Genomic DNA, 56,237 nt, shown 5'->3' with positions numbered 1-56,237 from the left:
TCCAGCGGGCCAAGACGTCTGCAATCTCCACGTCAGTGACCCGGTTGCGCAGCAGACTGGTCTCCTGCATCTCGGCCTGAGTGGCGAGATCCAGCTGTTTCTCCAGCTCCGGAATGCGGCCATATTGCAGCTCGGACATCCGGCCCAAGTCGCCTGCGCGGCGCGCCACGTCGAGATCCTGACGGGCCTGTTCGAGGGCCGCCTTGATATGCTGGGTGCCGGCGAGGGCGGCCTTCTCGGCCTTCCACACCTCGTCCAGCTCGTTGTATTCCCGATCTTTTTCGCCAATCTCCTGATTGATCAGCTCCAGACGCTTGCGGCTGGCGTCGTCGTCCTCCTTCATCAGCGCCTGCTGCTCCAGCTTGAGCTGGATGATGCGCCGCTCGAGGCGATCGAGCGCCTCCGGCTTGGAGTCGATCTGCAACCGGATGCTGGCCGCCGCCTCGTCGATAAGGTCGATGGCCTTGTCCGGCAGCTGGCGATCCGCGATATAGCGGTGCGACAGCTGGGCCGCTGCCACGATGGCCGGGTCGGTGATCTGCACATGGTGGTGCAGCTCGTAACGCTCTTTCAGGCCGCGCAGGATGGCGATGGTGTCCTCCACGCTCGGCTCTTCCACCAGCACCTTCTGGAAACGGCGCTCAAGGGCCGCATCCTTCTCGATGTACTGACGGTACTCATCCAGCGTGGTGGCGCCAACGCAGTGCAGATCGCCACGGGCCAATGCCGGTTTGAGCATGTTGCCCGCATCCATGGCACCCTCACCCTTGCCGGCACCAACCATGGTGTGCAGCTCGTCGATGAAGAGGATGACGTTGCCCTCCTCCTTGGCCAGATCGTTCAGCACGGCTTTGAGCCGCTCTTCAAACTCGCCGCGATATTTGGCTCCGGCCACCAGCGCCCCCATATCGAGGGAGAGCACCCGCTTGTTCTTCAGCCCTTCCGGCACTTCGCCGTTGATGATGCGCTGGGCCAGCCCCTCGACGATGGCGGTCTTGCCGACACCGGGCGCACCGATCAGCACGGGGTTGTTCTTGGTGCGGCGTTGCAACACCTGAATGGTACGGCGGATCTCGTCATCACGGCCGATCACCGGGTCGAGCTTGCCGAGTTCGGCCCGCTCGGTCAGATCGATGGTGTACTTCTCCAGCGCCTGACGGTTCTCCTCGGCGTTGGCATCCTCCACCTTCTTGCCGCCACGCACCTTGTCGATGGCCGCTTCGAGTTTCTCCTTGGTCAGCCCCTGAGCACGCAACAGCTCGCCCAGCGTGCCCTTCTCGTCGAGGGCCGCCAGCACGAACAGTTCGGAGGAGATGAACTGATCCTTGCGCTGCTGGGCCAGTTTGTCGCAGACGTTGAGCAGGCGGCCGAGGCCGTTGGAGAGCTGCACGTCCCCTTCCACGCCGCTGACGCGCGGCAGGCGGTCCAGCTCCTCGCCGAGGCGCGAGCGCAGAGAATTGATGTCCATCCCGGTCAGGGTGAGCAGCGGACGGATGGAGCCGCCATCCTGATTGACCAGGGCGGTCATCAGGTGAACGGGTTCGATGAATTGGTGGTCACGACCCAGTGCCAAAGACTGGGCATCGGAAATAGCAATCTGGAATTTGCTGGTCAGGCGATCGAGGCGCATTGCACTCCCCCTTCAAACAGGCAGACGCCGCTTGCGCGGCAAACAACATAACTTTCTGAGATGAAAGATGAGGCCCGTACGGGCTATTTCAAGGGGTGATGCTGGTTATTTTTTCTGCAAAGCGGGGAGGATGCAGGATCCCCGCCACTCTCATACGGACCTGGTCTTGAGAGAGACGGGGTATTACTTGGTGAGTAATTGCTTAGCGGGCCAACCAGATGAGGGAGGCCATCCGGCCGGTCTGGCCATCGCGGCGGTAAGAGTAGAACTGCTCGCTGTCGCTGAAGGTGCAGTATTCGCCACCGTAGACGGCGGTGACGCCGGCACGGGCCAGCCGCAGCCGCGCCAACCGGTAGATATCCGCCAGCCATTTCCCCTCATTGGACGAAGACACGAACGCCGCTTCGGCTTCGGCCTGCTCTGCCATAAAGGCCTCGCGAACCTCGCTACCCACTTCAAATGCGGTAGGGCCGATGGCTGGACCAAGCCAGGCCAGGATCTCGTCCGGCTCGCAGCCCATGGCGGCGATGCTTGCCTCCAATACGCCCTCTTTCAGCCCACGCCAGCCCGCGTGAGCGGCGGCCACCACAGAACCCGCCCGATCACAAAACAGCACCGGCAGACAGTCGGCGGTCATCACGATGCAGGCCTGACCCACGTCACGGGCACAGGCGGCATCGGCATCCGGCGCCTGCTGATAATGGCGGCTGACCGGATGCACCACGGTGCCGTGCACCTGATTGAGCCAGTTGAGGGTGCCGGGGATTTCAGCGGCCTGCTGCAAGCGGGCACGATTGGCCTCGACTCGCGCCGGTTCGTCCCCCACATGGGCCCCCAGATTGAGGCCGGCAAAGACCCCTTCACTGACGCCGCCATCCCGGGTGGTCGACAAGGCTCTGACGTTGTCAGGTGCAGGCCAATCGGGTTCGATCCATTTCATCTGTGACTCCTTCAATTCACCGCTATAAAAAACGGGGCTCCTGCAAGGGAACCCCGTTTGGCATCTATTCGGGCCGGATGACGCCAGAAACCGACGCAGCAGGCCCTATCACATCAGTTCCAGACCAAATCGTCCGGATTGGCGAGAGTATCCGCGCGCAGCACTTCCATCAGATCAACCATGTCCTGCGGGGTCTCGGAGTGCCACTGCATCACTTCACCCGTGATGGGGTGTGCCAGTTGCAGCATGGTGGCATGCAGCGCCTGACGGTTGAAGCTGCGCAACATCTGGGTCAGCTCCGGCGTCGCGTTACGCAGCAGGCGCAGACGGCCACCGTAAGCGGGATCACCCACCAGCGGGTGCTTGATGTGGGCCATGTGGACACGGATCTGGTGGGTACGACCGGTTTCCAGACGCAGACGCAGACGGGTGTGGCCACGGAACTTCTCGTGCACCCGGTAGTGGGTCACGGAAGGACGACCATTGGGCACCACGGCCATATGGGTACGCTGGGTCGGGTGACGGCCAATGGGCGCATCAACCGTACCACCGGCGGTCATGTGACCGATGGCGATCGCTTCGTACTCACGGGTGATCTGGCGCGCCTGCAGCGCTTCCACCAGATGGGTCTGGGCGGGTACGGTCTTGGCAACCACCATCAGACCTGTGGTGTCTTTATCCAGACGGTGCACGATACCGGCACGGGGCACCTCGGCAATGCCGGGGTAGCGGTGCAGCAGGGCGTTGAGGATGGTGCCATCGGGCGTGCCGGCGCCCGGGTGGACGACCAGACCGGCCGGCTTGTCGATCACCAGAATGTGTTCGTCTTCATAAACGATGTTGAGCTCGATCTCCTGGGCATCCCAGCGGGTATCGGCTTCCAGCTCGACATTCACATGCACCTGCTGCCCGGCCAGAATCTTCTCGCGCGGGGTGTTGGCAACCTGACCGTCCAGGGTCACTCTGTCCTGTAAAATCCACTCCTTGATGCGGGTGCGGGAGTAGTCTGGAAACAATTCGGCCAGGGCCTGGTCGAGTCGCTGCCCGAATTGGTGATCCTGGAATTCGCCTGTCAGTTCAATATGCTGGCTCATGTATGGTCTCTTGAGCGGGGGGTATCAATTCGAAATAATCCGGGTATTCTAGCTTTTCTTTTAGCCAAGCATAACGGATACTTTGCCAATTTCGTGGAAATGGACCGGATGTTGTTGATGGGAAAGAAGTCTCACCTGCTGATGTCGCTCGCCTTGGTCGCTACCTTGATCACAGGCTGTTCCAGCACCAAACCCAAGGTACCCGACGAACCGCCGGAGACCCTGTACCAGAAAGCACGCCTCAAACTGGACGTTGGCAATTACGTGCAAGCCACTGAATTGCTGGAGGCTTTGGACTCTCGCTACCCGTTCGGCGCCTACTCCAATCAGGTGCAGCTTGACCTCATCTATGCCTACTACAAGCAGGATGATACCGCTCAGGCGATCGCCAATATCGACCGTTTTATCCGCCTCAATCCGGCGCATAAAAATATCGATTACGTCTTCTATATGCGCGGCCTGACCAACATGGCGGCGGATTACAACTTCTTCCAGAGTCTGTTCGGTATCGATCGGGACGACAAAGACCCGGCATATGCTCGTCAGGCCTTCCAGGATTTCAAAACCCTGCTGCAAAACTACCCCAACAGTGTCTATGCCGCCGATGCCCGCGCCCGCATGATTGGCCTGAAGAATCGTCTGGCCCGATATGACCTGAGCGTGGCCGAGTATTATGTGAAGCGTGATGCACTGGTCGCAGCCGCCAACCGGGCCAAGCTGATTGTCGAAACCTACCCCGACACAGCCGAAACCGAGAAGGCACTGGAGATCATGGTCGAGTCTTACGACGCCCTGAAGATGCCGCAGCTGGCCAAGCATGCCCGCGAAGTGCTGGCCAAGAACTACCCGGAGAACCGCCTCGGCCGTAGCTGAGTGATACGGATAAACCGGTAACAAAAAACCGATGCCTTGGCATCGGTTTTTTTATCGCTGCAATTTAGTCACTGATGTTACCCGCAGGGGCTCTGCAGAGCTGGGGCAACGTAACGGCGCCTTCCCAACGCCGTCCGTCATAGCAACTCTTACTTCGCGACGTTACCCGCCACGTTCAGGGCATCCCAGGTGCGGGAGAAGGGCGGCGCGTAGGCAAAGTCCAGCATGCCGAGCTGCTCGGTGGTCACCCCCATGGTAATGGCCACCGCCAGCGCGTCGATGCGGTGGACCGCCCCCTTGCGACCGAGGATCTGGCCCCCCAGCAGCCGCTTGCTGCCCGCCTCATAGACCAGTTTGACGTGAATGTCTGACTGGCCCGGGCAGTAGTTGGTGTGGCACTTGTCCTTGATCACCACGGTACGATAGTCGATGCCCATCGCCTTGGCTTCTTGCTCACAGAGGCCGGTACGGCCCGCCTCCAACCCCAGTACCTTGAGCGCGGCAGAGCCGAGGGTGCCCGGGAACTCCTGCTCGGCCCCGGCCAGGTTCTCGCCCACCATGCGGCCCAGCTTGTTGGCGATGGTGGCGAGCGGTACATAGACCTGCTGCTGCTTCACGCTGTGCCAGACGCTGGCACAGTCACCGGCCGACCAGACGTTGGCCAGCGAGCTGCGCCCCTGACGATCCACCTTGATGGCGCCGTTGCCGAGTCGTTCGATGCCGGTATTAGCCAGAAACTCGGTGTTGGGCTTGACCCCGGTGCAGACCACCACGATATCGGCCTCGTACTCGCCCTGGCTGGTGCGCACGCCGGTCACCCGGCCATCCCCCAGCAGCGCTTCAACTCGCTCACCCAGATGGAGAGAGACCCCCTGCTCGCGCAGTTCGGTTTCGATGTGCTGGGTGATCTCGCCATCAAACGCATCGGGGATGACCCGCTCCGCCAGCTCGATGAGACGCACCTCTTTGCCCTGATGGACCAGCGCCTCGACCACTTCCAGTCCGATAAAGCCGGAACCGATCACCACGGCGCGGCGATTGTTCTTGTCTTGCACCGCAGCTTTGAGCGCCAGCCCGTCGGCCATCCGGCGCAGACCGAATACCCCTTGCTGCTGCAAACCGGGGATGGGGGGCATCACTTCGCGGGCACCGGTGGCGATCATCAGCCGATCGTAGCGATCGGTGAAGGTGTCGCCGTTGTGCTCCACCACCAGAGTCTGGGCAGCCGCATCGACGCTCAGCACCCGATGGCCAATCTTGACCTCGATCCCCTTGGCGGCGAACTGCTCGGGGGTGAACTCGGCCATGTAGCCGGGCTCCTGAAACTCGTCACCGACGAAGTAAGGCAGGCCGCAGGCACCGAAAGAGATCACCTCGGAGGCCTCATACACCACGATGCCGGCATCGATGGCCAGACGGCGCGCCTTGGCGGCCGCGCTCATACCGGCGGCTTCGCCACCGATGATCAGAATTCTCATTGTTTTTCCTCTCAATGGCGCAGGGAGGGTATGCCCTCCCTGCGGTCTATGACGGGAAAGAGTCACCCCTTTCCACGGGCAGATCAACCGACAGCAAATCAGACGGTGGACTCTTCGCCGTCCAGACTCACTTCGTGATCGCTGTTGAACACATACATGTCGGTCTCGCCCATCAGGCGGCTGGTGACGGTGCCTGCGGTGATGGAGCCGGAGACGTTAAGCGCGGTACGACCCATGTCAATCAGCGGCTCGATGGAGATAAGCAGACCAGCCAGCGCCACCGGGAAGTCCAGCGCGGAGAGCACGATCAGCGCGGCAAAGGTGGCGCCGCCGCCAATCCCGGCCACCCCGAAGGAGCTGACGGTAATGATGGCGATCAGGGTCATGATAAAGCCGGGATCCATCGGGTTGACCCCGACGGTCGGGGCAATCATCACGGCCAGCATGGCCGGATAGATACCGGCACAGCCGTTCTGGCCGATGGTGGAACCGAAGGAGGCGGCGAAGTTGGCGATCCCCTCAGGAATACCCAGCGACTTGGTCTGGGTCTGCACGTTCATCGGGATGGAGCCCGCACTGGTGCGCGAGGTGAAGGCAAACGCCAGCACCGGCGTGATCTTCTTGAGGAAGCGCAGCGGGTTGATGCCGACCATGCTCACCAGCAGCAGGTGCACGACAAACATGATGGCGATGGCGCCGTAAGAGGCCATTACAAAGCTGAGCAGGTTGAGAATATCCGCATAGTTGGAGCCGGAGACCACCTTGGTCATCAGCGCCAGTACGCCGAACGGGGTCAGGCGCAGCACCAGAGTCACCATTCGCATTACGATGGCATGAGCCACGGCCACGAAGTGGCTGAAGCTGGTGAAGATCTCCGGCTTCTTGCGGGCGATGCCGGTGGCAGAGAGGCCGATGAAGATGGAGAAGATCACCACTGCGATGGTGGAGGTCTTGCGCGCCCCGGTCATGTCGAGGAAGGGGTTGGCCGGAATGAACTCCAGCATCATCTTGGCGAACGACATGCTCTCGACGCTGCCGAGGGTGGTCTGCAGCGCGGCGCCACGGGCGCTTTCGGCGGCCCCGGAGGTGAGCCCTTCGGCGGTCAGGCCAAACAGGTTGGACATCAGGATGCCCGCCCCGGCGGCGATGGCGGTGGTGAAGATCAGCACGCCTATGGTCATGGCGCTGATCTTGCCCAGCGCGGTGCCGCCATTGAGCTTCAAGATAGCGCTGATGATGGAGACCATGATCAGCGGGATGATGATCATCTGCAGCAGCTTCACATAGCCGCTACCCACTATATCCAGATAGTCGATGGTCTGAACAATGACGGACGAACCTGCACCGTAAAGCAGTTGCAACGCGGCGCCGAACAGAATACCGAGCCCCAGACCGGCAAAGACCCGGCGGGTGAAGCTCACATGTTTTTCCTGCAACCGATAGAGGAAAAACAGCAAGAAGGCGGCGATCGCCAGATTGCCGATAACGCTAAGTGACATGGTATGACTCCCCAAAGAGCGGGCTTGCACCCGAGAAACAAGAGCAAGCGCCATGCTTGCCCTGGCAACCGTGTCAGACGGTCTGCGCCGTCGTGACAAGAACAAGGGGGTCTATCACCCCCTTGTCACAGATTCACTGCTTCTGCTGTTTCGCTCGCATGATGTTGATGATTTCGATGTCGGTATCCAGCATCCCCTCTTTGGATAGTCGGCCCAGATTGGCAATAGTCTGGTCCACATCGTCGGAGACGATCCCCTCGCTCTGGGGGACATGCAGGTTGTTAATGGCCATCAGCGAAGACTTCACCGCCGCCGAGGTGGAGGTCGAGACCTTCATGGAGCAGGCGCTGCCGGCGCCGTCACAGATAATGCCGGAGACATCGCCAATCATGTTGTTGATGCAGTGGCTGATCTGCTCGAACTGGCCGCCCAGCAGCCAGGTGATGGCCGCGCCGGAGCCCATGGCAGCGGTGCTGGCGGCGCACAGCGCCGACAGCTTGTTCTGATAAGTCTTGATGTAGATGGCCACCAGATGGCTCATCACCAGTGCCCGGGTCAGCTGCTCGTCGCTCGCCTTGAGGAAGCGGGCAGCCGCGACCACCGGCATGGTGGCGGCAATGCCCTGATTGCCGGAACCGGAGTTGGACATGGCGGGCAGCATGGCGCCATCCATCCGTGCATCGGAGGCAGCGGAGGAGAGTCGCATCGCCAGGGTCATCAGGTCATCGGAGAGCAGCTTGCGCTCCACCTGTTCGGTGAGGATCTTGCCGATCTTCAGGCCGTACCCCTGTAATCCTTCATCTGCCAGCGCCTGATTCATGGTGGCGGCCTCGCGGATAAAGTCGATCTCCGCCAGCGGCACTGCCAATGCAAAATCGACGATCTCCCGCAGGGTCATGGCCGGTTTGGCGGATTTGGCTGGCTGGATCTGCACGCCGGGGGCACTGGCCTGCTCCATCAGCACCTCGCCATCCTTCTCCATCAGGATGATGCGGGTGTGGTCGGTACAGATCACCACCCGGGCACTATGACCCTCCACTTCGGCCAGCACCTCGGCGTAGAGCACATCCGGTACATCCTTCACATCCACCTTGATCACCGGCAGCAGCGCCTTGGCCGCTTCCACCTGTTCTGGTGTGAGGGTCTTGAGCACCTCCAGCCCGGCATCGGGATTGCCCCCTGTGATGCCGACCGCAGCGGCCACCGGCAGACCGATCATGCCGGTGCCCGGCACCCCGACGCCCATGCCGTTCTTGAACAGATTGCCACTGACCCAGACGCTGATGCGGGTCGGGGTCTCCCCCAGCAGCTTGCGGCAGTTGGCCGCCGCCAGCGCCACCGACATCGGCTCGGTACAGCCCAGGGCTGGCACCACTTCACGCTTGAGCAGGGTAATAAAGTCGCTCCATTGTGCTTTCATCTGTGCATTCTCATCTTGGTGGCGCAATGCCATCGCTACCGGCAACAACATGGCCAAAGGGGGTGACACGGGGTCAACATCAATCAGGAGTGCGTAGCCGGAGCATCGCCAGAGAAAAGGCCGTCTAATGACAGGCCATCTAATCAACTTAATTTGAATTTAATGTCAATAAAATCAAATTAAGTTGCGCTGCATCGCTTTCTTAGCGCAATTATGCCCGTCTTTTAACAAAGTGCGACAAATTGTGAAGCAGCCCACAGACATCTGGCTCATCTAGAGATGGTAACGAGCCAATAGGTGCTGATAGGCAGCGGTTTTCTTGAATGCTTTGAGAGCAGAGGAGAAACGGATAGCCAGTTGGTCGTGGCCGGGCTTGCGGGTAAATGCAAGGAAATTGCGATTGTCATCGGTCAGCAGAGGTGTACCGTGACGCACCAGACCCTGCAATCCCTGGCTGTGCAGCAAATAGTGACCAACCCGTTCGTTGAGCACGACACCATCCAGTCGACCGGCCATCATCAGATGCAGTTGCTTGAGCATCTTGCCTTCGCCCGTCATGGCGACTCTGATCACTCCTTCCTCAGCCAGAAAATCAGGGCGGTAGGCATAGCCTGCCTGAATGCCGATCCGCAACCCCTTGAGGTCAGAGAATTGCTCGAATTTCACCGGGCGATCCGCCGGATAGAAGAGCACTTCGCCGCTGCGAGAGAGCGGCTCGTCGGGATAGTGGAGCCACTGCTGGCGAGAAGGTTCAAAGAATACGCCAAGCACCGCATCCCCCTGCTTGAGGTGAGCCTCTTGCAGTACCCGCTTCCAGGGCAACGCCCTCACGTTGGTCTGATAACCCAACTGGGCAAGGACGATCTGGGTCAGCTCCAGGTCAGCCCCAACCAACTTGCCGTTATCGTCTCGCATCACATAAGGAGGCCAGATCTCGGTCAGAATAATCAGAGGGGGGAGCTCGCCCGCCACCGCCTCGCTGTCGACCAGAAGCGATACCAGCAGGCAACCACACCAACCCAGCTTGCGCCAACCCTGACACCACATCATGGAGATCCCTCATGACCCATATGGACTCAGGATATACAAGTATCCAACAATAACAAAGGAGGCCGAAGCCTCCTTGGTATTCACTCTCTGAGCGGCACTTACAGTGCTTTCAGAATTGCCTCGACGCTGGCCTTGGCATCGCCAAACAGCATCTGGGTATTTTCCTTGAAGAACAGCGGGTTCTGGACACCGGCGTAGCCAGTGTTCATGGAACGCTTGAAGCCGATGACGTTCTGCGCTTTCCACACTTCCAGCACCGGCATACCGGCGATCGGGCTGCCCGGATCTTCCATCGCGGCCGGGTTGACGGTGTCGTTGGCACCGATCACCAGCACGGTATCGGTGTCGGCGAAGTCGTCGTTGATTTCGTCCATTTCCAGCACGATGTCATACGGGACTTTCGCTTCCGCCAGCAGCACGTTCATGTGGCCTGGCAGACGACCGGCAACCGGGTGGATACCGAAGCGTACCTTGACGCCGCGATCACGCAGCTTCTGGGTGATTTCAGCCACCGGATACTGGGCCTGCGCCACCGCCATGCCGTAGCCCGGGGTGATGATGACGGAGCTGGAGTTCTTCAGCAGGTCAGCCACTTCCTCGGCGCTGGTTTCGCGGTATTCGCCCATCTCCTGATCAGCCGTGGAGGCCACGCCATCGGAGCCGAAGCCACCGGCGATCACCGAGATGAAGGAGCGGTTCATCGCCTTACACATGATGTAAGAGAGGATCGCACCGGAGGAGCCCACCAGCGCACCCACCACGATCAGCAGGTCGTTGGAGAGCATGAAGCCCGCCGCCGCTGCCGCCCAACCGGAGTAGGAGTTCAGCATGGAGACCACCACCGGCATGTCGGCGCCACCGATGGAGGCAACCAGATGCCAGCCGAAGGCGAAGGCGATCAGGGTCATCACCAGCAGAGCGAAGGTAGAGCCGCCCGCGTTGACGAAGTAGACCATCAGCGCCAGCGAGGCGACCACGGCCAACAGGTTCAGCTTGTGGCGGTGCGGCAACATCAGCGGCTTGGAGGAGATGAGACCACGCAGTTTGCCAAAGGCCACCACGGAACCGGTGAAGGTCACCGCACCGATGAAGACGCCCAGGAAGATTTCGACCAGGTGGATGTTCAGCATGGCGCCGGAGAGGTGCTCGACCTGGGCGACGCTGGCCGCCTGTTCGAACGCCGCACGGGCAGCAGCCAAAGTAGCATCCAGGTTGGAACCGACGGAGACCACCACCTCAGCAGGCGCAGAGGGGTGCAGATCGATGAAGCTGTTGAAGCCCACCAGCACTGCCGCCATACCGACGAAGCTGTGCAGCACGGCCACCAGCTCGGGCATCTCGGTCATTTCGACCTTGAGCGCCAGACGCACGCCGATGGCACCGCCGATCACCATGGCCAGAATGATCCAGTGAACGCCACTGGTCTCCGGGTTGAATACGGTGGCGAGCAGGGCGATAGCCATACCCGCGATACCGAACAGGTTGCCATGCTTGGCCGTTTCTTGCTTCGACAGTCCCGCGAGACTGAGGATGAAGAGCACGGCGGCAACGATATAGGATGCTGTTACCAGTCCTTGAGACACGTTAAACCCCCTTAATCCTTACGGAACATCTTCAGCATGCGCTGAGTGACGGTGAAGCCGCCGAAGATGTTGATACTGGCAATCAGCACGGCGATGAACGCCAGCGCGGTGACCAGGGTCGACCCTTGCCCGATCTGCAGCAGAGCACCGACCACGATAATGCCGGAGATGGCATTGGTGACCGACATCAGCGGCGTATGCAGGGCGTGCGATACGTTCCACACCACGTAGTAACCAACCACACAGGCCAGGATGAATACGGTGAAGTGGGAGAGGAAGGCTGCCGGGGCAACAGACGCAATCCAGCCGAAGGCGGCGATGCCGAGGGCACCGAACACGAACTTCTTGTTGGAGGGCTTGGCCTCTTCCTTCTTGGCGGCCGGTTTGGCGGCAGCGGGTTTCTGCGGGGCGGCAGAGACAGAGATGGCGGGCGGCGGGAAGGTCACTTCACCGGCCTGGATCACCGTCATGTTGCGCTGAACCACGTCTTCGAAGTTGATGGCTACGTTGCCGTCCTTCTCCTTGCACATCAGCTTCATCAGGTTGACCAGGTTGGTACCGTAGAGCTGGGAGGATTGGGCAGGCAGACGACCCGGCAGATCGGTGTAACCGATCACCTTGACGCCGTTGGCGGTGACATGCAGTTCACCCGGCACTGTGTATTCGCAGTTACCGCCAGCCTGAGCGGCCATGTCCACGATGACGGAGCCCGGCTTCATGCTGTCGACCATCTCTTTGGTGATCAGCTTGGGAGCCGGCTTACCCGGGATCAGGGCGGTGGTGATGATGATGTCCACCTCTTTGGCCTGCTGGGCGAACAGCTCCATCTCGGCCTTGATGAACTCTTCGCTCATCACTTTGGCATAACCATCGCTGGATGCGCCGTCTTCGCCGCCGAAGTCCAGTTTGAGGAATTCCCCACCCATGGATTCGATCTGCTCGGCCACTTCCAGACGGGTATCGAACGCACGCACGATGGCGCCGAGGGAACCGGCCGTACCGATGGCGGCCAGACCGGCGACACCGGCACCGATCACCAGCACCTTGGCAGGCGGCACTTTACCGGCTGCGGTGATTTGACCGGTGAAGAAGCGACCGAACTGGTGCGCAGCTTCAACCACGGCGCGATAGCCACCGATGTTGGCCATGGAGGAGAGGGCATCGAGGGACTGGGCACGGGAGATCCGCGGCACCATGTCCATCGCCATCACATTAATGTTGCGCATCGACAGCTTCTTGACCAGCTCAGGGTTCTGGGCAGGCCAGATGAAGCTCACCAGAGTGGCGCCATCTTTAATTTGTGCGATCTCGGCATCGGTCGGCGCATTGACCTTGAAGATAAGGTCGGCTTGCCAGACATTCGGCACCACGCTGGCACCGGCAGCCTCGAAGGCGGCATCATCGAAGCTGGCCGACAGGCCTGCGCCGGTCTCGATGGCGACCTCGAAGCCGAGCTTTTTCAGCTGCTCGACGGTAGCCGGGGTCGCTGCGACCCGGGTCTCACCGGCGAGACTCTCTCTCGGTATTCCAATCTGCATGACTATTCCCTGATGGTTAATAAACAATCGCTGCCCAGTGTCTCACTTCTGACGAAACAAGACATGACCAAAGTGCAGGTCCAGGGCTCTTTGTTATGAAAATCAGTAGGCTTTACCTCAACCTCCTGTCATGGTCAGGCCCCCGCTTTTCAGGCGCGAAGGTGATTAGTATCAAATTTTGGAGTTTTATTACAACCGCAGTCCCAACGGCACTCGTACAGAATTCAGCCCATCCCGGACCACGATTAAAAAAAACAAACCAAATTAGAGGCTTATACCAGTAAAAACAGCTGAAAAAAGTGATCCAACCAGTCAAAAAAAATGTTTTACCGGTCCTCTATGCTTAGCGTTTTTTGTTCTTACGAAATCCGCTTTCGTCTCACTTCTCGCAGTGCCCCCTCGAAAAGTAACATTTTCCCAACGAAAACGAGGCCGCTCAGCCTCCAGATGGCGGGAGAGGGCCCCGACAATTTAATCATTTCTCCGATGTGACGCCGATTGACTGTCCTTACCAGGCCGCTTGATAAATATGCTGGCTCTGCACCAGGTCGATGTCGCCGTGTTCGCCCAGACGGGTCATGCCGTGCTCACCCAGCTTGCCGATCAGGGTGTCGATACCCAGATCTTTCAGACCGTAGTCGCGCAGTCGGGTCTTGACCCCCATCCGCTCGAAGAAGTCGCGGGTCGCGGCGATGGCATCGTCGATACGCTCCGCTTCGCTGCCGCTGTTCAAGCCCCACACCCGCTCTGCGTATTGCAGCAGCTTGGCATGTTTCTGTTTGCGCTTGGCCTGCAGCAGGGCGGGTAGTACCGCAGCCAGAGTCTGGGCGTGGTCGAGGCCGTGCAGGGCGGTCAGCTCGTGACCCAGCATGTGGGTGGCCCAATCCTGCGGCACCCCGGCACCGATCAGGCCGTTCAACGCCATGGTGGCGCTCCACATGATATTGGCGCGCACCTCGTAGTTGTGCGGTTCGGCCAGCGCCTTGGGGCCCTCTTCTATCAAGGTCAGCAGCAAGCCTTCGGCGAAGCGATCCTGCACCCTGGCGTTGACCGGATAGGTGAGATACTGCTCCACGGTATGAACGAAAGCATCCACCACCCCGTTCGCCACCTGACGCTCGGGCAGGGTGTAGGTGAGCACCGGATCGAGCACGGCGAAGCGCGGCATCACGAACGGCGAGAAGAAGTGCACCTTGTCGCCACTGCTGCGACGGGTGATGACGGCACCCATGTTCATTTCGGAACCGGTCGCCGGCAGGGTCAGCACCGAACCGAGCGGGATGGCGGAGCGTACTTCGCTGCCAACGGTCTCGAGAATGTGCCAGGGCTCTTTGGCCAGATCGTAGTGCGCGGCAGCGGCGATAAACTTGGTGCCATCGAGCACGGAGCCACCGCCAACGGCGAGCAGGAAATCGACTCGCTCGGCACGGGCCAGCTCCACGGCGCCCATCAGGGTCTCGTAGGCCGGGTTCGGTTCGATGCCGCCAAATTCAAACAGGGTCATGCCAGCCAGCTCGTTGCGGATCTGTTCCAGCAGGCCGCTGCGTACCACGCTGCCGCCACCATAGGTGATCATGACGCGGGCATCGCTCGGAAGCTGCTCGCGCAACTGGGCAATCTGCCCTTGGCCGAACAGGATTTTGGTCGGGATATGGAGCGTAAAGTTGTTCATCGACATTGCCTTTTTCTGATAGTCATGGCGGCCTGGCCGCGAAATCGTGATTGCATTTTTCTCCAGAACCACCCTACCATCAAGACAACATCCTGCTTGATTCTTGCCTATTTCTATAAAGCAGCAAAAACCGGAGCTGTCGAATCAAAGAGCGCCCATGCAAAATCGTTACAGCGACCTCGCAACCAGATTGACCCGCCACGTCACCGCCCCTGGCATCACCCCGTCCCCGGTGAAACAGGTCAACCTCATCTATACCACCGAGCACCATGGCCGCACTCCTGTGCTCTACCAGCCGCGAATGATAGTGATCCTGCAGGGGCACAAGGTGGGTTATCTGGCGGATCAGGTGTTTCGCTACGACCCCAACCACTACCTGCTAATGACCCTGCCGCTGCCCTGCGAGTGCGAGTGCTTCGCCTCCCCCGAGCAGCCGCTTATCGGCTTCTCCATCGAGATCGATCTGGTCATCCTGCAGGAGCTGTTGCTTGAGCTGGGGGATGCCCTACCCACCCCTGCTCCGCAAAAGCGCGGCGTCTACTCGGTCCCCTTGTCGGAGACCATGTTCTGCACAGCCGAGCGGCTGATCGATCTGATGGACAACCCGCTGCACGCCAGGGTACTGGGACCGCAAACGGTGCGCGAGATGCTGTTCCACGCCCTCACCGAGGGGGGCGGCCCGGCGCTGCAGGCGCTCGCCAATCGCCACAACCATGTGGGCCAGATCGCCCGGGTGCTGCGTATGATAGAGTCCCGTTATGCCGACAACCTCACCATGGAGGAGCTGGCGCGAGAGGTGAACATGAGCGTCTCCGCCTTTCACCACCACTTCAAGGCGGTCACCGCTACCTCGCCGCTGCAGTACATCAAGTCGTTTCGCCTGCACAAGGCGCGGATGATGATGCTGCACGATGGCATCAAGGCGGGGGCGGCCGCCGCCAGAGTAGGTTACGAGAGCAACTCCCAGTTCAGCCGGGAGTACAAGCGCTTCTTCGGCAGCACGCCGACGGATCAGGCCTCCCGCTTCCGGGATGGCCAGCTGCGCATCATTGAGGGATAACCAGAGAGGGATTACTTATGCGTTCACTGCTTTGCCTGTTCACCGCTTTACTGCTGACGGCCTGTACCGGGATTGCCGACGGCATTCGCCCCGTCACCGGCTTCCAGCTCGATCGTTATCTTGGCACCTGGTATGAGATTGCTCGCCTCGACCACAGCTTCGAGCGGGGGCTGGAGCAGGTGAGCGCCACCTACAGCCTGCGGGACGATGGCGGCGTCAAGGTACTCAACCGCGGCAAGCAGAGCGATGGCAGCTGGCGCGAGGCCGAGGGCAAAGCCTACTTCGTCGGCAACCCGGACGAGGCGCGGCTCAAGGTGAGTTTCTTCGGCCCCTTCTACGGCGGCTACAACGTCATCGACCTCGACCCCGATTACCAGCTCTCGCTGGTGACCAGCTACAACCACGACTACCTCTGGATCCTCGCCCGCTCACCCAACCCGCCCAAGGCGAAGGTGGATGCGCTGGTCGCCAAAGCGAAGTCGCTGGGCTTTGCCACCGACCAGCTTATCTGGGTCAAACAGACTCCTTAAGCCCGTCGTGAAATGACAAAGGGCAGCCCGCGGGCTGCCCTTTCTGTTGCTGGCGTGGCGAGATGATCAGAGCCGGAAGCGGCCGATCTCCTGCTCCAGCCGCTCGGTCAGCGACTTGAGTTCGGCCGCCTGCGTCGCCTCGCTGCCCGCCTGCTCGGCCAGCTCTTGCGAGACGTGGCGGATATTCTCGGTATTGCGGCTGATCTCGCCGGTCACCGAGGTCTGCTCTTCGGCCGCCGCCGCGATATGAGTCGCCATGTCGCTGATGGAGCCGATCGCCTCATTGATCCGCGCCAGACTCTGGTTGGCGGACTCCGCATCCTCGACGCTGGTGCCGGCCAGCTGGCGACTGGTCTCCATGCCGCCCACGGCGCGGCGGGTGGTCTGCTGCAGGGTCTCGATCATCTGCTGGATCTCGTCGGTGGAGTCGTGGGTACGGCGCGACAGCACCCGCACCTCGTCCGCGACTACCGCAAAACCGCGGCCCTGCTCACCGGCCCGGGCCGCCTCAATGGCGGCGTTGAGCGCCAGCAGGTTGGTCTGCTCGGCGATGCCGCTGATGGTCGCCAGAATGCCGCTGATCTTCTGGGCATGGCTGTCGAGCTCGTTGATCACCTGACTGGCATCGGCCACTTCGTCCGCCAGCCCGGTAATGCTGCGCTGACTCTGACCCACCTGGGATTGACCGGCGACCGCCAGTGCGACCGCATCGGTGGCTGTGGTGGCGGCAAACTCGGCGTTGCCGGCGATCTCCTGGGTGGCGGAGGCCATCTCGGTCACCGCGGTTGCCACCATCACGATCTCGTCCTGCTGCTGGCGCACCCGCTGACTGCGGGCCTGCGCCCCGGCCGCCTGGGCGCGGGACTGTGCCGCCAGCTCGACGGTCACATCCCGCAACCGGCTGACGATGCCGTGCAGCCGCGCCACGAACTGGTTGAAGTTCTGGGCCAGCAGCCCTACCTCATCCTTGCTGTGAGTGTTGATGTGAACGGTGAGATCCCCCTCGCCGTGGGCGATGTCATGCAGGGCGTGCGCGACCCGGCCGAGATCGGCGAACAGGTATTTGAAGGTGGCGGTGAGCAGAGCGCTGAACGCCAGCATCAGCACCAGGGTCAGTCCCACCAGCTCCCACAGCAGGCTGCTGAGCGGCGCTTCCAGCACATCGCGATACATCACCATGGCGAGCAGCCAGTCGGTGCCCGGTACCGGTTGTACCGCCAGCAGCACATCCCGCCCGTTGAGGGTGGCGGCGTGCAGCTCGCTGTTTTCGCGGCCCCACTGCTGGAAGGTGGCCGCCGACAGGTCGGGGGAGAGCTCGCCAATCTGCTTGAGCGCCAGATCCTTTTGCGGATGGCCGACGATGAGACCGCTGCTGTCCAGCAGCATGGCATAGCCATCACCCTGCACCGTCATTTCAAGCACTTCATCGATCAGCTTGTCGAGAGCCAGATTGGCCCCCACGGCGCCGACCAGCTCGCCCTGATGACGCACCGGCTCGGAGAGGGTGACCACCAGCTTCTGCATGGTGACGCTGACATAGGGGGCGGTCACGATCAGCTGCCCCGCCTTCACCGCATCCTGATACCAGGGGCGCTCGCGCGGGTCATAGTTGCCGGTGTTGAGGGACGGGTCCTGCCGGGTCATGACCCCCTGCTCGGAGCCAAAATAGGTGAGCCCGAATCCACCGGAGGTGTAAGCCTGCTTCAGGTGCGGCACCAGATCGGCTTGCGGGTTGTCGCTGATCAGATTGACCAGCGCATGGACGGTATTCTTGCGATCTGCCATCCAGTCGCCGATCGCCACCGAGTAGGCGTGACCATAGTTGACCGCCTCGCTCTGGATGGCGCTCATGGTGCGGGATTTTAGGGTGTGAAAGGCAACGATGCCGAGCAGTGATGCCATCAGCAGCACTACGCCAAGACTGGTGGCCAGCAGCTTGCCGCGCAGAGAGAGGGTCATGACGACGAATCCTTGTTGTTGTGTCAGGCAGGGAAAACCCTGATGTATCAAAGGCTATCGGCCGCAATATGAACAGACTTTAGTGAATCTGTGTTTTTTACATCTATCAACAACAGGGCAGGGATCGCGATCAGAAGTTGGTTGCTCGTTATTCACTGCTTTTCAGTGGTGGAACAATCAAAAGGAGGACGAAGGGAGGATGCCGGAAATGCGAAAGGCCAGCTCAATGAGCTGGCCTTTCTTAAAATGGCAGGGGCGGCAGGACTCGAACCCGCAACCATCGGTTTTGGAGACCGCTGTTCTACCAATTGGAACTACGCCCCTGCAACAAACGAGGCGTAGTATACAAAGCGGGTTTCAAAGGTAAAGGCTTTTTTCACACTTTTAATGCGATTGCACAAATCCCGAACAAGTCGCGGTTGTTTGTGCAGCAAAGCGGGATAACTTGCTGTATTTGCAGCCCTGCCGGGGTAGGAATGGGACATAAATGGGGGTAGGGTGAAAGCAGGTACCGGGAGGCTCCTTATGCTCAATTACCGACTGCTCCAACAACTGGCGCCCCTCAACTTCAGGGATGAACGCAAAACAGAGTCCCTGCCCGCCTATCTTGAACGGGTCGCGCCGCTGGTGCCCTTTATTCCTGAAAATGTGCTCTCCCAGTGGATTTACCGTCATTGGCGCGGTTTTGAGTCCAACTGGAGCTTTATCGATCTCGCCAGCCATCAGTTCACCTGTGAAAGCTGGCCCACCGCGCAACTGGTGGATCAGGTGGACTCACGCCATATGGAGGTGATTGAGCGCTGGGGGGAGATGCTGCGCAGCAATCGCTATGTCCGTCGATCCTGGCTCGGTGAGAAGATGCTGAGCGAAGGCACCTGGCCCGAGCCGGTCATCGTGCTGGCGCCCGCCGAGGGGTGCAGTTACCCGAACGGGCAGCCGCTGCCGCAACCCTACTGCCTGCTGGAAGGGCACCACAGACTCGGTTATTTGCGCGCCATGGCCCGCGATGGGGAATCGCTGCAAGAGACGCACAGCGTGTGGATTTGTCGTCATGTTCCCGCCACTTAAACGTTTTTCATGCTGAAATTTGCATCATAAATAAAATTTTGACAATTAAAAAACCGGCCCTATAATCTGTCCGGTTTTGAAAAAGGTCGGGACGAAACGATGCAGTTTTTGATTCAGAAAACAGCCTTGCAGACGGGTGGTGCGCACCAGAGCGGCCCCGTTGTTTCCGGTTCCCGACCCAAAGATCCCCAGTTATTTTTAAAAAAGCCCCTGTTTCAGGGGCTTTTTTTTGTGCCCGAAAAACCTCCAATGATGTCAAAGGGAATGCAGACGATGGCCAATCCACTCTACAAGAAACATGTCATCTCCATTTCGGACCTGACCCGGTCAGAAATGGAACTGGTAGTCTCAACCGCACAACGGTTGAAGGCTGAACCTGACACCAGCCTGTTGAAAGACAAGCTGGTTGCCAGCTGCTTCTTCGAAGCCTCCACCCGCACCCGCCTCTCGTTCGAGACCGCGGTACAGCGCCTCGGCGGCAACATCATCGGCTTCGCCGACGGTGGCAACACCAGCGCCAAGAAGGGCGAGACGCTGGCTGACTCCATCAAGATCATCGGCTCTTACTCGGATGCGGTGGTGATGCGCCATCCGAAAGAGGGCGCGGCCCGTCTGGCCTCCGAGTTCTCCCGCGTGCCGGTCATCAACGGCGGCGACGGCTCCAACCAGCATCCGAGCCAGACCCTGCTCGACCTGTTCACCATCCATGAGACCCAGGGCCGTCTGGACAACCTCAACGTCGCCTTCGTCGGTGACCTGAAATATGGCCGCACCGTGCACTCGCTGGCCCAGGCCCTCAGCCTGTTCAACTGCCGCTTCTTCTTCATCTCCCCGGAAGCACTAGCGATGCCGGACTACATCTGCGAAGAGCTGGAAGAGAAGGGCATCCAGTTCAGCGTCCACCAGACCATGGAAGAGGTGATGCCAGAGCTGGACATCCTCTACATGACCCGCGTCCAGAAAGAGCGCTTCGACGAGACCGAATACAAGCACATGGCCGCCAAGTTCATTCTGGAGCTGGCGACTCTGGAAGGGGCCAAGCCCACCATGAAGATCCTGCATCCCCTGCCCCGCGTCGACGAGATCGATGTGGCGGTCGACAAGACTCCCCACGCTTGCTACTTCCAGCAGGCGGAGAACGGGGTCTATGCACGCCAGGCGCTGCTGGCACTGGTACTGAACGAAACTGTCTGAGCTTAGGGGAATATCATGTCTGACAAGAACCAACTGCAAGTCGAAGCCATCCGTCACGGCTCCGTCATCGATCACATCCCCGCTGGCCAGGGCATCAAGATCCTCAAGCTGTTCCAGCTGGTTGAAACCCAGGAGCGGATCACCGTCGGCTTCAACCTGAAATCCGGCGCACTGGGCAAGAAGGATCTCATCAAGATTGAGAACACCTGCCTGACCGAACAGCAGGCCAACCAGCTGGCGCTGTTTGCGCCGAAAGCGACCGTCAACATCATCGAAGACTTCAATGTGGTGAAGAAGCACCAGCTGGAGTTGCCGGAGTTCATCGCCGGGGTGTTCCACTGCCCCAACTCCAACTGCATCTCCCACAACGAGCCGGTGGACAGCCACTTCCGGGTGCGCGAAGTGAAAGGCGTGGTACGGATGAAGTGCAAATATTGCGAGAAGTCCTTCACTCAGGACATCGTCAGCGAGCGTTATTGATAGATTTATGGGCCCAGCAGGGCCCATTTTTGAACCCTGTCACATCCCCGAATTTCCAGTCAGCTATAATTTCCTATCCCAAGATGGCAATACCATCTCATTATCTGCATGAGGATGCATTATTAGTGTTTTTGCCTGATAACAGACAGCTATAGCAGATATCGCACGTTTACCTCCGGTCATCATCAAAGGAATTCGCCGTGGTCAAAACCCTCAGTCGTCCCGTTGCCCAAGAGCCCGATCTGGCCCAGCTGGATGCCTGTCGCCGGATCATCGGTCAGCACTGCTACAGCACCCAGGAAGAGATCCGCCGCGAGCTGTCGGAGCGCGGCTTTGCCGACATCAGCCAGTCCACCATCTCGCGCCTGCTGCGCCGTCTCGGCGTGGCCAAGGCCCAGAATGCCAACGGCAAGAAGGTCTACACCCTGGTCGACGAGCAGCTGGAACCCGCCGGCAGCACCCGCTCTGTCCACGACATGGTGCGCGAAGTGGTGCACAACCAGCAGATGGTGCTGATCCACACCACTCCGGGGGCCGCCACCGTGGTGGCTCGCCTGCTGGATCGCAACGCCAATCCCGAGATCATGGGCGCCGTTGCAGGCAATGACGTGGTGCTGGTCGCACCGCGCCATATCAGCCGCACCCGTCAGGCCCATACCGCCGTACTGCGCACGCTGGCGCAAGCTCGTTAATGCTTGCCACCAAATACATCGAGGCGACCAGCGGGTCGCCTTTTTGATATCTGCCATTTCCAGACACACAGGCTCTTGCTTCCCCGACAGGCCGCAACTGAAAGCGGGAGCCCTTGGCTCCCGCTTTTTGATTGTTATTATCCGCCAGCTAAATCAGAGCACAGCCCCGAGACTCAGGCAGGCCACTATCAGCACGGTCAGGATACCGAGCAGCGGAGCCACCCACTTCAGCCAACGAACATAAGGCACCTTGGCGATAGCCAGACCGCCCATAACCACGGCGGAGGTCGGGGTCACCAGGTTCACCAAACCGGAGGCTGACTGGTAAGCAGTCACCACCAGCTCGCGGCCCACGTTGGCGAAGTCGGCCAGCGGCGCCATGATCGGCATAGTCAGCACCGCCAGACCGGAGGAGGACGGCACCAGGAAGGAGAGCACCACTTCCAGCACGAACATCACGTTGATAAAGACGATGGTGGAGAGGCCGGTCACTATCCCCTCTGCACTATGCAAAATGGTGTGAGTGATCATGCCGTTATCCATTACCACCACGATACCGCGGGCGATACCGATGATGAGGGCTACGCCGAGCAGGTCGCGGGCACCATCGATAAAGTTGGAGGTCAGCTCCTCCTCGCTCATGCGGGAGATGACACCGACTATGATGGCGGCAGCCAGGAAGACGCCGGAGATCTGCGCCATCCACCAGCCCAGCACAGCCACACCGTAGATCATCACGGCGAAGGCGGCGACGAAGATACCCAGCACGATTTTACGGGTCAGGGTGAACTCCAGCATCTGGTCGCTCTTATTGCCAAGGAAGTGGGCACGATTCTCTTCCCACTTGTCAGCCACCAGCGATTTGCTCGGATCATTGCGCACCATCTTGGCGTAGCGCATCACATAGGCCACACAGATCAGCCAGCCAATCACCAGCATGGCGACCCGCAGCCAGATACCGTCGGTGAAGGAGATTCCAGCAGCATTGGCAGCAATAACAGTGGCAAAAGGGTTGATAGTCGAGCCCAACACACCGATCCCTGCGCCCAGCAATACGGTCGCTGCGGCAACAACCGGGTCAAAACGAGCCGCCATCATCACCGGCACCAACATGACATAAAAAGGCAGGGACTCTTCGGCCATACCGTAGATGGTGCCACCTGCGGCAAACAGCGCCATCAGGATCGGGATCATCCACTCTTCCCGGCCGCGCAGGCGGTCGGTCACGCGTTCAATACCGGCATCGATGGCACCTGTCTTGGTCACAATGCCAAGAAAACCACCGATGATCAGGATAAAGAGAGAGACGTCGATGGCGCCTGCCTGATAGGTATCGTGGTTGTAGAGACCATCGATCGGCGCCAGCAGCACATCGACAATCCCCTGGGGATTACCCTCTACCAGCTTGTAGGTACCGGCTACCGGCACCTCTTTGCCGAGGGCTTCATTCATGGTCATCTCGTATTTGCCGGCTGGTACTATCCAGCTCAGAGCGGCCACTAGGGCGATCAGCACAAACAGTATCGTGTAGGCTGACGGGAACTTGAATTTGGTCATGGTCCAGCTTCCTTCTGTGGGTGTGGTATCCATGCAGGCTGCGGGTTGTAGGGTTAGAGGTATTATGCCGCTGTCACATGGTCGAAAAGCCGGGGGTCGCCCCCCGGCACCACTACTGCGACCTTAGTCGCCCAGCGTAGCAACCATCACTGCCTTGATGGTGTGCATCCGGTTTTCGGCCTCGTCGAACACGATGCTGTGCTCGGATTCGAACACGTCCTCGGTCACTTCCAGGCCTTTCATGCCATATTTGTCAGCCACTTCCTTGCCCAAGGTGGTCTCGTCGTTGTGGAACGCCGGCAGGCAGTGCATGAACTTCACATCCGGGTTCTTGGTGGCGTTGATGACATCCATGTTGACCTGATACGGGGTCATCAGTTTGACGCGCTGATCCCATGCTTCTTTCGCTTCACCCATGGATACCCAGACATCGGTGTAGAGGAAGTCCGCACCCAGCACTCCCTCTTTCACATCTTCGGTCAGGGTGATGCGTGCCCCGGTCTCTTCGGCGATCAGGCGGCACTTGGCAACCAGCTCCTCTTCCGGCCAGAAGGCTTTCGGCGCGACCAGACGGATGTCCATGCCCATTTTGGCGGCGCCGACCATCAGGGAGTTACCCATGTTGTTGCGGGCATCACCCAGGTAGGCGAACTTGATTTGATCCAGACGCTTGCCCTTGCCGTGCTCCAGCATGGTCATGAAGTCGGCCAAGATCTGGGTCGGGTGGAATTCGTTGGTCAGGCCGTTCCATACCGGCACACCGGCGTAGGCGCCCAGCTCTTCCACGATATCCTGACCATAGCCGCGGTATTCGATACCGTCATACATACGGCCCAGTACACGGGCAGTGTCCTTCATGGACTCCTTGTGACCGATTTGGGAACCGCTTGGGCCAAGGTAGGAGACTTGCGCGCCCTGGTCGAAGGCCGCCACCTCAAACGCACAACGGGTACGGGTGGAGGTCTTCTCGAAAATCAGGGCGATGTTCTTGCCGACCAGATGCTTGCGCTCGTAGCCACCGTATTTGGCTTTCTTCAGGTCGATGGCCAGATCGATCATGTATTGGATTTCGCGCGGGGTGAAGTCCAGCAGTTTCAGGAAGTTACGGTTACGCAGATTAAAAGCCATGATGAGTTCTCTCTATATATGTTTCAGACCAGTTCGGGCAGTAGTGTTGACTACGCATTCTCAGTACAGATGTCGGTAATTACGCATGTACGGTGCGGGTGGCGACGATATTGGTACCGGCTTCACCCTTGAGGATGGCGAGGCCATCTTCCAGAGAGCCGATGCCGACCATGCCGCCGGTCGCTTTGACAAATTCACAGGAGGCTTCGACTTTCGGACCCATGGAGCCGGCATCGAATTTGACCCCGGCCAGCTCGTTCGGGCTGGTGACTCGCAGTGGACGCTGGGTCGGTTTGCCCCAATCGAGATAGACGGCATCGGCATCGGTCAGGATCAGCAGGGCGTCGGCCTTGATCTGCTTGGCCAGATAGGCGGCAGACATGTCCTTGTCGATGACGGCTTCGATACCGGTCAGGGTCTGGCCGTTCCAGGTCACCGGGATACCACCACCACCGGTACAGATGATGAGGTGACCCTGGGCGATCAGAGTCTCGATGGCGTCACCTTCAACGATGCGCTGGGGCAGCGGGGACGGCACTACGCGGCGGAAGAACTTGCCGTCAGCCTTGACCACCCAGTGCTTCTCTTCTGCCAGGGTGCGGGCTTCAGCCTCTTCGTAGACGGGGCCGATAAATTTGGTCGGGTTGGCGAATGCCGGATCCTTGGGATCGACCTGCACCTGAGTCAGCAGCGCGGTGACGTTGCGGCTCGGCATCAGATTCTTGAGCTCCTGGATCAGCATGTAGCCGATCATGCCCTGGGACTCGGCACCCAGCACATCCAGCGGATAGGGGGATACCTTGGTGTAGGCACTGTTTTGCAGGGCCAGCAGACCGACTTGGGGACCGTTGCCATGCACCAGCACCACGTTGTACTCCTGAGCGATCAGGGCAATAGTCTTGGCGGCAGTTGCGATGTTCTTGCGCTGGATATCCGCTTCCAGGGGCTCACCACGACGGAGCAGTGCATTGCCACCCAGAGCGACGACGACAGTTGGTTTTTTCATAGTGGTTAATCTCGAGTTTGGTTCTGTGTGGCGCCAGCTTCTGCCGGCGCCACGCCGTCTCATCAGATGCTGTCGCGTTCCATCGGGCAGCTCATGCAGCGGGCACCGCCGCGGCCACGGCCCAGTTCATCACCCGGGATGGGGAGAACTGTGATACCGGCTTTGTCATATTTCTCGTTGGTGTAGGTATTGCGCTCGTAACCCACCACCACGCCGGGGCGTACGGTCAGCACGTTGTTGGCATCGTTCCACTGCTCGCGCTCGGCTTCGAAGCTGTCACCGCCAGTGGTGATGATCTTCAGCTGATCCACGCCCAACGCTTTCTCGATAGCGGTGACGAAGTAACCCTCTTCCTTGATGTTCATGCCGGTCGCGCCGCCCGGAGTCAGGCTCCAGCACTGCACGTCCTTGCGGATCACTTCCGGATAGACGGAGAAGGTATCGACATCCATATGAGTCATGACGGTATCCAGGTGCATGCAGCTGCGGTGCTTCGGCAGCTCCATGGCGATGACCTGTTTGGCCTGACCGTGTTTGAACAGGCTGCGAGCCAGGTGCTCGACCCCTTGCGGGGTGGTGCGCTCGGACATGCCGATCAGCACGGCGCCGCGGCCGACAACCAGTACATCGCCACCTTCGATGGTGGAGTTGTCGTAGTCGCGATCCTCGTCACCGAAGTACTTGACGAAGTCCTGTCCGGCAAACATCGGGTGCCAGCGGTAGATGGCCTTCACATGGTTGGTTTCGCGACGACGGGCCGGCTTGGCCATCGGGTTGATGGAGACGCCGCCGTACACCCAACAGGAGGTGTCACGGGTAAAGAGGTGGTTGGGCAGCGGCTCGATGATGAAGTCGGTCGGAGCGTGCATGCCCACTACCATGTTGACGCCGCTGTAGGGCATCTCGGAGTAAGTCAGGCCGCCGGAGAGAATGCGGGCCAGTTCGCGGTGCGGCATATCAGCCAGGAAGCAGCGCACATCGTTGGCAAAAGAAGAGCCGAGGCGATAGTCGGATACCTGATGTTGCAACAGCCAGGTTTTGGCTTCCGGCACATCCAGAGTTTCGGCCAGCAGATTGGTCAGCAGGAAAACTTCGACATTCTGATCGCGCAGTACCTGAGCGAATTTGTCGTGCTCCTGACCGGCACGTTCAACAGACAGGACGTCATCGAACAGCAGATCCTGGCAGTTGGAAGGAGTCAGACGCTTCAGACTGAGGTTGGGGCGGTGCAACATGACACGGCGCAATTGGCCAACTTCAGAACCTACATAAAATTTGCTCATGATTATATTCCGTCTAGCAGTGGTCCCTGCGAGTGATTGAATAGATTCCTTCTATTCATGCTTGCGGCTAAGGCGGGATATTCTTTATGTAGGGTAATCGGCTTATGATCTATCCTGCCATTGCCTTTCGAGGCAGAGGTTAGATCTGCAAGTGACGATAAACTTAGACATTGATCACATTCACTTGAAACTGAATATATTCACCATTCAATCTATGACTCCAGTAGCAAATCGCTCATTTTCAACCCAGAAAAAAGTGCATAATCACGCAAAACAACCTCACTATATTTCATCTTAATTCATTGCTCATGAATTCAAGCTCACTTACTTGACTAAACAATAATAAATAAAATCATTTTAAATCATAAACATAATTCAAGCTCGCAGTTATGATTGAATATTATTGACTGCATATTGAATACCTTGGCGTGATGAGTGGGACGCGGAGGAAATAAATACGCACATCGACCACATTCAATGCATAAATTTTTTCTTGTCCCAGATCATGGTATGGATACCATCCCTATCAGGCTCAGCCACATAAGCCACCACCCATTTTTGACATTTAACTTAATATGCACAAAACCCGCATCGAGGCTGGCAATCCGCTTTGTCTGTCACCACAGCGCCTTTTGATACTTTATTCATTAACTGAGTTTACTCGTCTCACCTTGCGCTGGCGCCAACTTCGGCTTAACTCAGAAAGTGATCCAGATCACACCAGAATGGCACTACCAAGGCGTTGTTATGAAGATGAAACCCATGCTGTTGCTCGCGACTTTGCTGCTCTCTGCGCTCCCCACCCTCAGTCAGGCTGAAGGAGCCCCTGCCATGCCCATGGTGGTATGCCATGTCGACAAGGCCCCCCAGATGCTGGCTGACTATGTCTGCCGCTGGCAGGGAGGCAGCGTTTATTACTAGTCGAAACAACGAGAGGAGCATCACGCCTCTCGCCTTGTGATGAGACAGGCCCCTCCTATACTGAAATCAGCGGTTTTCTCATGGATAGGGGAACGTCATGATATTGTTGGTCGGTGGAGAGAAGGGGGGGAGTGGCAAGAGCTGCCTGGCACAAAATCTGGCGGTCTACCTCAGATCCCAATTTCAGGGGGAGGTGTTACTGGTCGATTGCGACCCGCAGCGCACCACCTCTGACTGGATTCAGGAGCGCAATGACAACCCGGAGCTACCACAAATCAACTGCGTGCAGCTCTATGGCAATATTCGCAACGACCTGCTTAGCCTGAAGAATCGCTACGACTACGTCATCGTCGATTGCGGTGGGCAAGACAACCGGGCACTTCGATCCACCATGGCTGTCGCCACCCACGCCCTGATCCCCTTGCGCCCCAAACGCCGCGACCTCAAGACCCTGCCCCATATGGAAGATCTCATCACCACCTGCAAGATGGTCAATCCTGCGCTCAATGCTGCCGTGGTGCTGACCCAGTGCCCCTCACTGCCCAACCAGGTAAAGCGCATTCTGGAGGCCAAAGAGGTATGTGCCTCGTTCGGAGTCGACGTACTGAATTCCATCACCTATGGCCGCAACATCTACGACGATAGTGAGGAAAAAGGTCTATCGGTGATGGAGATTGAACCGGATGGCAAATCTGCCGAAGAGATCCGGGCCATCGCCAAAGAGTTCCTGAAAGTGGGGGTATGAGATGGGCTTGGCGGACCTGAAAAAAAAGCATCAGCTGCATCACCAGAAGAAGTTCACCGTCGACGAATTTATCGAAGATGCGGAGTTCTACGCTAAAGGTAAACCCAAGGTGGTCAGCCTTGAGTTGAGCCTGCATCGGGATGAAGCCTTGACGGCACTCGCCTTTATCGAGAGTGGCGAGCACCTGAAGCCCAGCTATAAAAAAGCGACCTTCTCCATGAGTACGGCAGCTATCGATGAGCTGGGTAATCTGACCCAGCAGGATGGCATGAACAAGTCCCTGTTACTGCGCCTCTTTACTCACTACTTCTCTTCGCTCACCCCGGAAGAGCGCCAGACCATCTATGAGCGACTCAACCAGCGCTCATAATTTATCCATTCAGCCGCTCTTTGTGTGTCTCGCCAACTCACCTCGAATGACCATCATCAGACTGCAAAATCTGTTTCTGAAGCAACCAAAACGCCGTGTAAGAGATCTGCCATTCCATATGTAAGCCAACGGCCGAAAAGATCCCCGAGATAATCGGAAGATAAGATCTTAAAACATGAAGAAGAGAAAATTAACTAGCTGTTTATAAATGAATAAATTGAAACTCACCACTTTCGAAATAGCTAATTACAAAAACGTTTTCCAATCTGGCGTTGTAGCCGGTTAGAAAATCCTTATAGTTACTCATGCACGGACGCAATGAAGTCGGTCAGGAAGACTGGCTGCCAGGGTTGGGCAAATGGACTCACCACAGGATGTGGTAAAGGACACCTCCCAGGACGGAGAAAGTGCGACGGGACAGGATGACTCGTCAGGCCAAGATGGCTAAAGGACACCCCAAAGGATTGGGAAGGGGAAACCTAAAGGAAGAGGTAAACAGTCAGGGATTGCAGGGAGCAACTTCGTTCAAGGATCTGAGCGATACGACTACCGGGGGCGACGCAAGTCGCCCCCATCTTTTTATCTGCATTTCACCGCCCCCTTGCTTGGCTCTCAATTGCTTGCCTCAGCGCAGAGACTTCTTACCAGAACCTTCCCGACCCGCTGCTTAAGCAAAAATACATATGAAAGGGGCGCCACGATGGCGCCCTTATCTGTTTTCTAATCGGCAAACAAGCTTATATCACGCGAGAGAACTGCTGCTGGCGCGCCTTGTTGCGCAGATAGACATCGAAGCACATGCAGATATTGCGGATCAGCAGCTGCCCCGTGGAGGAGACCTCCAGGCCGTCTTCTGTCATGCGCACCAATCCATCGTTGATGAAGGTCTGCAGCAGCTTGAGATCGTCGGCAAAATACTCTCTGAAATTGAGCCCGTGCGCCTGCTCGACAGCGACAAAGTTCAGGCGGAAATCACAGATGAGCCGCTTGATCACCTCACGACGGATCAGGTCATCCTGATTGAGCGAGCAGCCTTTCCACTGGGCATGACCCAGCTCTGCAACCTGTGCGTAGTAGGCCTTGAGCTCTTTCTGGTTCTGGGAATAGGCATCACCGATCATGCTGATGGAAGAGACACCCAGCCCCAGCAGATCGCAATCACCCTGGGTGGTATAACCCTGGAAGTTGCGGTGCAGCTTGCCCTCGCGCTGCGCTACCGCCAGCTCGTCATCGGGTTTGGCAAAATGGTCCATGCCGATGAACTGGTAACCCTGACCAGTGAGAAAGGCGATGGTGTCCTGCAACATGGCCAGTTTCTCCTGCGGAGCAGGCATATCCACCTCTTTCAACTTGCGCTGGGCGGCAAAGCGACTCGGCAGATGGGCATAGTTGAAGATGGAGAGGCGCGCCGGATCGGTCTTGAGCACTTCTTCCAGCGTATGGTGGAAGCTGGCACGATCCTGATGCGGCAGGCCATAGATAAGGTCGAGGTTGGTCGAGCGGAAACCGAGTTCGCGGGCCCGTTCCAACATGGCTTTAATAAAGTCGTTGTCCTGCTCGCGGTTAACCGCGACCTGCACATCCTTGTTGAAATCCTGCACCCCAAGGCTGATGCGGTTGAAGCCGACGTCTCGCAGCACATCCAGCATGGTCATGGCGATCTCGCGCGGATCGACCTCGATGCTGAACTCCCCCTCTGCGGCGAAATGGAAGTGCGCACGCAGCATGGCCATCAAGCGGCGCGTTTGCGCTTCATCCAGATAGGTGGGTGTACCGCCGCCCCAGTGCAGCTGGGTAACCAGACGATGCTTGAAGAGCGGGGCTTGCGCCTTGATCTCCTGCTCCAGGTAGTCGAGGTACTCGTCAGCCTTGTGCTGATGGCGGGTAATGACCTTGTTGCAGCCGCAGTAGTAGCAGAGTTTGTGACAGAAAGGGATATGCACGTAGAGCGACAGATTGCGCTCGGGATACTGGCCGGCAGCGCGGACAAAATCCGGATAGCCGAAGCTCTCGTTGAACTCCAGCGCAGTGGGATAAGAGGTGTATCGCGGGCCACTGTAGTTATATTTTTCGATCAGGGCCTGATCCCACACAATCTGTTCTGCTTGCACGCTCGCTTCCTCTCTTGTTGTTATTGTTGGCTCACCGACCTAACTGAAAATCCTTCAGTTGGGCCACATCCTTGAGGATCTGAGCTTCCAGCTCGGCCTCGTAGCCGCTTCGTTCGAGATCCATCTTCATCACTTCATTGCGCTTGAGGGCACGTCTGGCCTCATGAGTCGGCATATCTTTCACCTTCTCATGCAGCCCGTACAGACCCGGGAACTCGGCCACGAACGCTCGCCCCCCCTTGATCTGCAACGCATCCAGCAGATTGGTCAGCCGAATGGCGCCTTCGGAGTAATCGCACTGCCCCTCCTGCACCGCATGGGCAATGACCCGCACGCTCTCCAGAATTCGTTCATTGCGAGCGGTAATCGCCTGCCACTGCATCGCTTGCTGTCGCCTCAGTCTGGCCAGCAGCATGCCTGCATAGATGGCAAATCCTGACAAAATCAGGCCGCCCAACAGGGCGGCCAGCATCCATCCACTCATCACTTTTTCTTCGGCTCAGGCTTGGGTTCCGGCTTGAAATCGACCTGGTTGAAACGGTCCCACAACTCCTCTTCGGAGGCTGGTTTCTGCTCGTCGAACTCGGCGTCATCGCCATCATCAAACGGCAGCTCATCATCTTCATCATCGTCGTTGTCGATGATGCCCAGCTCATCCATCAGCTCCTGATAACGGTCGACACGCTGATCAACCCAGGCCTGCTCGGCCGCTTCCAGGGTTTCACCGGCATCCAGACGATCCAGCAGATCATTCAAGCGGTCATCGTTTTCGATGGAAGCCAGCTCCTGCTCGGGCGTCATCACCAGCTTCTTCTCTTTCACCGCCTTGGGTGCTGCCGGCTTCTTCTGTTTGTCATCCACCACCAGAACTACCGGCTTGCGGGAACCGATACGCGGATCTTTGGACTGGCTGTTGCCAGACTTGTTCTTCGGCTGTTCAACTTGCTGACGAGAACCAGCCTTCAGGCCCTTGCGCTTGGCAGCCCGTTTACGCTCACGGCCTTCCTGAGCACTGACATCAGATTCTTTGCGCTTGCCAGTAGGCTTGCGAGTGGGTTGTTTGGCAGACATGAATGGCTAACTCCGAAAATAACTGGTTTGACCCGTACCCGGGATGATTTCACCCGGTGGGATACGATGCGAGGAACAGTAAGGCTGGAACAAGAGCAGGATCCCGCACCAATCAGGCCCAATCAGGCCACTGAACACCGCAGGATCGGTATCCTCTGGGCATATTGCTGGTATTTTGACACAGAATGGCTAATCGGGTTAATGACCCAAAAGAAAAAAGGCAGCCGAAGCTGCCTTGATATGTTCATGCGTGCGCCATCCTGAATGGCAAAACAATCTGTTTCGTCCTCTCCGTGACAACTTGTCGCCGCAGCATATCGTTGTGTGGTCATCCTGACCTTGTATTGGTCGTTCCTGAATGTGCGTGTGCCTGTTTGACCCGTCTCGACCGCGTCCTGCCATCGTACCGGGGAGCCTGCATCCCGCAACCCCATCCCGCTCCGGAGATGGTCACCATCCTGATCCTTCAATCCTTTGCCAGCTCATCCGAGCCCATGGCATCCTGCCACGCCAGCCATCCTCTGCTCACAACATCCGGTTGTGAAACCGCCACCCAATCTGAGGGTGAATCCATTGAAGCTACTGTATCAACTCTATAAATCGGCTCAATCTACTCAAAACGTTTTTAACGTGCCCGAAAACATCACATACCACACAACTTATTGATAAATAAGTATAAATTAATTTTTTTTGCAATTTTATGAGCCTTGGCCTGCCTTGAGAATGGGAGATCTCTTACAGAACGGGGGGATTAAACCGAGAATTATCTGAAAGCTATAAAAACAACGGGGAGCCCAAGCTCCCCGTTCCAACTCAAATCGACCGTATCGACTATATCAGTGCAGACCCGCCACATATTTGGAGAGGGCTTCGATATCCTGATCAGTCAGTTTCTTGGCAACGTCCCGCATCATGCCATTCGGATCGTTGTCACGCGTCCCGGCACGGAATGCGGTGAGCTGAACTTTGATATAGGCAGGATGCTGGCCGGACAGGTTGGGATACTTCGCCTGTTCGACACCCGAGCCACGGGGACCATGGCAAGCCGTACAGGCTGCCAGACCGCGACTCATGTCACCACCCATATAGAGTGCCTTGCCCGCTTCGACAACATCGTCAGGGACAGCAACAGGGGTAACCTTCAGGCTGGAGAAATAAGCCGCCAGGTCATCCATGTCCTGTTCCGACAAAGGTAATGCCATCGGCCCCATCACTGGCGCAACCCGGCCAATTTGACCAGAAGCGGCAGCCTTCAGTTCAACTAACTGCTTTTTGATATATGATGCGTGCTGACCAGCAATTTTGGGGTACATATCAACCAGGCTGTTTCCGTCCGGTCCATGACAAGCCGCACAAACGGCAGCCTTGGTCTGTCCCGCAGCGGCATCGCCCTTGGCTTGTGCCATCCCCGTTACGCCAACCATCAGAGCAAGAGTAATGACTAGGTTCTTCATGGCGTTCCAACTTTTCGTTATTAGGCTTCCAGATCCCATGCCGCTGAAGGCATGTTAAAATAAACGCGTTTAAGCGACGCTATTTTACACCATTTTACAAAAAAGTAACTCTATAACCCTCTATCTCCATGGGGAATTTACGTTGGATACACAAACTCTGAATTTCAATAAGGTGCATTTTGTGACCAGCGCACCCGACATCCGTCACCTGCCAAATGATGGGGGTGTCGAGATCGCGTTTTCCGGCCGTTCCAACGCCGGTAAGTCATCTGCATTGAACACCTTAACCAAACACAAGAACCTGGCGCGCACCAGTAAGACACCCGGTCGTACCCAGCTGATCAACCTGTTTGAGCTGGAACCGGGCAAGCGTCTGGTCGACTTGCCGGGTTATGGTTATGCGCAAGTTCCGCTGGAAATGAAACTCAAGTGGCAAAAGTCACTGGCAGAGTATCTGCAGCGCCGTGAGTCATTGAAAGGTCTGGTGATCCTGATGGACATCCGCCACCCGCTAAAAGATACCGACATGAACATGCTGGAGTGGAGCTCACACCGTCAGTTGCCCGTCATGCTGTTGCTGACCAAGGCTGACAAACTGAGCCCGGGTCCGCGCAACAACCAGGTGATCAAGGTGCGCCAGGCCGTTGCCAACCTTGGTTCCCAGATCCAGGTTGAAGCGTTCTCCTCCCTCACCCATATCGGTGTCGAGAAGCTGGCGCAAACCCTGACCGAATGGTACGTCAGTGGTGACGATACCGACCTGATGGACGCTGACGAACAGCAACCTGTCGAGGAGTAATCCACTCCTCGTTTTCCTTGCAATTGGCGGAGCACTCCTCCGCTGATTGAAAGGGTTTCAGATTGCCGCTTTCACCTGCCTCACGACAAACACCCCGCATTCGCCTCCCCAGTTATATCCATTACCGCTTACAGTTCATATAGATAGATCGTTAATTCATGATGGAAATTAACTTAAGGAGGGGTTGATAGCGTTTTCAAATCTGTTCTTTCAAAACGAACAAGAATTACCAAAATAGACAAAAATGAAATTTAATTACATGACCTGACCGAAAGGGATAAAAATGAGGCCGGACGACAGTGATGCCATCCAGCCTGAAATAATAAGTTCAAAAAATTGGGAAGAAGCTGAATCTTGAGTACCAGACGACAGGTATTCCTCAAGAAGCAGCCTCATTCTATCAAATTCATCGCCAATTTAAAGCATTTACTCTAAATGCTGCGCATAAAAAAACACCCCGACGAGAACCTCATCGGGGCAGCTATTCAGCCACATTCAATTACGTGAAATAAAAGGTCTGAAAGATAGAACATCTTACCTCTGTACCCTACGCAGACAACTGTACAGCAAAGCAGCAGAAAGTGAAAGTAATTTATGTAATTTAGTTTCACAACTTACAGATTAAGAAAAATCCTTTACTTTCATGCAGATAAAAAAATCCCCAGTACGAATACCGGGGAGTTATAAAGGTGACTAGCTAGCACTTCCTCAACTATCTAGTTAGTCAGCGCCATTTCAAAGTAGTTCCGCTACAAAACAAAAAAACTTCAAAAAATCAGAGATAGATAGCACCATCTTCAGCAAACTCTTGTTCTTCAATGAGTTTTTCAGCCAGATCTTCAATGTCAAAACGCACACTTTCAAAGGCTCTGACGATATCATCCTCCCTCGTCAGCGCCAGACCGGTCATTTTCTCCAGTCGCCGCTGGCTGATGTAACAATCTATCAGCGCCCCCCTCTGCTGGGCAGGAAAACGCACCCGCTGTTCGTCAGCCTGCCACTCCATCAGATCAGGAAACAGAATACCCTGGTTCATATCACCCCCAAGTTACGCTTCAACTCTCTCAATACCTGTTTAGTCCCGGGACGAATTCCGCGCCACACGGTAAACGCTTCGGCGGCCTGCTCCACCAGCATGCCGAGTCCATCCATGGTTTGACGTGCCCCCTGCTGCTTGGCCCAACTGATAAACGCCGTATCCGAGGCGCCATACATCATGTCGTAGATGGCAATATCAGTGTGGATCAGGGCTGGGGCCAACGGCGGCAGCTCCCCTTGCAGGCTGGCGGAGGTAGAGTTGATGACGAGATCGAATGGCCCTGCCAACTGCTCATAGGTCTGGGCAATCACAGGCCCCAGATCGTGGAATTCGGCAGCCAACTGTTGCGCTTTTGTGTGGGTGCGGTTGGCGATCACCAGCTCGCTCGGCAACTCAGCCAGCAGCGGCGCCAATGCCCCACGAGCCGCGCCACCGGCCCCCAGCAGCAGGATCCGGCTATCCGCCAGCGTCACACCATGGGACTTGAGATCGGCGACCAATCCGGCGCCATCGGTATTATCCCCCAGCAACACGCCATCATCGGTCAGCTTGATGGTATTGACCGCGCCCGCCCGCTTGGCCCTCGGGCTCAAGCAATCGACCAGAGTGAATGCCTGCTCCTTGAAGGGAACGGTGACATTGCATCCCTTTCCCCCTTGGTCAAAGAAGGTGCGCAGGGCTTGGGCAAACTCGTCGACGGCGGGTTCAGCCAGCCCATACTCCAGTTCTTGCTGGGTTTGTCTGGCAAACAGGGTGTGAATGAAGGGGGACTTGCTGTGGCGCACCGGGTGGCCAAAAACCAGATAACGATCCATCAAAGAGTTCCATCAGAGGGCAATATTCCGATTTAACGGGTTTTCGCACTCGGGAACAAGCCGAATATCGGCCAGTTAAAAGGGGCCATCATGGCCCCTCGGGTCACAGCCACTCTCGCGGCGCGAGATAGTCGGTGTAGAGCAAGGCCTCAGGAGTGCCCGCCTCCGGCTGCCAGTCATACTCCCAACGTGCCAGCGGTGGCATCGACATCAGGATCGACTCGGTACGTCCGCCGGTCTGCAACCCGAACAGGGTGCCCCGGTCATACACCAGATTGAACTCCACATAACGACCGCGACGATAGAGCTGGAACTCCCGCTCCCGCTCGCCATAGGTCTGCGCCTTGCGTCGTTCGATGATCGGCAGGTAAGCATCGAGATATCCCCGACCGACCGCCTGCATAAAGGCAAAGCAGTCGGCAAAAGGCCAGCGATTAAGATCGTCAAAGAAGAGACCACCCACCCCTCGCGTCTCGTTGCGGTGCTTGAGGAAGAAGTAGCGATCGCACCAGGATTTGAACTCGGGGTAGATCTCATCACCAAACGGCTGGCAGAGATCATGGGAGACCTGATGCCAGTGCTGGACATCCTCGGCGAATGGATAGAATGGCGTCAAATCGAAGCCACCGCCAAACCACCAGATCGGCTCTTCGCCTTCCTTCTCGGCGATGAAGAAACGGACGTTAGCGTGGCTGGTCGGCACATAGGGGTTGTGCGGATGGATCACCAGCGACACGCCCATCGCCTCGAACTTGCGACCGGCCAACTCGGGCCGATGGGCTGTAGCAGAGGCAGGCATGGCATCGCCATAGACATGGGAGAAGTTGACGCCCCCCTGCTCGATCACCGCGCCGTGGCGCAGCACGCGGGTGCGACCACCGCCACCGCCTTCACGGCTCCAGGCATCTTCCACAAAGTGTCCACTGCCGTCGGCCTGCTCCAGACCACGGCAGATCTCGTCCTGCAACTGCAACAGGAAGGCCTTGACCTGGGCCACATCCGGTTTGCTCATCTTGTCTCCAGTCAGGCAGGATCGTGAACGCCCTGTCCATTTTTATAGTTAAATCAATCCGATGACCTCACCGCTCAGCGGATTGATAGCAAATCATGACGTATCCGCCTGCTCAGGAGGGGCGAATAATGGCGCCGGTTCGGGCGTCCTTGATCTCGGATGGGTTGGCTTGACCACCCACTTCACCGGGCAGGATATAGGCTAACTTGCTTGCCAGCCGCTCACCAATATCGGCCACCCGACGGGCAGGCTCCTCACCGGTCAGGTTGGCGCTGGTAGAGACCAGCGGCTTGCCAAAGGCACGGCACAACGCCTGCACCTGAGGATGAGCCGTCACGCGTACCGCCAGGGTCTCGAACTGCCCGGTCAGCCAGGCCGGCGTCGTTGCACGGGCAGGCATGATCCAGGTAAAAGGACCGGGCCAGCTGGCTTCAACCCGAGCCAGTTGCTCACCGCTAAGCTGGCTCAGATCGATGTAATCCTGTAATTGCGCCACGTCGGCAGCAATCAGGATCAGCCCCTTCTCAACCGGACGCTGTTTGATGGCCAGCAGTCGCTGCACCGCCACCTCGGAGTCGGGATCACAACCCAGACCAAACACGGCCTCGGTCGCATAAGCAATCACCCCTTCCTGCTGGAGGGCAGCAACCGCCTGTTCAAATTCATTTGGCATAGGAAAAATGCGGCAGCCTGGCTGCCGCCTCGTCACTTAGTAGCAAGTTGAATCCGTATGGCGGCGACCATGGCAAAGTGACGTTTTGCTGTTGCACAGGAAAATACGACACATCCGGATCGCCACCCGTTCACTTACTTGAGTTGAGCCTGCAGGGCGGCATCCTTGGCCATCACCTCTTCGGCATTCTTCTGGCGTTCGGCCCGAACCTTGGCCGCCAGTTCATCATCGGCTACTGCCAGCATCTGGGCTGCCAGATAACCTGCGTTCTTGGCACCGGCTTTGCCGATCGCCACGGTCGCTACCGGCACACCACCGGGCATCTGCACGGTGGAGAGCAGCGCATCCAGCCCCTTGAGCGGGCCACCGTCGATGGGCACCCCGATCACGGGACGAGTCGTGATGCCGGCAACGGCACCCGCCAGATGCGCAGCCAGACCGGCAGCACAGATAAAGACCTTGCAGCCACGGGCCTCGGCATCGGTCACATACTGGTGAGTCGCAGCCGGCGTGCGGTGCGCGGAGGTAACTTTGACTTCCACTGCGATATCAAATGTCTTGAGCACCTCGAGGGTGGTCTGCATCACGGGGAAATCAGAATCAGAGCCCATCAATACGGCAACAAAGGGTTTATTCATGGTGGGAATTTCCTTACTCCAAGTGGGGGTTGAAGTTCACCGAAAACGTTTTAATCCGGTTGCGGCGGCGGGATTATACCTGCTCACTTTGGTGGCCGCATTTCTTTTGCGGACAGACCCAACGCAGAGTTCCCCTCACTTTTTTCTCTACCATGATGCCCCAACCACACTCAGGGCAGGGCATGGGGATCGGCTTGTCGTTCACCACATATTTACAATGGGGATAGCCATCGCAGGAGTAAAACTGCTTACCGTAGCGGGAGGTACGGCTCACCAGATGACCCTTGCCACACTCGGGGCAGAGGATCTGGGTATCGTCGCTCTCCTGCAGGGATTCGATGTGCTGACAGGCCGGATACTGGGTACAACCGACAAATAGACCGTAACGCCCCTTCTTGATCGCCAGCAGCTCTCCGCAATCGGGACAGGCAGAGCCTTCGAGCACCTTTTCGATGTCACGACCAGATGGCGTCAGGGAACGAATGTAATCACAGGCTGGATAGGCAGAGCAGCCGAGAAAGGGGCCATGTTTGCCCTGGCGGATCACCAGCTCGGCCCCGCACTGCGGGCACGGCTCGCGCTCGAAGGCATGTTCGTGGGCTGAAAAGAGGTGATGATCGATTTTTGACATGGGCCGCGCCTTGAAATCCAGATGGCCTGAATTCTACCAGCGCGGCACCGGACTGTCAGTGAATGACGCCGTCTGACTCATCAAACACCAGCTCTTCCATCTGCTGGTAGGCATTTTCACTGCCCGGTACATTGAACAGCACCATCATGACGACCCACTTCAGATCATCCAGCTCGATATCCGGCTTGTCCAGCTCGAGCAGGCGCTCGATACAGATCTCGCGGGTTTCGGCATTCAGCACCTGGGCCTGTTCCAGAAAGAGCAGGAAGCCGCGGCACTCGGTGCTGAGGCGTGCCAGCTCTTGCGGAGCATAGATACGCATCGAGCCTTGCGCGCTGGCGGTGACATAGACCTCCCGCTCGCTATCGTGCAGATTGGCCAGCCGCTCCAGCCAGTCGAGCGCCTTGTCGATTTCGGCTTTATCAAAACCGGCCCGGCTCAACTCGTCGGTGAGCTCATCCTGCTCGACCATCACATCTGCATCGCTGTGGATGTAGGTCTCGAAAAGGTACATCAATACATCAAACATGATTCGCCCTCCTCGCTCTGACGTATCCACCGGCTACCGCCATCACTGCACCGGCCAGCTCCAACTCTACCAACCTGCCCAATACCACTTCGACAGGAAGCTGGGCCCGCTCGGCAACGGTATCCACGCTCGTGGTCTCATAATCTACGTTATCCAACAAATCGGCATAAGGCAATTCGCTATTATGCGGTTGCTCAGATGGTATGACCGACGGATGTGGTCGTTCGACCCACTCTGGCAGCTCTTCCACTATATCGGCCGCACTCAGCACAAGTTTGGCCCCCTGCTGAATTAATCTGTTGCACCCTATCGCCTGGGCGTTTTGCGGGGCACCGGGTACCGCAAACACTTCGCGCCCCTGCTCAAGCGCATAGCGAGCGGTGATCAGCGAACCGCTCTGCTCGGTCGCCTCCACCACCAGAGTTCCCAGCGACAGACCACTGATAATACGGTTGCGACGAGGAAAATGTTCAGCCAGCGGTCCTTTATCCGGCGCCAGCTCGGAGATAAGTAAGCCACCTTTCTCCAGAATCTGGCCAGCCAGCCCCTGATGGCGTTTGGGGTAGAGGCAATCCAACCCGGAACCCAACACGGCAAGAGTGATACCGCCACAAGCCAGCGCCTGCTGATGGCAAACACCATCGATACCGAGCGCAAGGCCCGAGGTGATGGCTAACCCGCATCCAACCAGCTCGCTACAAAGGCGGGAGGCATTATCTTTGCCTGCATAGGTAGGATGGCGTGTCCCCACCATTGCCAGTTGTGGTAACGACAGCACAGCAAGATCGCCACGACAGTAGAGCAACAGGGGAGCTGAGGGAATTTCCCGCAACAAGGGTGGATAGATCGGGTGATCTTGCGGAATAAGTATATTGTCAGGCAAAGCGGCCCAAGCCAGGCTCTGCTCAACCACCGGCGAGGGCCAGCGCAGTTGTTTGATCTGCTCTGACGACAGCCCCATACCATGCAGTTGCGCTTCATCGCTCTGAAACAGGGCCTCAATACTTCCCCCGGCCCGTTCCAACAGACGTGCAGCGGTCACCGGACCAATACCGGTGACCGCATCCAGGGTTAGCCAAAGCGCCAGACGCGCATCAGGGTAGTTCACGTCAGAAATGAGTGACCTGATAACCCGCACTCACCATGTCGTTACTCTGCATGATGAGACCGTAACTCACCTTGTCATACACCTTGAACAACATGACGCGGGCAATCGCTTCGGAAGGCAGTGGTGCCTTCTTGTTGCTACTGTAAAACACTTTGTTATAGACCGACGAGAGCTCTTTGTACTGCACGGTCCCATTCTTGGTAACCAAGGCTGCGCCGGGCCGCCGGACATCCAGCACATCCCCGGCAACCAGTTGATCTCGAGCTCCCCTATTGATCAACACCACATCAAACTTGCCCCCTCCCCTGGCTTTGCTCGGCAAGTCGATGATGTAGCCTGGAGCAATCGCTGAGGCAGCCTTGGGGATGAAAACTGCTGGAAAGCTCTCCTGAGGAGGCAACGCCATAACCTTGTCACCCTGCAACACTTCACGCTGATTGTGAGTGAGGATCACTTCAGTCCGATCACCATCCAGCAGCGCTTCCGCACGCACCACGCCAGCAAAGATGGCCTCCTGACCCAGTTGTTCACCGGTTTCACGATCCTTGTAGACCACCCCTGGGTGATAGATGCCATACATCTGGCCAGGCGTCAGGGAGCCCTGAACATAGAGGGTGTCCCCCTCCAGCATGCCGATATGTTTCTGGTCCGAGCCCAGCAGATAAGGCAGGGTTTTCTGCTGCTGACTGTCTGCCAGAATATGGTCGGTTTGCAAGAAGGGACCGATCTCGCTGATGGGCAGGGTCGGAATGGGGTTGGCCTTGTTCTCGTAACGGGTTTTCGGGCCGAGACGGATGACCTGCTTGCCCCCCTGCATCGCCTTGCCGAGTCGGGGTTCACCATTGACCCAGCTCAGATGCAGTACATCACCGGGGTAGATCCAGTGAGGATTGGCAATCTGCGGATTGATGTTCCAGAGACGGGGCCAGAGCCAGGGTTCGGAAAGATACTTGCCGGAGATATCCCACAGGGTGTCGCCTTTTTGCACGACATAACTTTCGGGGTAACCCGCTTTCAGCCTCAGCTGATCGGCCAGTGCTGCCTGACTCACGGTCACCAGCAGGCAGGAGAGGATAGTTTGCTTCAGATACATAACACTCCCTGTTACTTCTGCACGCAAAGTGTTGCTGTTTTTTGTCGGCGTAAATGACTAGAATTACGCCAATATTGACTGCATTTATACGAAACTAAAGAAAAAACTATGGCCATTCTAGATGTATTGCGTTTTCCCGATGAGCGCCTGCGCACCGTTGCAGCCCCTGTCGAGACCTTTACACCCGAGTTACAACAGATTGTAGATGATATGTTCGAAACCATGTACGCGGAAGAAGGCATTGGCCTGGCCGCAACTCAGGTCGACATTCACCAGCGCATCATAGTGATCGATGTCTCTGAAAACCGTGAAGATCCTCTGGTATTGATCAATCCGGAGGTCATCGAGCAGTGCGGCAGCACCGGCATTGAAGAGGGTTGCCTCTCCGTGCCCGGCAGCCGTGCTCTGGTGCCTCGCGCTGAACAGATCAAAATCCGCGCCCTGGATCGCAACGGCAAGCCGTTCGAGCTGGAAGCCGACGATCTGCTCGCCATCTGCATCCAGCATGAGATGGATCATCTGATCGGCAAGCTGTTTGTGGATTACTTGTCCCCGCTCAAGCGCCAGCGCATTCGCCAGAAGCTGGAAAAGATGGCCCGTGAAGATCGCAAAGTCCTCTGAGGATCTGCCCCGTTGAATAAGCTGAAACTGATTTTTGCCGGTACTCCCGACTTCGCCGCCCGTCACCTGGCGGCGTTGTTGTCTTCCGACCACAAGGTCGTTGCCGTTTATACCCAGCCTGACAAGCCCGCTGGCCGTGGCCAGAAGCTCACCGCCAGCCCGGTCAAAGAGCTGGCACTGGCCCACAACCTGCCGGTTTACCAACCTGCCTCTCTGCGCAAGGAAGAGGCGCAAGCCGAGCTTGCTGCACTGGGCGCCGACCTGATGGTGGTGGTGGCCTATGGTCTGATCCTGCCCAAGGTGGTACTCGATACCCCGCGGCTGGGCTGCATCAACGTCCATGGCTCCCTGCTGCCCCGCTGGCGCGGTGCCGCACCGATCCAGCGCTCCATCTGGGCGGGCGATGCCGAAACCGGCGTCACCATCATGCAGATGGATGTGGGATTGGATACCGGCGCCATGATCCGCAAGGTAAGCTGCCCCATCACCGCCGACGAGACCTCCGCCAGCCTCTATGACAAGCTGGCCGAGCTGGGTCCACAGGCGCTGGTCGACACCATCGATGCCATGGCCGCCGGTGAAACCGCTGCCGAGGCACAAGATGATGCGCAGGCAAACTATGCCGAAAAGCTCTCCAAGGAAGAGGCCCGCATCGACTGGTCGATGGAGGCTGTTGCCATCGAACGCTGCATCCGCTCGTTCAACCCCTGGCCCATCAGCTGGTTTGAAGTGGCTGACCAGACCGTCAAGGTATGGCAAGCCGCCGTCATTGACAGCGACCACGGCCAACCCGCCGGCACCCTGCTCCAGGCCGACAAGCAGGGAATCGATATCGCTACCGGCAAAGGGGTACTGCGCCTGCTGACCCTGCAACCGCCCGGCAAGAAGGCGATGTCCGTCTCGGATCTGCTCAACTCTCGCCGCGACTGGTTTGAACCCGGCACGCAATTGAATTGAACTGGATTGAATTGACACAAGCGGGGCCCGGGCCCCGACTTGCGCATCTAAGGTAACTCTATGAAAACACGTGCACAGGCCGCTCTCGTTATTCAACAGGTGCTGGATCAGGGTCAATCCCTCTCCGCTGTTCTGCCTGCTGCCCAGGAGAAGGTTGCACCTCGCGATCGCGCTCTCCTGCAAGAACTCTGCTATGGCACCCTGCGCTGGCTACCCCGCCTCGATGCGGCAGTCAACGAGATGATGGACAAGCCGCTCAAAAACAAGAGCCGCATTTTCCACTACCTCATCCTGGTCGGTCTCTATCAGCTCATCTACACCCGCATTCCGGCTCACGCCGCGGTGGCCGAGACCGTCAACGCCGTCAAACTACTCAAGGGCACCTCCCTGCGTGGCCTCATCAACGGCGTGCTGCGCAACTTCCAGCGCAGCGCCGAAGTCATTCTGCTGCGTATCGACCGTGTTCCCAGCATTCGCCTCGGTCATCCGGAGTGGCTCACCAAGCGCCTGCGTCAGGCCTATCACGATGAGTGGGAATTCATCATGGAGGCGAACAACCAGCGCCCTCCCATGTGGATCCGCAACAACAGCCAGCGCCAGAGCCGCGATGCAATGCTGGCTCGCATGGCCGAAGCCGGCATCAATGCCGTGGCCGGTGATGAGGGCGAGGATTGCATCCTGCTGGAGCGTCCTTGCGATGTGACCAAGCTGCCCGGCTTCGAGGTCGGTGACTGCTCGGTACAGGATGGTGCAGCACAACAGGCTGCGGCACTGCTCGACCCACAACCGGGTGAGTGGGTACTGGATGCCTGCGCGGCCCCCGGCGGCAAGACTGCCCACCTGCTGGAGCGTCAGCCCAAGCTGGCTGGTGTGGTTGCCGTCGATGCCGACGAAAACCGCCTCAAGCGAGTGCAGGAGAACCTGGACCGCATCGGCCTCACCGCCAAGGTGATCCATGGCGATGCCGCGGCACCGGAACAGTGGTGGCCGGAGGGCCAGTTCGACCGCATCCTGCTGGATGCCCCCTGCTCCGCCACCGGCGTGATCCGCCGCCACCCCGACATCAAGTGGCTGCGCCGTGATCAGGACATTCGCGAGCTGGCCGAGCTGCAGCGCCGCATTCTCAATGCCCTCTGGGGCAAGCTGAAAAGCGGCGGCACCCTGCTCTACGCCACCTGCTCCGTCCTGCCGGAAGAGAACCGCGAACAGATCCGCGCCTTCCTTGCCGCGACCAAAGATGCCAAATTGGTACCGTTGCACGAACAGGACACCCCGGACTGCCCGGGTCGCCAGTTCCTGCCGGGTGAAGCCGAGATGGATGGCTTCTACTACGCCAAACTGGTCAAGCTCTGAGCCTGGCATGACAAACCTCATTCGGGAGAGCTGCCAGATCCATTCTGGCGCTCCCCTTTACAGCATCAACGTGAGTAGACGTTCCCTATGAAGATCATCATTTTGGGAGCCGGCCAGGTCGGCGGCACCCTGGCCGAGAACCTGGCCGGGGAGAACAACGACATCACCATCGTCGACACCGACAGCGATCGCCTGCGCGAACTGCAGGACAAGTTTGACCTGCGGGTAGTCAACGGGCACGGCGCCCACCCCAAGGTGTTGCGCGAAGCGGGGGCTCAGGATGCCGACATGCTGGTCGCCGTCACCAACAGTGACGAGACCAACATGATCGCCTGTCAGGTCGCCTACTCCCTGTTCAACACTCCGAACAAGGTGGCGCGGATCCGTTCGCCCGCCTATCTGACCGAGCGGGATCGCCTGTTCCTGCCGGAATCGGTGCCGGTGGATCACCTGATCGCGCCGGAGCAGTTGGTGACCGACTATGTACGTCGCCTGATCGAGTACCCTGGCGCCTTGCAAGTAGTTGATTTCGCAGGTGGCCGCGTCGGTCTGGTGGCGGTCAAGGCCTACTACGGCGGTCCGCTGGTCGGCAATGCCCTCTCCACCCTGCGCGAGCACATGCCCAACATCGAAACTCGGGTAGCGGCCATCTTCCGTCAGGGCCGCCCGATCCGTCCGCAAGGTACCACCATCATCGAAGCGGATGACGAGGTCTTCTTCGTCGCCGCCGCAGGCCATATCCGCGCCGTGATGTCGGAGCTGCAGCGCCTCGAGAGCCCCTACCGCCGCATCATGATCGTCGGTGGCGGCAACATCGGCGCCGGCCTCGCCCGTCAGCTGGAGAAGCGCTACAGCGTCAAGCTTATCGAGCGCAACCAGAAGCGGGCGGAGCAGCTCTCCGAACTGCTGGAAAACACCATCGTCTTCTGCGGTGATGCGGCGGATCAGGAGTTGCTGGCCGAGGAGCACATCGACCAGATCGACGTCTTCATCGCTGTCACCAACGAGGATGAGGCCAACATCATGTCGGCCCTGCTCGCCAAGAAGATGGGCGCCAAGAAGACCATGGTGCTGATCCAGCGCGGCGCCTACGTCGATCTGGTGCAGGGTGGTTCCATCGATATCGCCATCTCGCCGCAGCAGGCCACCATATCGGCCCTGTTGACCCACGTGCGTCGGGCCGATATCGCCAACGTCTACAGCCTGCGCCGCGGTGCCGCCGAAGCGATCGAGGCGATTGCCCACGGTGACGAGAACACCTCCAAGGTGGTCGGCAAGACGGTGGGCGAGCTCAAGCTGCCGCCGGGCACCACTATCGGTGCCGTAGTACGCGGGGATGAAGTGCTGATCGCCCACGATCGCACCAAGATCCAGCAGGATGACCACGTAGTCATGTTTCTGGTGGACAAGAAGTATATCCCGGAAGTGGAGCGGCTGTTCCAGCCAAGCCCCTTCTTCCTGTAACGGCTTCATGCGCACAGGCTGTCAAACCAGACCCGGCTCAGCTCCCCCAAGGGGATGGTCCGGGTCTTTTGTTAATCAACGACCAGGTTATCGAACATGATCAAGCTGCGTCCCATTATCTTCACCCTGGGGCTGGTGCTCTCCAAGCTGGCACTCTTCATGTGGCTGCCCACCCTGCTGGCACTGCTCACCGGGTCAGAGGGATTTGTCGAGTTTCTCAAGTCCGTGCTGATCACCCACGGCGCCGCCCTGCTCTGCCTCCATTACGGCCGCAAAGCGGAGTTTCATCTGGGGGTGCGGGAGATGTTCCTGCTCACCACCTCGGTCTGGGTGGTGGCCTGTATCTTCGGGGCGCTGCCCTTTGTCTTCATCACCCACATCAACTTTACCGATGCCTACTTTGAGACCATGTCGGGAGTAACCACCACGGGCTCCACCGTGCTCTCCGGCCTCGACAACATGGCCCACAGCATCCTGTTGTGGCGCTCCATCCTGCAGTGGCTGGGCGGGGTCGGCTTTATCGTGATGGCGGTAGCCGTGCTACCCTACCTCAACGTCGGCGGCATGAAGCTGTTCCAGACCGAGAGCTCGGACTGGTCGGACAAAAGCGCCCCGCGTGCCAAGACGGTCGCCAACAACATCGTCGTGGTCTATCTGGTGCTCTCCATGCTCTGCTTCATGGCCTACTGGGCCAGCGGCATGAACATGTTCGAGGCGATCAACCACGCCATGACCACTCTCAGTACCGGCGGCTACTCCACCTCCGATCAATCCATGTCCCACTTCTCCAACTCGGCACACTGGATTGGCACCCTGTTCATGTTCCTCGGCGGCCTGCCCTTCCTGCTCTACGTGCAGAGCCTCAATCATCGGGACTACAGCCTGTTCAAGGATGCCCAGGTACGTGGCTTCTTCTGGCTGGTAGTGTGGGTCACCGCCATCATGACCTTCTACCTGTGGCAGCGGGATCTATTCAGCTTTATGGATGCCCTGCGCATCAGCTGTTTCAACATCGTTTCGGTACTCACCACCACGGGCTTTGGCCTCGGTGACTTCGGCACCTGGGGGCCGCTGGCCAGCATCACCTTCATCGTGTTGCTGGCACTTGGCGCCTGTTCCGGCTCCACTGCGGGTGGTCTGAAGATCTTCCGGGTGCAGGTGGCGTTTGCCCTCTTCAGAAAGCAGATGCGCCAGCTGATGCACCCCTCCGCCGTATTCCCCCAGAAGTACAACGGCCGGACGGTCAACGATGCCATCATCCGCTCGATGATCTCCTTCGTGCTGGTCTACTTCGCCATCATTCTGGTAATCGCTGCGCTGCTGGCTGCTATCGGGCTCGATCCCCTTACCTCCATCTCCAGCTCCATCACCGCTGTCGCCAACGTTGGCCCGGGTATGGGCCCTGTGGTCGGCCCCAGCACCAACTTTGCCAGCCTGCCGGAATCGGCCAAATGGCTGCTGTCATTTGGCATGCTGCTGGGACGACTGGAGATCCTGACGGTCGCCGTGCTCTTCTTCCCCTCCTTCTGGCGCCAGTAATCCCTCACTGCAAGTCAGCAAAAGCCGCAGCGTTCACCCGCTGCGGCTTTTTTATCTCACCCATCCCCACGACCTTCGCTCAACGCTCATCAGCCCCATTACCGGATGGCCAGAGCAGATCACAGGCATAAAAAAACGGACCCAAACCAGAGGTTTGGGTCCGTTTATCAGTGAACCGTCAGCGGCCACGAAGGCTGCCGAGGCTCAGCACATGGCATTAACCACGGCCAGAGCGCTTGCGATCCAGCTCGGTCAGCAATTTCTTGCGGATACGGATGTTCTTCGGAGTGACTTCTACCAGTTCGTCGTTATCGATGAACTCGAGAGCCTGTTCCAGAGTCATGCGGATCGGCGGAGTCAGCACTTGAGCTTCGTCGGTACCGGAGGCTCGCATGTTGGTCAGCTGTTTGCCTTTCAGGCAGTTAACAGTCAGGTCATTGGAACGGGAGTGAATACCGATCACCTGGCCTTCGTACACCTCGGTCGCGTGACCGATGAACAGACGACCACGGTCTTGCAGACCGAACAGGGCGTAAGTCAGGGCCTTACCGGTAGCGTTGGAGATCAGCACGCCATTCTGACGCTCGCCGATGCTGCCACCCTTGTGCGGACCGTAGTGGTCGAAGGTGTGGTACAGCAGACCGGTACCGGAGGTCATGGTCATGAACTCGGTCTGGAAGCCGATCAGGCCACGGCTCGGGATCATGAAGTCCAGACGGACACGACCCTTGCCATCCGGGGTCATGTTGGTCATTTCGCCTTTACGCAGACCCAGTTGCTCCATCACGGAACCCTGGTGCGCTTCTTCAACGTCCACAGTTACAGTTTCGAACGGTTCTTGCAGAACGCCATCAACGGTACGCAGGATTACTTCCGGACGGGACACAGCCAGTTCGTAACCTTCGCGGCGCATGTTTTCGATCAGGATGGAGAGGTGCAGTTCACCACGACCGGATACACGGAACTTGTCCGGATCATCGGTCTCTTCCACGCGCAGGGCCACGTTATGGACCAGCTCCTGGTTCAGACGCTCCAGAATGTTACGGGAGGTCACGAACTTGCCCTCTTTACCGGCGAACGGTGAGGTGTTGACCTGGAAGGTCATGTTCACGGTCGGCTCGTCAACGGAGAGCGGCGGCAGGGCTTCAACAGCACCGTAGTCACAGATGGTGTCGGAGATTTTCAGCTCGCCCAGACCGGTGATAGCGATGATGTCACCCGCTTGCGCGTCGGCAACTTCGGTACGGGACAGACCCAGGTAACCCAGCACCTGACCGACTTTCCCGTTACGGGTCTTGCCGTCAGCACCAACGATGGTGACTTGCTGGTTGGTCTTGACGCGACCACGGGTGATACGGCCGATGCCGATAACGCCCACGTAAGAGTTGTAGTCCAGCTGGGAGATCTGCATCTGGAAACCACCTTCGGCATCAGCCTTCGGCGCTTCCACGTTGTCAATGATAGCCTGGAACAGCGGCTCCATGTTCTCGGACTCGACGTCCTGATCCATGGTGGCCCAACCGTTCAGTGCAGAGGCGTAAACAACTTTGAAATCCAGCTGTTCGTCAGTCGCGCCCAGGTTGTCGAACAGGTCAAATACCTGATCCATTACCCAGTCAGGACGAGCACCCGGACGGTCAACCTTGTTGATGACCACGATCGGCTTCAGACCCTGAGCAAACGCTTTCTGGGTCACGAAACGGGTTTGCGGCATCGGGCCGTCTACGGCGTCAACCAGCAGCAGCACGGAGTCAACCATGGACAGTACGCGCTCTACTTCACCACCGAAGTCGGCGTGACCCGGGGTATCAACGATGTTGATGCGGTAGTCATTCCAGCGGATCGCAGTGTTCTTGGCGAGAATGGTAATGCCACGTTCCCGTTCCAGATCATTGGAGTCCATGATCCGTTCCTGGCCTTCCGTGGAGCGGTCCAGGGTGCCGGACTGCTGCAGCAGCTTATCAACCAGAGTCGTTTTGCCGTGGTCAACGTGCGCAATAATCGCAATATTGCGTAAATTCTCTAACATTCTCGCCTCAATCACCGGGTAAAATTGGGCGCTAATTGTACTCTTGCCTTTGTGATCTGCCTAGCAGAATTGCAGTACATTCGCGCACAACAACGGATCTGGATCATAGACCTCTCGGACAAACCCTGCTTAGATGGGCGGTGACCGTATTTCGCGCACCATTACAGCGCACCAAAACGATCCATCATTGCACTAAATTGATGCAACGCGAGTCGAGATCGCCTGATTTTGGGGAACCTCTTCAGCGAGATTGCCCTGAAATCAAGCTGTCACAAACTTGGCACGATACTGGCTTATGTGAATACGACGACGCATTCACCCAGAGAGTTTTAACACCGGAGGTTACTTAGCATGTCAGCCCAGAACGTTTTGGCCCTGATCCAGGAACACGAAGTCAAGTTTGTTGATCTGCGCTTTACCGACACCAAGGGTAAAGAGCAGCATGTATCCATCCCTGCTCACCAGGTTGATGAAGATTTCTTCGAAGACGGCAAGATGTTCGATGGTTCCTCCATCGGCGGCTGGAAGGGCATCAACGAATCCGACATGGTACTGATGCCGGACGCAGCCTCCGCCAAGCTGGACCCGTTCACCGAAGAGACCACCCTGAACATCGTTTGTGACGTGCTGGAGCCTGCCACCATGCAGGGCTACGACCGCGATCCGCGCTCCATCGCCAAGCGTGCAGAAGATTTCCTGAAGTCCAGCGGCATCGCTGACACCGTGCTGTTCGGGCCGGAGCCGGAATTCTTCATGTTCGACAACATCACCTTCTCCAACACCATGGGCCACAGCTTCGTGAAAATCGAATCTGAAGAAGCCGCATGGAACTCCGGCACTGCCTATGAGCATGGCAACAAGGGGCACCGTCCGTTCGTGAAAGGCGGTTACTTCCCGGTTGCACCGGTCGACTCTTCCCAGGATATCCGCGCCGCCATGTGTCTGGTGCTGGAAGAGATGGGCCAGGTCGTTGAAGCTCACCACCACGAAGTGGCCACTGCCGGTCAGAACGAGATCGCTACCCGCTTCAACACTCTTACGCTGAAAGCTGATGAAGTGCAGGTACTGAAGTACGTGATCCACAACGTGGCCCACGCCTACAACAAGACCGTTACCTTCATGCCGAAACCCATGTTCGGTGACAACGGCTCCGGCATGCACTGCCACCAGTCTCTGGCCAAGAACGGCGTCAACCTGTTCGCTGGTGACCTGTATGGCGGTCTGTCCGAGATGGCTCTGCACTACATCGGCGGTATCATCAAGCACGCCAAGGCCATCAACGCCTTCGCCAACCCGACCACCAACTCCTACAAGCGTCTGGTTCCGGGTTATGAAGCACCGGTCATGCTGGCCTACTCTGCCCGCAACCGCTCTGCCTCCATCCGTATCCCGGTGGTACCGAGCCCGAAAGCCCGTCGTATCGAAGTGCGCTTCCCGGATCCGGCTGCCAACCCGTACCTGGCCTTCGCAGCCCAGCTGATGGCCGGTCTGGACGGTATCATCAACAAGATCCATCCGGGCGATGCCATGGACAAGAACTTGTATGACCTGCCGCCGGAAGAAGCCGCAGAAGTGCCGACCGTGGCCGGCTCTCTGGACGAAGCCCTGGCAGCTCTGGATGCTGACCGCGAGTTCCTGACCCGCGGCGGCGTGTTCAGCGATGACTTCATCAACTCCTATCTGGAACTGAAACAGCAGGATGTTGACCGTGTGCGCATGACCCCGCACCCGCTGGAGTTCGAACTGTACTACTCCGTCTAAGTCTCAGCAGACTGTCCGTTTAAATCTGGTCAGCTTGCTTAATCGTGACAAAACCCGCCATCTGGCGGGTTTTTTCTCTGATAGGATTAAGCAATATACCGTCAAGGAGAGATGGATGAACAACAAACATGGCATAGGGGTGCTCAGCCTCCTGTTGCTGACCTCGTTCGCTGCGGACGCGGCCAAGGTCTACTCCTGGGTCGATGGCAATGGCATCACCCACTACTCGGATGCGCCACCACCCGGCAAAAACGCCAAAGAGGTCGATCTGCGGGTCGCCCCGCTGCTGGGCAGCAGCGCGCCCAGATCGGTGCAGGTGGATAACTTCAACAGCCTGACCGGCGCCGATGCCAAGAAAGAGAAAGAGGCGGCCAAGCTGACCATCGAACTGCTCTCCCCGGAACAGGGCAGCACCCTGCGCGACAACACAGGCAACATCGTCTTTCAGGGCTCTATCAGCCCCAAACCACCCACCCAGTATGATGTGCGCCTGACCCTGGATGGCAAAGCCGCCCCCATCGTCAGCAACAGCCTCTCTGTCCGGGTCGAAAACGTCGATCGCGGCGCCCACGAGGCTCAGCTCGAGCTGCTCGCCAAAGACGGTACGATCCTTGCTAAATCCAGTGCAGTCACCTTTTACCTGCATAGAGCGAGCGTGACGCCGGCTCCCAAACCCACCCCCAAAGCCGACTAGGGGTGATATAGCGCACCGATGCGGGTAAACTCTATGCACCATATCGGTGCATAACAGGTGTGTAGCACCGTTTTAGGGAGAAACCTGTGCCAACCCGCTCGGACAACGCCAAAACACTCTTGGATAATTTGCTGACCGCCGTGATCCTGATGGATGAGCGGCTCTGCATCCAGTTCGTCAACCCGGCGGCTGAACAGCTGCTCTCCCTCAGTGAACGCAGGCTGATCGGCATCGAACTGCCCCATCTGCTGGAACATATCTCCCTCGATTTGCAGCGGCTCAAGCAGTGCCTCGTGTCAGGGCAAGGCTTTACCGATAGCGAAGTGACTCTGGTGGTAGAGGGAGAACCGCGACTGGTGGAGCTGAGCGCCACCCCGATGGCCGACCACGAACAGCGGCTACTGGTCGTGGAGCTGCGCAAGATCGACCAGCAGAAGAAGATCAGTCAGGAGCAGCAGCAACATGCCCAGCAGCTGGCGGCCAAGGAGCTGGTGCGCGGGCTGGCCCACGAAATCAAGAATCCCCTCGGCGGCCTGCGCGGCGCAGCGCAGCTGCTGCAAAAAGAGCTGCCGGATCCGGCCCTGCGCGAATATACCGGCATCATCATCGAACAGGCCGATCGGCTGCGGGTACTGGTCGATCGCCTGCTCGGCCCCCAGCGCCCCGGCCGCCACCAGATGCACAATGTCCATTCGGTGCTGGAGCAGGTACGCCGACTGGTGGAGCTAGAGCTGCCGCCGACAGTGCGCATAGAGCGCGATTACGATCCCAGCATTCCCGAATTCGAGATGGAGCCGGATCAGCTGCAGCAGGCGTTTCTGAACATAGTGCGCAACGCCGCCGAAGCGCTGGGCAACCAGACCGGCCTTATCCGCATCAAGACCCGCACCGCGTTCCAGATCACCATCCACGGCCAGCGCTACCGGTTGGCGGCGGAGATCAAGATCATCGACAACGGCCCCGGTATCCCGGACGCCATCCGCGACACCCTGTTCTACCCGATGATCACCGGCAAGGAGGGGGGCACCGGGCTCGGTCTCTCCATCGCCCAGAACCTCATCGACCAGCACAAGGGGAAGATCGACTGCATCAGCTGGCCGGGCCACACCGAATTCACCATTTTTCTACCGCTTCGCAAGTAAGGGAACCCCATGACCGCCAAAGTGTGGATCGTCGATGACGACAGTTCTATCCGCTGGGTGCTGGAGCGCACTCTCGGCAGCGAAGGCTTCAACTGCGAGAGCTTTGCCGATGGCGAAGCCCTGCTGCACGCCCTTGAGCTGCGCTCGCCCGATGTGATCCTCTCCGATATCCGGATGCCCGGCATCGATGGTTTGAGCCTGCTGGAGCAGATCCACCGCCGTCAGGCCGATCTGCCCATCATCATCATGACCGCCCACTCGGATCTCGACAGCGCGGTCAACGCCTACCAGCGCGGCGCCTTCGAGTACCTGCCCAAGCCGTTCGACATCGACGAAGCGGTGACCCTGGTGCGCCGCGCCGAGAATCACCTCAAGGAGCAGCGCACCAAGCGCAAGTCTCGCCAGCAGGAGGCTACAGCCACGCCCGAAATCATCGGGGAGGCACCGGCTATGCAGGAGGTGTTCCGCGCCATCGGCCGCCTGTCACGCTCCAGTATCTCGGTACTGATCAACGGTCAGAGCGGTACCGGCAAGGAGCTGGTCGCCCACGCGCTGCACAAGCACAGCCCGCGCGCCCACAAGAACTTCATCGCCCTCAATATGGCAGCCATCCCCAAAGATCTCATCGAATCGGAGCTGTTCGGTCACGAGAAGGGGGCCTTCACCGGCGCCAACAACATCCGCCACGGCCGCTTCGAGCAGGCCGACGGCGGCACCCTGTTTCTCGACGAGATCGGCGACATGCCGCTGGATGTGCAGACCCGGCTGCTGCGGGTGCTGGCCGATGGCCAGTTCTACCGGGTCGGTGGCCATCAGCCGGTGCAGGTGGATGTGCGGATCATCGCCGCCACCCACCAGAATCTGGAGAAACGGGTCGCCGATGGCGAGTTTCGCGAGGATCTGTTCCACCGCCTCAACGTCATCCGCATTCATATCCCCGCCCTCAAGGAGCGGCGTGAGGATATCCCCCAGCTGGCCCGCCACTTCCTGCTGCGTGCCGCCAAGGAGCTGAACGTGGAGGCCAAGAGCCTGCACCCGGATACCCAGGTCTATATCAGCCGCCTACCCTGGCCGGGCAACGTGCGCCAGCTGGAGAACGTCTGCCGCTGGCTCACCGTGATGGCCTCGGGGCAGGAGGTGCTGGTAGGTGACTTGCCAGCCGAACTGCTCACTCCCATCACCCACAACGCCGAACCGGGCCAACCGGCGATGCCTGGTTGCTGGCAGCAGCAATTGCAGGTGTGGGTGGCCAGCAAGCTGGCGCTGGGAGAGACAGACATCCTGGCCGATGCCATGCCCCAGTTCGAGCGGATCATGCTGGAGACTGCGCTGGAGCACACCCACGGCCACAAGCAGGAAGCCGCTCGCCTGCTTGGCTGGGGTCGCAACACCCTCACCCGCAAGCTGAAGGAACTCGATCTCTCCTGAGTCCCGGGGAAAAACGATTCCCATCACGCCCTGACAAATCACCGTCCGCCAGAACCCCGTTTAACCATAAACGGGGTATCTTTTTTGAAAGCCCCGCCTAGAATGGCAGGCTTTCAAACCCGACTCGATGAGGGCGCCCCCATGATTGACAGATCTCTCCCCCTGACCGACCTGCACCGCCATCTGGACGGCAACATCCGCCCGCAAACCATCCTCGAGCTGGGTCGCCAACACAATATCCAGCTGCCCGCCTTCGAACTGGAGGCGCTGCGCCCCCATGTGCAGATCGTTGAGAACGAGCCAAGTCTGGTCGCCTTCCTGAAGAAACTGGACTGGGGTGTTGCCGTGCTGGCCGACTACGACGCCTGCCGCCGGGTTGCCTACGAGAACGTGGAAGATCTGCTGCGCGCCGGTATCGACTATGCCGAGCTGCGCTTCAGCCCGGCCTATATGGCGATGGCCCATAAGCTGCACCCGCAGGGTGTGGTGGAAGCCATCATCGACGGCGTGGCCGCGGGCAGCCGTGACTTCGGCATCAAGGCCAACCTGATCGGCATCATGAGCCGCACCTTCGGCACCGAGCAGTGCAATCAGGAGCTGGCCGCCTGTCTGGCCCACCGTGACAAGCTGGTCGCCATCGATCTGGCCGGTGACGAGCTGGGCTTCCCGGGCGAACTCTTTGTCGACCACTTCCGCAAGGTGCGCGATGCAGGCATGCGCGTCACCGTGCACGCCGGTGAGGCGGCTGGCCCCGAGAGCATGTGGCAGGCCATTCGCGAGCTGGGTGCCGAGCGTATCGGCCACGGTGTCAAAGCGATTCAGGATCCGGCCCTGATGGCCTATCTGGCCGAGCACCGCATCGGCATCGAATCCTGCCTCACCTCCAACGTCCAGACCACCACGGTAGCGAGCCTGACCGAACACCCGATCCGCCAGTTCCTGGCTGCCGGCGTGCTGGCCTGCCTCAACACCGACGATCCGGCGGTGGAAGGGATCGACCTGCCCCACGAATATGAGGTGGCCGCCCCGGCCGCGGGTATGACCGCCAGCGAGATCCGCACCGCCCAGCAGAATGGCCTGACCCTGGCCTTCCTGAGCGATAGCGAGAAAGCCGAGCTGAGCGCCCGCGCCGCCAGCCGCTGATTAACATCGGCAGTGCAAATAACAACGGCCCACTTCGGTGGGCCGTTTGCTTTGCGGATTTCTGATGATGGGTAAGCACTGGGCCAGCAGGCAGATAGCAAAAGGCCCAAACCGGGTTTGGGCCTTTTGCTGATGGCGGTACAGGGGAAAACTACTCCTGCTCCTTGTCGCGTTCCAGCGCCCGCTCAACCAGCGGCTCGGGCAGGCTCTTGGTCACCTCCACCCCCAGCTCGCGGAAGCGTTCGACCTGCGAAATCAGGTTGCCACGGCCGTTGACCAGCCGTCCCATCGCCTTGTCGTAGCTCTCTTGCGCCTTGTGCAGGCTGCCGCCCATCTGCTGCATCTCCTCGACAAACAGCCGCA

General features: G+C 58.4%; 51 protein-coding genes and 1 tRNA gene. 21 read left to right on the top strand and 31 right to left on the bottom strand.

The window, feature by feature from the left end:
- The 3 genes from ACRAUW_RS02030 to rluD form a co-directional block, all read right to left on the bottom strand.
- Nucleotides 1-1,630, bottom strand: a 1,630-nt coding sequence (locus tag ACRAUW_RS02030) for a Clp protease N-terminal domain-containing protein (RefSeq protein WP_431360969.1), incomplete at its 3' end; no start/stop codon positions are given.
- A 202-nt stretch (nt 1,631-1,832) separates the two neighbouring features.
- The gene (gene pgeF, locus ACRAUW_RS02025) at nt 1,833-2,570 is read right to left on the bottom strand and encodes a peptidoglycan editing factor PgeF (protein WP_431360968.1); all 738 of its coding nucleotides are present in this window, start codon (nt 2,568-2,570) and stop codon (nt 1,833-1,835) included.
- 113 nt (nt 2,571-2,683) lie between these two features.
- Nucleotides 2,684-3,664: a 23S rRNA pseudouridine(1911/1915/1917) synthase RluD gene (rluD, locus tag ACRAUW_RS02020; protein ID WP_429021048.1), complete on the bottom strand. Its 981-nt coding sequence runs from the start codon at nt 3,662-3,664 to the stop codon at nt 2,684-2,686.
- A 117-nt stretch (nt 3,665-3,781) separates the two neighbouring features.
- Between rluD and ACRAUW_RS02015 the strand changes: the two genes are divergently transcribed.
- Nucleotides 3,782-4,537, top strand: coding sequence for an outer membrane protein assembly factor BamD (locus ACRAUW_RS02015; RefSeq protein WP_021231467.1), 756 nt, complete (start codon nt 3,782-3,784; stop codon nt 4,535-4,537).
- A gap of 149 nt (nt 4,538-4,686) precedes the next feature.
- Here the strand turns inward: ACRAUW_RS02015 and ACRAUW_RS02010 are convergent, their stop codons facing one another.
- From ACRAUW_RS02010 to yqhD, 7 genes are all read right to left on the bottom strand, one after another.
- On the bottom strand, nt 4,687-6,015 hold the full coding sequence (locus tag ACRAUW_RS02010; protein ID WP_431360967.1) for a CoA-disulfide reductase: 1,329 nt from the start codon (nt 6,013-6,015) through the stop codon (nt 4,687-4,689).
- Between the two features lie 98 nt (nt 6,016-6,113).
- The gene (locus ACRAUW_RS02005) at nt 6,114-7,514 is read right to left on the bottom strand and encodes an L-cystine transporter (protein ID WP_431360966.1); all 1,401 of its coding nucleotides are present in this window, start codon (nt 7,512-7,514) and stop codon (nt 6,114-6,116) included.
- 133 nt (nt 7,515-7,647) lie between these two features.
- Nucleotides 7,648-8,934, bottom strand: a complete 1,287-nt coding sequence (locus tag ACRAUW_RS02000; protein WP_431360965.1) for a serine dehydratase subunit alpha family protein — start codon at nt 8,932-8,934, stop codon at nt 7,648-7,650.
- A 273-nt stretch (nt 8,935-9,207) separates the two neighbouring features.
- A complete protein-coding gene (locus ACRAUW_RS01995) occupies nt 9,208-9,984 on the bottom strand; it encodes a substrate-binding periplasmic protein (protein ID WP_431360964.1) in 777 nt (258 codons plus the stop codon).
- 98 nt (nt 9,985-10,082) lie between these two features.
- Nucleotides 10,083-11,567, bottom strand: coding sequence for a Re/Si-specific NAD(P)(+) transhydrogenase subunit beta (pntB, locus tag ACRAUW_RS01990; RefSeq protein ID WP_075111904.1), 1,485 nt, complete (start codon nt 11,565-11,567; stop codon nt 10,083-10,085).
- 11 nt (nt 11,568-11,578) lie between these two features.
- A complete protein-coding gene (gene pntA, locus ACRAUW_RS01985; RefSeq protein ID WP_431360963.1) occupies nt 11,579-13,105 on the bottom strand; it encodes a Re/Si-specific NAD(P)(+) transhydrogenase subunit alpha in 1,527 nt (508 codons plus the stop codon).
- 508 nt (nt 13,106-13,613) lie between these two features.
- Complete coding sequence (gene yqhD / locus ACRAUW_RS01980; RefSeq protein WP_431360962.1) at nt 13,614-14,777, bottom strand: alcohol dehydrogenase; 1,164 nt, start codon at nt 14,775-14,777, stop codon at nt 13,614-13,616.
- Nucleotides 14,778-14,934: 157 nt separating this feature from the next.
- Here yqhD and ACRAUW_RS01975 point away from each other — a divergent pair, with 157 nt between their 5' ends.
- Both ACRAUW_RS01975 and ACRAUW_RS01970 read left to right on the top strand, forming a co-directional pair.
- Nucleotides 14,935-15,837 (top strand): AraC family transcriptional regulator, encoded by a 903-nt coding sequence (locus ACRAUW_RS01975; RefSeq protein WP_431360961.1) that lies wholly within the window; start codon nt 14,935-14,937, stop codon nt 15,835-15,837.
- 17 nt (nt 15,838-15,854) lie between these two features.
- Nucleotides 15,855-16,367 carry a lipocalin family protein gene (locus ACRAUW_RS01970; RefSeq protein ID WP_164537341.1) on the top strand — a complete coding sequence of 171 codons (513 nt, stop codon included), beginning with the start codon at nt 15,855-15,857 and terminating at the stop codon, nt 16,365-16,367.
- A 66-nt stretch (nt 16,368-16,433) separates the two neighbouring features.
- Here ACRAUW_RS01970 and ACRAUW_RS01965 read toward each other — a convergent pair whose 3' ends face one another.
- Both ACRAUW_RS01965 and ACRAUW_RS01960 read right to left on the bottom strand, forming a co-directional pair.
- On the bottom strand, nt 16,434-18,326 hold the full coding sequence (locus tag ACRAUW_RS01965) for a methyl-accepting chemotaxis protein (RefSeq protein ID WP_431360960.1): 1,893 nt from the start codon (nt 18,324-18,326) through the stop codon (nt 16,434-16,436).
- 247 nt (nt 18,327-18,573) lie between these two features.
- A tRNA-Trp gene (locus ACRAUW_RS01960) sits at nt 18,574-18,650 on the bottom strand.
- A 201-nt stretch (nt 18,651-18,851) separates the two neighbouring features.
- On the opposite strand from ACRAUW_RS01960, the gene ACRAUW_RS01955 reads away from it, so the two are divergent.
- The 4 genes from ACRAUW_RS01955 (at nt 18,852) to ACRAUW_RS01940 (ending at nt 21,760) form a co-directional block, all read left to right on the top strand.
- Complete coding sequence (locus ACRAUW_RS01955; RefSeq protein ID WP_431360959.1) at nt 18,852-19,394, top strand: hypothetical protein; 543 nt, start codon at nt 18,852-18,854, stop codon at nt 19,392-19,394.
- A gap of 273 nt (nt 19,395-19,667) precedes the next feature.
- Nucleotides 19,668-20,588, top strand: coding sequence for an aspartate carbamoyltransferase (pyrB, locus tag ACRAUW_RS01950; RefSeq protein ID WP_431360958.1), 921 nt, complete (start codon nt 19,668-19,670; stop codon nt 20,586-20,588).
- Between the two features lie 15 nt (nt 20,589-20,603).
- Nucleotides 20,604-21,068 carry an aspartate carbamoyltransferase regulatory subunit gene (gene pyrI / locus ACRAUW_RS01945; protein WP_431360957.1) on the top strand — a complete coding sequence of 155 codons (465 nt, stop codon included), beginning with the start codon at nt 20,604-20,606 and terminating at the stop codon, nt 21,066-21,068.
- Nucleotides 21,069-21,268: 200 nt separating this feature from the next.
- Entirely contained in the window at nt 21,269-21,760 is a 492-nt protein-coding gene (locus tag ACRAUW_RS01940; RefSeq protein WP_431360956.1) for an arginine repressor, read from the top strand.
- A 153-nt stretch (nt 21,761-21,913) separates the two neighbouring features.
- On the opposite strand, the gene ACRAUW_RS01935 is transcribed toward ACRAUW_RS01940, so the two are convergent.
- From ACRAUW_RS01935 to arcA, 4 genes are all read right to left on the bottom strand, one after another.
- Nucleotides 21,914-23,317, bottom strand: coding sequence for a YfcC family protein (locus ACRAUW_RS01935; RefSeq protein WP_431360955.1), 1,404 nt, complete (start codon nt 23,315-23,317; stop codon nt 21,914-21,916).
- Between the two features lie 123 nt (nt 23,318-23,440).
- A complete protein-coding gene (argF, locus tag ACRAUW_RS01930) occupies nt 23,441-24,445 on the bottom strand; it encodes an ornithine carbamoyltransferase (protein WP_431360954.1) in 1,005 nt (334 codons plus the stop codon).
- Between the two features lie 79 nt (nt 24,446-24,524).
- Nucleotides 24,525-25,451, bottom strand: a complete 927-nt coding sequence (gene arcC, locus ACRAUW_RS01925) for a carbamate kinase (RefSeq protein ID WP_431360953.1) — start codon at nt 25,449-25,451, stop codon at nt 24,525-24,527.
- A gap of 62 nt (nt 25,452-25,513) precedes the next feature.
- Nucleotides 25,514-26,734, bottom strand: coding sequence for an arginine deiminase (arcA, locus tag ACRAUW_RS01920; RefSeq protein WP_431360952.1), 1,221 nt, complete (start codon nt 26,732-26,734; stop codon nt 25,514-25,516).
- A 747-nt stretch (nt 26,735-27,481) separates the two neighbouring features.
- Between arcA and ACRAUW_RS01915 the strand changes: the two genes are divergently transcribed.
- From ACRAUW_RS01915 to ACRAUW_RS01905, 3 genes are all read left to right on the top strand, one after another.
- A complete protein-coding gene (locus ACRAUW_RS01915; protein ID WP_431360951.1) occupies nt 27,482-27,655 on the top strand; it encodes a hypothetical protein in 174 nt (57 codons plus the stop codon).
- Between the two features lie 97 nt (nt 27,656-27,752).
- Nucleotides 27,753-28,400: an AAA family ATPase gene (locus tag ACRAUW_RS01910; RefSeq protein ID WP_431360950.1), complete on the top strand. Its 648-nt coding sequence runs from the start codon at nt 27,753-27,755 to the stop codon at nt 28,398-28,400.
- A 1-nt stretch (nt 28,401) separates the two neighbouring features.
- Nucleotides 28,402-28,770 (top strand): CopG family transcriptional regulator, encoded by a 369-nt coding sequence (locus ACRAUW_RS01905; RefSeq protein ID WP_431360949.1) that lies wholly within the window; start codon nt 28,402-28,404, stop codon nt 28,768-28,770.
- 737 nt (nt 28,771-29,507) lie between these two features.
- On the opposite strand, the gene hemN is transcribed toward ACRAUW_RS01905, so the two are convergent.
- The 4 genes from hemN to ACRAUW_RS01885 all read right to left on the bottom strand — a co-directional run bounded on the left by hemN (nt 29,508) and on the right by ACRAUW_RS01885 (nt 33,406).
- Entirely contained in the window at nt 29,508-30,881 is a 1,374-nt protein-coding gene (gene hemN, locus ACRAUW_RS01900; RefSeq protein ID WP_431360948.1) for an oxygen-independent coproporphyrinogen III oxidase, read from the bottom strand.
- 31 nt (nt 30,882-30,912) lie between these two features.
- Entirely contained in the window at nt 30,913-31,353 is a 441-nt protein-coding gene (locus ACRAUW_RS01895; protein ID WP_431360970.1) for a DUF2489 domain-containing protein, read from the bottom strand.
- A gap of 11 nt (nt 31,354-31,364) precedes the next feature.
- Complete coding sequence (gene yihI, locus ACRAUW_RS01890) at nt 31,365-31,952, bottom strand: Der GTPase-activating protein YihI (RefSeq protein ID WP_019445784.1); 588 nt, start codon at nt 31,950-31,952, stop codon at nt 31,365-31,367.
- Nucleotides 31,953-32,788: 836 nt separating this feature from the next.
- Nucleotides 32,789-33,406, bottom strand: coding sequence for a c-type cytochrome (locus ACRAUW_RS01885; RefSeq protein WP_431360947.1), 618 nt, complete (start codon nt 33,404-33,406; stop codon nt 32,789-32,791).
- A 142-nt stretch (nt 33,407-33,548) separates the two neighbouring features.
- On the opposite strand from ACRAUW_RS01885, the gene yihA reads away from it, so the two are divergent.
- Nucleotides 33,549-34,205, top strand: a complete 657-nt coding sequence (gene yihA, locus ACRAUW_RS01880; protein ID WP_431360946.1) for a ribosome biogenesis GTP-binding protein YihA/YsxC — start codon at nt 33,549-33,551, stop codon at nt 34,203-34,205.
- A 775-nt stretch (nt 34,206-34,980) separates the two neighbouring features.
- Here yihA and ACRAUW_RS01875 read toward each other — a convergent pair.
- From ACRAUW_RS01875 to ACRAUW_RS01835, 9 genes are all read right to left on the bottom strand, one after another.
- Complete coding sequence (locus ACRAUW_RS01875; RefSeq protein WP_431360945.1) at nt 34,981-35,241, bottom strand: DUF1488 domain-containing protein; 261 nt, start codon at nt 35,239-35,241, stop codon at nt 34,981-34,983.
- Nucleotides 35,238-36,059, bottom strand: a complete 822-nt coding sequence (gene aroE, locus ACRAUW_RS01870) for a shikimate dehydrogenase (protein WP_431360944.1) — start codon at nt 36,057-36,059, stop codon at nt 35,238-35,240. The genes ACRAUW_RS01875 and aroE overlap by 4 nt, the downstream gene beginning before the upstream one ends.
- Nucleotides 36,060-36,162: 103 nt before the next feature.
- Nucleotides 36,163-37,071, bottom strand: a complete 909-nt coding sequence (hemF, locus tag ACRAUW_RS01865) for an oxygen-dependent coproporphyrinogen oxidase (RefSeq protein WP_431360943.1) — start codon at nt 37,069-37,071, stop codon at nt 36,163-36,165.
- A gap of 112 nt (nt 37,072-37,183) precedes the next feature.
- On the bottom strand, nt 37,184-37,744 hold the full coding sequence (locus ACRAUW_RS01860; RefSeq protein WP_005357519.1) for a Sua5/YciO/YrdC/YwlC family protein: 561 nt from the start codon (nt 37,742-37,744) through the stop codon (nt 37,184-37,186).
- Nucleotides 37,745-37,878: 134 nt separating this feature from the next.
- Nucleotides 37,879-38,382 (bottom strand): 5-(carboxyamino)imidazole ribonucleotide mutase, encoded by a 504-nt coding sequence (purE, locus tag ACRAUW_RS01855; protein ID WP_431360942.1) that lies wholly within the window; start codon nt 38,380-38,382, stop codon nt 37,879-37,881.
- Nucleotides 38,383-38,455: 73 nt separating this feature from the next.
- Nucleotides 38,456-39,013 (bottom strand): topoisomerase DNA-binding C4 zinc finger domain-containing protein, encoded by a 558-nt coding sequence (locus ACRAUW_RS01850; protein ID WP_431360941.1) that lies wholly within the window; start codon nt 39,011-39,013, stop codon nt 38,456-38,458.
- A 55-nt stretch (nt 39,014-39,068) separates the two neighbouring features.
- Nucleotides 39,069-39,542 (bottom strand): DUF494 family protein, encoded by a 474-nt coding sequence (locus tag ACRAUW_RS01845; RefSeq protein WP_042062407.1) that lies wholly within the window; start codon nt 39,540-39,542, stop codon nt 39,069-39,071.
- A complete protein-coding gene (gene dprA / locus ACRAUW_RS01840) occupies nt 39,535-40,650 on the bottom strand; it encodes a DNA-processing protein DprA (protein WP_431360940.1) in 1,116 nt (371 codons plus the stop codon). The genes ACRAUW_RS01845 and dprA overlap by 8 nt, the downstream gene beginning before the upstream one ends.
- A gap of 1 nt (nt 40,651) precedes the next feature.
- The gene (locus ACRAUW_RS01835) at nt 40,652-41,743 is read right to left on the bottom strand and encodes a LysM peptidoglycan-binding domain-containing protein (RefSeq protein ID WP_431360939.1); all 1,092 of its coding nucleotides are present in this window, start codon (nt 41,741-41,743) and stop codon (nt 40,652-40,654) included.
- Nucleotides 41,744-41,851: 108 nt separating this feature from the next.
- Here ACRAUW_RS01835 and def point away from each other — a divergent pair, with 108 nt between their 5' ends.
- From def to ACRAUW_RS01810, 5 genes are all read left to right on the top strand, one after another.
- Nucleotides 41,852-42,364 (top strand): peptide deformylase, encoded by a 513-nt coding sequence (def, locus tag ACRAUW_RS01830; protein WP_431360938.1) that lies wholly within the window; start codon nt 41,852-41,854, stop codon nt 42,362-42,364.
- A gap of 12 nt (nt 42,365-42,376) precedes the next feature.
- Nucleotides 42,377-43,321 carry a methionyl-tRNA formyltransferase gene (gene fmt, locus ACRAUW_RS01825; RefSeq protein ID WP_431360937.1) on the top strand — a complete coding sequence of 315 codons (945 nt, stop codon included), beginning with the start codon at nt 42,377-42,379 and terminating at the stop codon, nt 43,319-43,321.
- A 60-nt stretch (nt 43,322-43,381) separates the two neighbouring features.
- The gene (rsmB, locus tag ACRAUW_RS01820; protein ID WP_431360936.1) at nt 43,382-44,674 is read left to right on the top strand and encodes a 16S rRNA (cytosine(967)-C(5))-methyltransferase RsmB; all 1,293 of its coding nucleotides are present in this window, start codon (nt 43,382-43,384) and stop codon (nt 44,672-44,674) included.
- An 87-nt stretch (nt 44,675-44,761) separates the two neighbouring features.
- Entirely contained in the window at nt 44,762-46,138 is a 1,377-nt protein-coding gene (trkA, locus tag ACRAUW_RS01815) for a Trk system potassium transporter TrkA (protein WP_346197682.1), read from the top strand.
- Nucleotides 46,139-46,234: 96 nt separating this feature from the next.
- Nucleotides 46,235-47,677, top strand: a complete 1,443-nt coding sequence (locus ACRAUW_RS01810) for a TrkH family potassium uptake protein (RefSeq protein ID WP_431360935.1) — start codon at nt 46,235-46,237, stop codon at nt 47,675-47,677.
- A 217-nt stretch (nt 47,678-47,894) separates the two neighbouring features.
- Here ACRAUW_RS01810 and typA read toward each other — a convergent pair whose 3' ends face one another.
- A complete protein-coding gene (gene typA, locus ACRAUW_RS01805) occupies nt 47,895-49,706 on the bottom strand; it encodes a translational GTPase TypA (RefSeq protein WP_431360934.1) in 1,812 nt (603 codons plus the stop codon).
- A 351-nt stretch (nt 49,707-50,057) separates the two neighbouring features.
- On the opposite strand from typA, the gene glnA reads away from it, so the two are divergent.
- The 5 genes from glnA to add all read left to right on the top strand — a co-directional run bounded on the left by glnA (nt 50,058) and on the right by add (nt 55,874).
- A complete protein-coding gene (glnA, locus tag ACRAUW_RS01800) occupies nt 50,058-51,467 on the top strand; it encodes a glutamate--ammonia ligase (RefSeq protein ID WP_005339672.1) in 1,410 nt (469 codons plus the stop codon).
- 115 nt (nt 51,468-51,582) lie between these two features.
- The gene (locus ACRAUW_RS01795; RefSeq protein ID WP_431360933.1) at nt 51,583-52,161 is read left to right on the top strand and encodes a DUF4124 domain-containing protein; all 579 of its coding nucleotides are present in this window, start codon (nt 51,583-51,585) and stop codon (nt 52,159-52,161) included.
- A gap of 86 nt (nt 52,162-52,247) precedes the next feature.
- Complete coding sequence (gene glnL, locus ACRAUW_RS01790; RefSeq protein ID WP_431360932.1) at nt 52,248-53,303, top strand: nitrogen regulation protein NR(II); 1,056 nt, start codon at nt 52,248-52,250, stop codon at nt 53,301-53,303.
- 9 nt (nt 53,304-53,312) lie between these two features.
- Nucleotides 53,313-54,731: a nitrogen regulation protein NR(I) gene (glnG, locus tag ACRAUW_RS01785; RefSeq protein WP_431360931.1), complete on the top strand. Its 1,419-nt coding sequence runs from the start codon at nt 53,313-53,315 to the stop codon at nt 54,729-54,731.
- A gap of 141 nt (nt 54,732-54,872) precedes the next feature.
- Nucleotides 54,873-55,874, top strand: a complete 1,002-nt coding sequence (add, locus tag ACRAUW_RS01780; RefSeq protein ID WP_042031978.1) for an adenosine deaminase — start codon at nt 54,873-54,875, stop codon at nt 55,872-55,874.
- A 151-nt stretch (nt 55,875-56,025) separates the two neighbouring features.
- Here the strand turns inward: add and rmuC are convergent.
- Nucleotides 56,026-56,237 (bottom strand): DNA recombination protein RmuC (rmuC, locus tag ACRAUW_RS01775; RefSeq protein WP_431360930.1); only part of this gene is annotated, 212 nt, incomplete at its 5' end.

Origin of the sequence: Aeromonas sp. (assembly GCF_050633025.1) — a bacterium.
GTDB lineage: Bacteria > Pseudomonadota > Gammaproteobacteria > Enterobacterales > Aeromonadaceae > Aeromonas.
The sequence above is the reverse complement of the archived record's forward strand: the minus strand, read 5'-3'. Positions and strand labels throughout refer to the sequence as shown.

Coding starts and splice junctions, on each gene's coding strand:
- pgeF (WP_431360968.1), bottom strand. CDS start 2,570: ATGAAATGGATCGAACCCGATTGGCCTGCACCTGACAACGTCAGAGCC.
- rluD (WP_429021048.1), bottom strand. CDS start 3,664: ATGAGCCAGCATATTGAACTGACAGGCGAATTCCAGGATCACCAATTC.
- ACRAUW_RS02015 (WP_021231467.1), top strand. CDS start 3,782: ATGGGAAAGAAGTCTCACCTGCTGATGTCGCTCGCCTTGGTCGCTACC.
- ACRAUW_RS02010 (WP_431360967.1), bottom strand. CDS start 6,015: ATGAGAATTCTGATCATCGGTGGCGAAGCCGCCGGTATGAGCGCGGCC.
- ACRAUW_RS02005 (WP_431360966.1), bottom strand. CDS start 7,514: ATGTCACTTAGCGTTATCGGCAATCTGGCGATCGCCGCCTTCTTGCTG.
- ACRAUW_RS02000 (WP_431360965.1), bottom strand. CDS start 8,934: ATGAAAGCACAATGGAGCGACTTTATTACCCTGCTCAAGCGTGAAGTG.
- ACRAUW_RS01995 (WP_431360964.1), bottom strand. CDS start 9,984: ATGATGTGGTGTCAGGGTTGGCGCAAGCTGGGTTGGTGTGGTTGCCTG.
- pntA (WP_431360963.1), bottom strand. CDS start 13,105: ATGCAGATTGGAATACCGAGAGAGAGTCTCGCCGGTGAGACCCGGGTC.
- yqhD (WP_431360962.1), bottom strand. CDS start 14,777: ATGAACAACTTTACGCTCCATATCCCGACCAAAATCCTGTTCGGCCAA.
- ACRAUW_RS01975 (WP_431360961.1), top strand. CDS start 14,935: ATGCAAAATCGTTACAGCGACCTCGCAACCAGATTGACCCGCCACGTC.
- ACRAUW_RS01970 (WP_164537341.1), top strand. CDS start 15,855: ATGCGTTCACTGCTTTGCCTGTTCACCGCTTTACTGCTGACGGCCTGT.
- ACRAUW_RS01965 (WP_431360960.1), bottom strand. CDS start 18,326: ATGACCCTCTCTCTGCGCGGCAAGCTGCTGGCCACCAGTCTTGGCGTA.
- ACRAUW_RS01955 (WP_431360959.1), top strand. CDS start 18,852: ATGCTCAATTACCGACTGCTCCAACAACTGGCGCCCCTCAACTTCAGG.
- pyrB (WP_431360958.1), top strand. CDS start 19,668: ATGGCCAATCCACTCTACAAGAAACATGTCATCTCCATTTCGGACCTG.
- pyrI (WP_431360957.1), top strand. CDS start 20,604: ATGTCTGACAAGAACCAACTGCAAGTCGAAGCCATCCGTCACGGCTCC.
- ACRAUW_RS01935 (WP_431360955.1), bottom strand. CDS start 23,317: ATGACCAAATTCAAGTTCCCGTCAGCCTACACGATACTGTTTGTGCTG.
- argF (WP_431360954.1), bottom strand. CDS start 24,445: ATGGCTTTTAATCTGCGTAACCGTAACTTCCTGAAACTGCTGGACTTC.
- arcC (WP_431360953.1), bottom strand. CDS start 25,451: ATGAAAAAACCAACTGTCGTCGTCGCTCTGGGTGGCAATGCACTGCTC.
- arcA (WP_431360952.1), bottom strand. CDS start 26,734: ATGAGCAAATTTTATGTAGGTTCTGAAGTTGGCCAATTGCGCCGTGTC.
- ACRAUW_RS01915 (WP_431360951.1), top strand. CDS start 27,482: ATGAAGATGAAACCCATGCTGTTGCTCGCGACTTTGCTGCTCTCTGCG.
- ACRAUW_RS01910 (WP_431360950.1), top strand. CDS start 27,753: ATGATATTGTTGGTCGGTGGAGAGAAGGGGGGGAGTGGCAAGAGCTGC.
- ACRAUW_RS01905 (WP_431360949.1), top strand. CDS start 28,402: ATGGGCTTGGCGGACCTGAAAAAAAAGCATCAGCTGCATCACCAGAAG.
- ACRAUW_RS01895 (WP_431360970.1), bottom strand. CDS start 31,353: ATGCTGGCCGCCCTGTTGGGCGGCCTGATTTTGTCAGGATTTGCCATC.
- yihI (WP_019445784.1), bottom strand. CDS start 31,952: ATGTCTGCCAAACAACCCACTCGCAAGCCTACTGGCAAGCGCAAAGAA.
- ACRAUW_RS01885 (WP_431360947.1), bottom strand. CDS start 33,406: ATGAAGAACCTAGTCATTACTCTTGCTCTGATGGTTGGCGTAACGGGG.
- ACRAUW_RS01875 (WP_431360945.1), bottom strand. CDS start 35,241: ATGAACCAGGGTATTCTGTTTCCTGATCTGATGGAGTGGCAGGCTGAC.
- aroE (WP_431360944.1), bottom strand. CDS start 36,059: ATGGATCGTTATCTGGTTTTTGGCCACCCGGTGCGCCACAGCAAGTCC.
- hemF (WP_431360943.1), bottom strand. CDS start 37,071: ATGAGCAAACCGGATGTGGCCCAGGTCAAGGCCTTCCTGTTGCAGTTG.
- ACRAUW_RS01860 (WP_005357519.1), bottom strand. CDS start 37,744: ATGCCAAATGAATTTGAACAGGCGGTTGCTGCCCTCCAGCAGGAAGGG.
- purE (WP_431360942.1), bottom strand. CDS start 38,382: ATGAATAAACCCTTTGTTGCCGTATTGATGGGCTCTGATTCTGATTTC.
- ACRAUW_RS01850 (WP_431360941.1), bottom strand. CDS start 39,013: ATGTCAAAAATCGATCATCACCTCTTTTCAGCCCACGAACATGCCTTC.
- ACRAUW_RS01845 (WP_042062407.1), bottom strand. CDS start 39,542: ATGTTTGATGTATTGATGTACCTTTTCGAGACCTACATCCACAGCGAT.
- ACRAUW_RS01835 (WP_431360939.1), bottom strand. CDS start 41,743: ATGTATCTGAAGCAAACTATCCTCTCCTGCCTGCTGGTGACCGTGAGT.
- def (WP_431360938.1), top strand. CDS start 41,852: ATGGCCATTCTAGATGTATTGCGTTTTCCCGATGAGCGCCTGCGCACC.
- rsmB (WP_431360936.1), top strand. CDS start 43,382: ATGAAAACACGTGCACAGGCCGCTCTCGTTATTCAACAGGTGCTGGAT.
- trkA (WP_346197682.1), top strand. CDS start 44,762: ATGAAGATCATCATTTTGGGAGCCGGCCAGGTCGGCGGCACCCTGGCC.
- ACRAUW_RS01810 (WP_431360935.1), top strand. CDS start 46,235: ATGATCAAGCTGCGTCCCATTATCTTCACCCTGGGGCTGGTGCTCTCC.
- typA (WP_431360934.1), bottom strand. CDS start 49,706: ATGTTAGAGAATTTACGCAATATTGCGATTATTGCGCACGTTGACCAC.
- glnA (WP_005339672.1), top strand. CDS start 50,058: ATGTCAGCCCAGAACGTTTTGGCCCTGATCCAGGAACACGAAGTCAAG.
- ACRAUW_RS01795 (WP_431360933.1), top strand. CDS start 51,583: ATGAACAACAAACATGGCATAGGGGTGCTCAGCCTCCTGTTGCTGACC.
- glnG (WP_431360931.1), top strand. CDS start 53,313: ATGACCGCCAAAGTGTGGATCGTCGATGACGACAGTTCTATCCGCTGG.
- add (WP_042031978.1), top strand. CDS start 54,873: ATGATTGACAGATCTCTCCCCCTGACCGACCTGCACCGCCATCTGGAC.